General features: G+C 49.6%; 54 protein-coding genes and 3 pseudogenes (1 of these 57 only partly in view). 28 read left to right on the forward strand and 29 right to left on the reverse strand.

The annotated features are described in order from the left end of the window. On the reverse strand, positions 1-535 hold the 5' portion of the coding sequence (locus DB847_RS07935) for a substrate-binding periplasmic protein (RefSeq protein ID WP_159084465.1). The gene continues 212 nt to the left of window position 1, outside the view; the window shows 535 of its 747 coding nt (coding positions 1-535); it begins with the start codon at positions 533-535; its stop codon lies off the left edge, out of view. A 120-nt stretch (positions 536-655) separates the two neighbouring features. On the opposite strand from DB847_RS07935, the gene DB847_RS07940 reads away from it, so the two are divergent. From DB847_RS07940 to DB847_RS07955, 4 genes are all read left to right on the forward strand, one after another. Beyond that, positions 656-994: a DUF2511 domain-containing protein gene (locus tag DB847_RS07940; RefSeq protein WP_159084466.1), complete on the forward strand. Its 339-nt coding sequence runs from the start codon at positions 656-658 to the stop codon at positions 992-994. Positions 995-1,213: 219 nt separating this feature from the next. Then, positions 1,214-2,182, forward strand: a complete 969-nt coding sequence (locus DB847_RS07945) for a DUF3369 domain-containing protein (RefSeq protein WP_108650198.1) — start codon at positions 1,214-1,216, stop codon at positions 2,180-2,182. 780 nt (positions 2,183-2,962) lie between these two features. After that, a complete protein-coding gene (locus DB847_RS07950) occupies positions 2,963-4,342 on the forward strand; it encodes an MATE family efflux transporter (protein ID WP_108650199.1) in 1,380 nt (459 codons plus the stop codon). 79 nt (positions 4,343-4,421) lie between these two features. Next, entirely contained in the window at positions 4,422-5,321 is a 900-nt protein-coding gene (locus tag DB847_RS07955) for a Dyp-type peroxidase (RefSeq protein ID WP_108650200.1), read from the forward strand. A 212-nt stretch (positions 5,322-5,533) separates the two neighbouring features. Here the strand turns inward: DB847_RS07955 and DB847_RS07960 are convergent, their stop codons facing one another. The 4 genes from DB847_RS07960 to DB847_RS26595 form a co-directional block, all read right to left on the reverse strand. Then, positions 5,534-7,180 (reverse strand): HAMP domain-containing sensor histidine kinase, encoded by a 1,647-nt coding sequence (locus tag DB847_RS07960; protein WP_108650201.1) that lies wholly within the window; start codon positions 7,178-7,180, stop codon positions 5,534-5,536. Further along, positions 7,177-8,043, reverse strand: a complete 867-nt coding sequence (locus tag DB847_RS07965; RefSeq protein WP_108650202.1) for a PhnD/SsuA/transferrin family substrate-binding protein — start codon at positions 8,041-8,043, stop codon at positions 7,177-7,179. The genes DB847_RS07960 and DB847_RS07965 overlap by 4 nt, the downstream gene beginning before the upstream one ends. Positions 8,044-8,316: 273 nt before the next feature. Then, a complete protein-coding gene (locus DB847_RS26590) occupies positions 8,317-9,048 on the reverse strand; it encodes a fructose PTS transporter subunit IIB (RefSeq protein WP_234418535.1) in 732 nt (243 codons plus the stop codon). Beyond that, on the reverse strand, positions 9,030-10,238 hold the full coding sequence (locus tag DB847_RS26595) for a fructose-specific PTS transporter subunit EIIC (RefSeq protein ID WP_234418536.1): 1,209 nt from the start codon (positions 10,236-10,238) through the stop codon (positions 9,030-9,032). The genes DB847_RS26590 and DB847_RS26595 overlap by 19 nt, the downstream gene beginning before the upstream one ends. A gap of 434 nt (positions 10,239-10,672) precedes the next feature. Here DB847_RS26595 and celB point away from each other — a divergent pair, with 434 nt between their 5' ends. The 5 genes from celB to DB847_RS07995 all read left to right on the forward strand — a co-directional run bounded on the left by celB (position 10,673) and on the right by DB847_RS07995 (position 15,328). Then, entirely contained in the window at positions 10,673-11,983 is a 1,311-nt protein-coding gene (gene celB / locus DB847_RS07975; protein ID WP_108650203.1) for a PTS cellobiose transporter subunit IIC, read from the forward strand. A gap of 9 nt (positions 11,984-11,992) precedes the next feature. Next, the gene (locus tag DB847_RS07980; protein WP_108650204.1) at positions 11,993-12,958 is read left to right on the forward strand and encodes a N(4)-(beta-N-acetylglucosaminyl)-L-asparaginase; all 966 of its coding nucleotides are present in this window, start codon (positions 11,993-11,995) and stop codon (positions 12,956-12,958) included. A 268-nt stretch (positions 12,959-13,226) separates the two neighbouring features. After that, on the forward strand, positions 13,227-14,729 hold the full coding sequence (locus tag DB847_RS07985; protein WP_108650205.1) for a M17 family metallopeptidase: 1,503 nt from the start codon (positions 13,227-13,229) through the stop codon (positions 14,727-14,729). After that, entirely contained in the window at positions 14,704-15,009 is a 306-nt protein-coding gene (locus DB847_RS07990) for a PTS sugar transporter subunit IIB (protein ID WP_108650206.1), read from the forward strand. Before DB847_RS07985 ends, DB847_RS07990 begins: the two co-directional genes overlap by 26 nt. A gap of 10 nt (positions 15,010-15,019) precedes the next feature. Next, the gene (locus DB847_RS07995; protein ID WP_108650207.1) at positions 15,020-15,328 is read left to right on the forward strand and encodes a PTS lactose/cellobiose transporter subunit IIA; all 309 of its coding nucleotides are present in this window, start codon (positions 15,020-15,022) and stop codon (positions 15,326-15,328) included. 35 nt (positions 15,329-15,363) lie between these two features. Here DB847_RS07995 and DB847_RS08000 read toward each other — a convergent pair whose 3' ends face one another. The 4 genes and pseudogenes from DB847_RS08000 to tnpA form a co-directional block, all read right to left on the reverse strand. Next, a complete protein-coding gene (locus DB847_RS08000; RefSeq protein WP_108650208.1) occupies positions 15,364-16,188 on the reverse strand; it encodes a helix-turn-helix domain-containing protein in 825 nt (274 codons plus the stop codon). A gap of 145 nt (positions 16,189-16,333) precedes the next feature. Beyond that, a complete protein-coding gene (locus DB847_RS08005) occupies positions 16,334-17,344 on the reverse strand; it encodes a type 2 periplasmic-binding domain-containing protein (RefSeq protein ID WP_108650209.1) in 1,011 nt (336 codons plus the stop codon). A 126-nt stretch (positions 17,345-17,470) separates the two neighbouring features. Further along, complete coding sequence (locus tag DB847_RS25980; RefSeq protein WP_267897748.1) at positions 17,471-17,593, reverse strand: hypothetical protein; 123 nt, start codon at positions 17,591-17,593, stop codon at positions 17,471-17,473. A 155-nt stretch (positions 17,594-17,748) separates the two neighbouring features. Beyond that, positions 17,749-18,190: pseudogene (gene tnpA, locus DB847_RS08015) on the reverse strand (IS200/IS605 family transposase). 370 nt (positions 18,191-18,560) lie between these two features. Here tnpA and DB847_RS08020 point away from each other — a divergent pair. Beyond that, the gene (locus DB847_RS08020) at positions 18,561-19,247 is read left to right on the forward strand and encodes a hypothetical protein (protein ID WP_108650211.1); all 687 of its coding nucleotides are present in this window, start codon (positions 18,561-18,563) and stop codon (positions 19,245-19,247) included. Between the two features lie 355 nt (positions 19,248-19,602). On the opposite strand, the gene DB847_RS24300 is transcribed toward DB847_RS08020, so the two are convergent. The 4 genes and pseudogenes from DB847_RS24300 to DB847_RS08035 all read right to left on the reverse strand — a co-directional run bounded on the left by DB847_RS24300 (position 19,603) and on the right by DB847_RS08035 (position 21,968). After that, positions 19,603-19,755, reverse strand: coding sequence for a hypothetical protein (locus DB847_RS24300; protein WP_159084467.1), 153 nt, complete (start codon positions 19,753-19,755; stop codon positions 19,603-19,605). Between the two features lie 4 nt (positions 19,756-19,759). Beyond that, entirely contained in the window at positions 19,760-20,431 is a 672-nt protein-coding gene (locus tag DB847_RS08025; RefSeq protein WP_108650212.1) for a M15 family metallopeptidase, read from the reverse strand. After that, positions 20,428-21,554: pseudogene (dapE, locus tag DB847_RS08030) on the reverse strand (succinyl-diaminopimelate desuccinylase). Before dapE ends, DB847_RS08025 begins: the two are co-directional and overlap by 4 nt. A 3-nt stretch (positions 21,555-21,557) precedes the next feature. After that, positions 21,558-21,968, reverse strand: coding sequence for an ArsC family reductase (locus tag DB847_RS08035; RefSeq protein WP_108650213.1), 411 nt, complete (start codon positions 21,966-21,968; stop codon positions 21,558-21,560). A gap of 230 nt (positions 21,969-22,198) precedes the next feature. On the opposite strand from DB847_RS08035, the gene DB847_RS08040 reads away from it, so the two are divergent. Further along, positions 22,199-22,801 carry a substrate-binding periplasmic protein gene (locus DB847_RS08040; RefSeq protein WP_159084468.1) on the forward strand — a complete coding sequence of 201 codons (603 nt, stop codon included), beginning with the start codon at positions 22,199-22,201 and terminating at the stop codon, positions 22,799-22,801. 108 nt (positions 22,802-22,909) lie between these two features. Here the strand turns inward: DB847_RS08040 and DB847_RS08045 are convergent, their stop codons facing one another. Then, on the reverse strand, positions 22,910-23,230 hold the full coding sequence (locus tag DB847_RS08045) for a hypothetical protein (RefSeq protein WP_108650215.1): 321 nt from the start codon (positions 23,228-23,230) through the stop codon (positions 22,910-22,912). Positions 23,231-23,783: 553 nt separating this feature from the next. Between DB847_RS08045 and DB847_RS08050 the strand changes: the two are divergent. Beyond that, a pseudogene (locus DB847_RS08050) lies at positions 23,784-25,483 on the forward strand (NAD-dependent malic enzyme). A 125-nt stretch (positions 25,484-25,608) separates the two neighbouring features. Here DB847_RS08050 and DB847_RS08055 read toward each other — a convergent pair. Next, on the reverse strand, positions 25,609-25,845 hold the full coding sequence (locus tag DB847_RS08055; protein ID WP_108650216.1) for a hypothetical protein: 237 nt from the start codon (positions 25,843-25,845) through the stop codon (positions 25,609-25,611). Between the two features lie 967 nt (positions 25,846-26,812). On the opposite strand from DB847_RS08055, the gene DB847_RS08060 reads away from it, so the two are divergent. Further along, a complete protein-coding gene (locus DB847_RS08060) occupies positions 26,813-27,505 on the forward strand; it encodes a DUF4145 domain-containing protein (protein ID WP_108650217.1) in 693 nt (230 codons plus the stop codon). A gap of 667 nt (positions 27,506-28,172) precedes the next feature. Here the strand turns inward: DB847_RS08060 and DB847_RS08065 are convergent. Then, positions 28,173-28,574, reverse strand: coding sequence for a DUF2750 domain-containing protein (locus DB847_RS08065; RefSeq protein WP_108650218.1), 402 nt, complete (start codon positions 28,572-28,574; stop codon positions 28,173-28,175). A gap of 196 nt (positions 28,575-28,770) precedes the next feature. Continuing rightward, positions 28,771-30,045, reverse strand: coding sequence for a malic enzyme-like NAD(P)-binding protein (locus DB847_RS08070; protein ID WP_108650219.1), 1,275 nt, complete (start codon positions 30,043-30,045; stop codon positions 28,771-28,773). A 296-nt stretch (positions 30,046-30,341) separates the two neighbouring features. Here DB847_RS08070 and DB847_RS08075 point away from each other — a divergent pair, with 296 nt between their 5' ends. From DB847_RS08075 to DB847_RS08085, 3 genes are read left to right on the forward strand one after another with little or no spacing between them, the layout of a single operon-like run. Then, complete coding sequence (locus tag DB847_RS08075; protein WP_108650220.1) at positions 30,342-30,572, forward strand: FeoA family protein; 231 nt, start codon at positions 30,342-30,344, stop codon at positions 30,570-30,572. Continuing rightward, on the forward strand, positions 30,569-32,839 hold the full coding sequence (gene feoB / locus DB847_RS08080; RefSeq protein ID WP_108650221.1) for a Fe(2+) transporter permease subunit FeoB: 2,271 nt from the start codon (positions 30,569-30,571) through the stop codon (positions 32,837-32,839). Before DB847_RS08075 ends, feoB begins: the two co-directional genes overlap by 4 nt. Next, positions 32,836-33,075 (forward strand): FeoC-like transcriptional regulator, encoded by a 240-nt coding sequence (locus DB847_RS08085; protein WP_108650222.1) that lies wholly within the window; start codon positions 32,836-32,838, stop codon positions 33,073-33,075. Before feoB ends, DB847_RS08085 begins: the two co-directional genes overlap by 4 nt. Positions 33,076-33,308: 233 nt before the next feature. Here DB847_RS08085 and DB847_RS08090 read toward each other — a convergent pair whose 3' ends face one another. The 5 genes from DB847_RS08090 to DB847_RS08110 all read right to left on the reverse strand — a co-directional run bounded on the left by DB847_RS08090 (position 33,309) and on the right by DB847_RS08110 (position 38,007). Beyond that, positions 33,309-34,235, reverse strand: coding sequence for a S1 family peptidase (locus DB847_RS08090; protein WP_108650223.1), 927 nt, complete (start codon positions 34,233-34,235; stop codon positions 33,309-33,311). Between the two features lie 79 nt (positions 34,236-34,314). Next, on the reverse strand, positions 34,315-35,337 hold the full coding sequence (locus tag DB847_RS08095) for a trypsin-like serine protease (protein ID WP_108650224.1): 1,023 nt from the start codon (positions 35,335-35,337) through the stop codon (positions 34,315-34,317). Positions 35,338-36,207: 870 nt separating this feature from the next. Beyond that, entirely contained in the window at positions 36,208-36,657 is a 450-nt protein-coding gene (locus DB847_RS08100) for an AEC family transporter (protein WP_159084469.1), read from the reverse strand. 56 nt (positions 36,658-36,713) lie between these two features. Then, the gene (locus tag DB847_RS08105) at positions 36,714-37,139 is read right to left on the reverse strand and encodes an AEC family transporter (RefSeq protein WP_108650226.1); all 426 of its coding nucleotides are present in this window, start codon (positions 37,137-37,139) and stop codon (positions 36,714-36,716) included. Between the two features lie 370 nt (positions 37,140-37,509). Beyond that, positions 37,510-38,007, reverse strand: coding sequence for a gamma-glutamylcyclotransferase (locus DB847_RS08110; RefSeq protein ID WP_108650227.1), 498 nt, complete (start codon positions 38,005-38,007; stop codon positions 37,510-37,512). Positions 38,008-38,301: 294 nt separating this feature from the next. Between DB847_RS08110 and DB847_RS08115 the strand changes: the two genes are divergently transcribed. Beyond that, complete coding sequence (locus DB847_RS08115) at positions 38,302-39,147, forward strand: 5'-nucleotidase, lipoprotein e(P4) family (RefSeq protein ID WP_108650228.1); 846 nt, start codon at positions 38,302-38,304, stop codon at positions 39,145-39,147. A gap of 61 nt (positions 39,148-39,208) precedes the next feature. On the opposite strand, the gene DB847_RS26600 is transcribed toward DB847_RS08115, so the two are convergent. Next, the gene (locus tag DB847_RS26600; protein WP_199911773.1) at positions 39,209-39,322 is read right to left on the reverse strand and encodes a hypothetical protein; all 114 of its coding nucleotides are present in this window, start codon (positions 39,320-39,322) and stop codon (positions 39,209-39,211) included. 537 nt (positions 39,323-39,859) lie between these two features. On the opposite strand from DB847_RS26600, the gene uraA reads away from it, so the two are divergent. Continuing rightward, complete coding sequence (gene uraA, locus DB847_RS08125) at positions 39,860-41,122, forward strand: uracil permease (RefSeq protein ID WP_108650229.1); 1,263 nt, start codon at positions 39,860-39,862, stop codon at positions 41,120-41,122. Positions 41,123-41,174: 52 nt separating this feature from the next. Here uraA and DB847_RS08130 read toward each other — a convergent pair whose 3' ends face one another. Continuing rightward, positions 41,175-42,296, reverse strand: coding sequence for an oxidoreductase (locus tag DB847_RS08130; RefSeq protein ID WP_108650230.1), 1,122 nt, complete (start codon positions 42,294-42,296; stop codon positions 41,175-41,177). Between the two features lie 134 nt (positions 42,297-42,430). Here DB847_RS08130 and DB847_RS08135 point away from each other — a divergent pair, with 134 nt between their 5' ends. Beyond that, positions 42,431-43,357, forward strand: coding sequence for a LysR family transcriptional regulator (locus DB847_RS08135; RefSeq protein WP_108650231.1), 927 nt, complete (start codon positions 42,431-42,433; stop codon positions 43,355-43,357). Positions 43,358-43,410: 53 nt separating this feature from the next. Beyond that, a complete protein-coding gene (locus DB847_RS08140) occupies positions 43,411-44,592 on the forward strand; it encodes a cation:proton antiporter (RefSeq protein WP_108650232.1) in 1,182 nt (393 codons plus the stop codon). An 18-nt stretch (positions 44,593-44,610) separates the two neighbouring features. Here the strand turns inward: DB847_RS08140 and DB847_RS08145 are convergent, their stop codons facing one another. The 4 genes from DB847_RS08145 to DB847_RS08160 all read right to left on the reverse strand — a co-directional run bounded on the left by DB847_RS08145 (position 44,611) and on the right by DB847_RS08160 (position 47,890). Next, a complete protein-coding gene (locus DB847_RS08145; RefSeq protein WP_108650233.1) occupies positions 44,611-46,092 on the reverse strand; it encodes a GGDEF domain-containing protein in 1,482 nt (493 codons plus the stop codon). 37 nt (positions 46,093-46,129) lie between these two features. After that, a complete protein-coding gene (gene msrA / locus DB847_RS08150) occupies positions 46,130-46,771 on the reverse strand; it encodes a peptide-methionine (S)-S-oxide reductase MsrA (RefSeq protein ID WP_108650234.1) in 642 nt (213 codons plus the stop codon). 67 nt (positions 46,772-46,838) lie between these two features. Then, positions 46,839-47,309, reverse strand: coding sequence for a thioredoxin-dependent thiol peroxidase (bcp, locus tag DB847_RS08155; protein ID WP_108652935.1), 471 nt, complete (start codon positions 47,307-47,309; stop codon positions 46,839-46,841). Positions 47,310-47,347: 38 nt separating this feature from the next. Next, entirely contained in the window at positions 47,348-47,890 is a 543-nt protein-coding gene (locus DB847_RS08160) for a glycine cleavage system protein R (RefSeq protein WP_108650235.1), read from the reverse strand. Between the two features lie 127 nt (positions 47,891-48,017). Here DB847_RS08160 and dapA point away from each other — a divergent pair, with 127 nt between their 5' ends. From dapA to DB847_RS08185, 5 genes are all read left to right on the forward strand, one after another. Then, a complete protein-coding gene (gene dapA, locus DB847_RS08165) occupies positions 48,018-48,905 on the forward strand; it encodes a 4-hydroxy-tetrahydrodipicolinate synthase (protein ID WP_108650236.1) in 888 nt (295 codons plus the stop codon). Next, complete coding sequence (gene bamC / locus DB847_RS08170; RefSeq protein WP_108650237.1) at positions 48,898-49,971, forward strand: outer membrane protein assembly factor BamC; 1,074 nt, start codon at positions 48,898-48,900, stop codon at positions 49,969-49,971. Before dapA ends, bamC begins: the two co-directional genes overlap by 8 nt. A 114-nt stretch (positions 49,972-50,085) precedes the next feature. Next, entirely contained in the window at positions 50,086-51,189 is a 1,104-nt protein-coding gene (locus tag DB847_RS08175; protein WP_108650238.1) for a phosphoribosylaminoimidazolesuccinocarboxamide synthase, read from the forward strand. Positions 51,190-51,546: 357 nt separating this feature from the next. After that, positions 51,547-52,002: a hypothetical protein gene (locus DB847_RS08180; protein WP_108650239.1), complete on the forward strand. Its 456-nt coding sequence runs from the start codon at positions 51,547-51,549 to the stop codon at positions 52,000-52,002. Positions 52,003-52,510: 508 nt separating this feature from the next. Beyond that, on the forward strand, positions 52,511-53,332 hold the full coding sequence (locus tag DB847_RS08185; protein ID WP_108650240.1) for an alpha/beta hydrolase: 822 nt from the start codon (positions 52,511-52,513) through the stop codon (positions 53,330-53,332). 58 nt (positions 53,333-53,390) lie between these two features. Here DB847_RS08185 and DB847_RS08190 read toward each other — a convergent pair whose 3' ends face one another. After that, positions 53,391-53,798 (reverse strand): Rap1a/Tai family immunity protein, encoded by a 408-nt coding sequence (locus tag DB847_RS08190; RefSeq protein ID WP_159084470.1) that lies wholly within the window; start codon positions 53,796-53,798, stop codon positions 53,391-53,393. A 295-nt stretch (positions 53,799-54,093) separates the two neighbouring features. Here DB847_RS08190 and DB847_RS08195 point away from each other — a divergent pair, with 295 nt between their 5' ends. From DB847_RS08195 to arsB, 3 genes are all read left to right on the forward strand, one after another. Beyond that, a complete protein-coding gene (locus tag DB847_RS08195; RefSeq protein ID WP_108650242.1) occupies positions 54,094-54,456 on the forward strand; it encodes an arsenic metallochaperone ArsD family protein in 363 nt (120 codons plus the stop codon). Positions 54,457-54,481: 25 nt separating this feature from the next. Beyond that, a complete protein-coding gene (gene arsA, locus DB847_RS08200) occupies positions 54,482-56,245 on the forward strand; it encodes an arsenical pump-driving ATPase (protein ID WP_108650243.1) in 1,764 nt (587 codons plus the stop codon). A 68-nt stretch (positions 56,246-56,313) separates the two neighbouring features. Beyond that, a complete protein-coding gene (arsB, locus tag DB847_RS08205) occupies positions 56,314-57,408 on the forward strand; it encodes an ACR3 family arsenite efflux transporter (protein WP_108650244.1) in 1,095 nt (364 codons plus the stop codon). Positions 57,409-57,671 lie beyond the last annotated feature (263 nt).

Raw genomic sequence — 57,671 nt, forward strand, 5'->3', positions numbered from 1 at the left:
TGATGTCAAACTCACTCAGGGCTTCATAGTCTGCGGCATACCCTATGACGGCATCTACTTCATTCGCTCGCAGCTGTTTTAGTTGTTTGACTAGGTCATTTGACTCTGAATACTTGAGAGGGATTTTTAGGGCGAGATCCATGCTATAGCCAACCGGCCCGATCAATCTTTTCCCCTTGAGGCTGGCAAGGCTCTTCCATTGTTTTGCGAAAGTTGCCGATAAAATCAGGTCAAAACGCTCCTCTTCCAGTGGGTAGTGGCTCAAGATCAACCCTGGCAGTTTGTCTGTCCTGGCGATTCCCATAACAAGGTCCGCCTTCTTCTCGGATACTGATTCTATTGAGTCCTCAAAGGGTTCCGGATCGATTGAGAGCTGATATTCAGGAGCATGGAAGACCTCATGCAGGATATCGGCATAGTATCCACTTCCATCACTATTGAAATATCCCTGCCACAGATCCGAGACTGCGCGAACGGACTGGGCCGCTGTTGGCCAGCAAATCAATGACATAGCAAGAATTATGATAAGACGCATCCCTTTGCCCTCTCTGGTTGCTACCCTAATTATATAAGGAGTAAGCTTATTCATGGAATCACACCAATGAACTTGAGGTTTCCCCCGGCTTTTAAAGTCATTGATTCTGGGAAAGCTAGAATGAAAAATGCTTTATTGATCATAATGTTACTTGGCATAACCCCATTACTATCCGGATGTTTGGAAGGTAAATCTCAGAGGATAAGCCGGGATAGTTTTGGAGATACCTGGCCCTTCACGGTCGACACCGTCGAGCTGCGCTGCATCGGATTTGATAACAAATTACTCGCGGTAAGCCGGGCCAAGATAATCTATGCGCTGAACCAGGCAGCAAGGAAGGCCGGTTACCGTCCGGTGGAGTCTATCTGGCGGCGGCAGGATGGGATCATATCCAGTGAGTTTAGCCTTAAGCCCGTGATCAAAATAGCCGAAAAGCAATGTGTCTGGGGTAACTTCTGATAGCCTGACTTTGGGTCTACTAGCTTTGCTGCAGATGCCGAGACTCACGCATTCTGCCCCGATATCATAATTAAAATTAACTTGATAGCTGTGTGCCAACGGCTGATATCCATTTTCCGTTGGGCATTCTCAATCCATGATGATTTATAGGTCAAACGCTAGGGACATTTATACCCTACATTTAATGTATTGGTAGCCATATTTCAGGATGTAAGCGGTATGGATGGTGAAATGCTTACGCTGACGGATGAGCACCCGTCTGATCGGCTTCCTCGGGAGCAGTCCTTAAAAACATGGAAAGTGGCTGTGGTTGATGATGAAGATGATATTCACTCCCTGACCCGAATGGTGATTAAGGATCTGCTCTTCTTTGGACGAAAACTGGAGCTTTATAGCGTTCATTCCGGCAGTGAAGCGCAGCAGTTATTGAGACAACACCAGGATATAGTACTTGTCTTACTTGATGTGGTCATGGAAACTGACCACGCTGGGCTAGATTTAGCTCAATTCATCCGTAAAGATCTCAATAACCATCTAACCCGGATCACTCTCAGAACAGGCCAACCAGGACAAGCTCCAGAACTCTCTACGGTTGTGAACTATGACATCAATGATTATAAAGAAAAAACAGATTTAACCTCGAAAAAACTCATTGTTGCCATTTACTCTGCGATCCGCAGCTACAGGGATCTGCTTGCGATAGAAAAGACAAAAGATCACCTCAAAAAATTACTTCGATCCACCCATGAACTCTATCATTCTCACGCAATTCGAGAGTTTGCTGTTCATGTATTGGAGCAGTTGGTCTCTCTTCTTCACTTGGGGGAGGATGCCCTTTACGTTAAAACAGAGACACCCGGGGTGGATGGTTACCTGGGTAAAGAGGTCGTTGTCGGCATTGGCTGCTATTCAAAATATTCATGTAGTACCCAGTCTCAGCTTCCTGATGTGATGCATACCGAGCTCGATCGTGTACGTGAAGAAAAGAAGATCATTGTTTTTGATGATCACTTCCTTGCTTACTTTCGAGCACCTCAGGGGTCTGAGCACCTTCTTTATGTCACTGGGATTACGAAAAAAGAGTTCACGGTCGAAAATCAGGAGTTGGTTTGTATCTTTTGCGAGCATGTGGGGAAAGCCTTTGACTCGTTCGCACCAAAAGAGCGCGAGGAATACCTCCATTTTTAGCCATGCAACACTGGAGTTGCTCAAGGTAAGCCGATACGACTTTTATGCTGTTCGAGCTTCGCAGCGATTTGCCTCATGGTCTGCCTCAAGAGGCGCAAATAGCTTTTGGTTACTTTTCTCGGAAGAAAAGTGACTCGCCGGTCAGGCGAGACCGAAAATTGGCAGGCAGTGGTAAATAGCCATCCGCAAGATATATAAAGGTTCGCTTTTGATACAAAGCGAATCTGGTTAGGTTGACCTGCGGTCAGCGGTTTTGTGCCTATGGCACAATTGTCTGGCCGCGGACTTCGGGTCAAGGGAACTGCTCACCCAGTTCCCCTAACAACCCCGAGGGTGCCCCCCGATTCGCGTTGATCCTCAGAGCCACTGGCTTTATGAGATACGCAAAAACGAGCCATCCATGGCTCGGCCCTGCTTTCAGGATATCCATATCCTTCAATCTCAAAATCCAACGTGACTCTTCGGTGTGAATCAAAGGGGAGTTTAAACCCCGTCAGCGAGCGCCGAGGCGAACTATTAACCCACTATTTTGTTTTCGAGGCAGGATGCCGAGCTGCGTAGCTCTGCGGAGGGACTCGCAGCGCGGAGCGAACTTTTGGTTACTTTTCTTGACAGAAAAGTGACTCGCCGGTCGGGTGAGACTGACACTTGCCACGAAGTGGCAAACAGCCACCCGCTGGGACAATTTCTCTGAATCTATCTGATATATAGATAGTTCCTGACTTTATTCAATCGGTATTACTGGAATAACCTGAGGCATTCACTTCAACGAGAGTCGTTATGCAGTCCCAGTCCCTATCAATTCAATCCAGCGCCGGGATCAGCCGAACTTTCTGGCGCTATGCGATCCCCTCGATCGCCGCCATGTTGGTCAGTGGTCTTTACCAGATCATCGATGGAGTCTTTGTTGGCCACTACATGGGAGCCGAGGGACTTGCTGCGATCAATATGGCCTGGCCTGTGGTATTTATCATAGGTGGGGTAGGGCTGATGATCGGCATGGGGTGTGGCAGCTTGATCTCGATGAGTCGTGGCGAAGGCTTACAGCACAAGGCGCAACAGGCACTCAGCACAGGGTTTGGATTACTGCTGGTGGTTGGGGTAGCCCTGATGGCTCTGATGCTATTTGTGGGACAATATTTATTGATCGCTCAGGGAGCTCGCGATCTGGCGCTCAAGCTGGCAACTGAGTATGTGGATGTTTTTGGCTGGTGTGCCTTGCTAACTATTACCGCGGCAGCCATCCCGATCCTGGTGCGTAATGATGAGAGTCCTAACCTGGCAACCGTCCTGATGGTCTTGGGGGCCCTGCTCAATATAGTGCTGGATTATCTGCTAATCGGCCATCTGGGCTGGGGACTCAGGGGGGCGGCTATCGCGACTGTGCTGGCTCAGGCGGCGGTTTGCCTGGGGGGCATAGGTTATTTTCTACTGGGTCGCTCACAGCTTGGGTTGCGGTTCAGATTGGCTTTTGGCGGAAAGCTTGCTGGCCGGATCCTGCTGCTCGGGGCATCCTGCCTGGTGATGTACCTCTATACCAGCTTCGTGGTGGGGTTGCATAACTGGTTGTTTGTTAAATATGGCACCGAGTTAACCGTGGGGGCTTTTGCCATCGTTGGCTACCTGATGACACTGTATTACCTGATTGCAGAAGGGGTTGGGGAAGGGGTTCAGCCCCAGGTTAGCTATTACTTTGGGGCGAGAGAGGACTTTAATATCCAAAAAGTGATGAAACTTGCGACCAAGGTCACCCTGGTTGCCGGGGTGTTGTGGATTGGGTTGCTGAACTTTTTTCCCGACCCCCTGATAAGCCTGTTTAACGGTGATAATCAGGCCCTGATGAGTGAGGCGGCAAACGGGATCCGCTTGCACCTGTTCGCAATTTTCCTGGATGGCTTTATCGTGTTAGCTTCTGTCTATTTCATGTCGGTGAATCAGGGGGGGAAAGCCCTTGGGATTTCGGTCGGAAATATGGCGATCCAGCTGCCGTTTTTGTTCTTTTTACCCCAGTGGCTTGGGGTTAACGGGGTTTGGTTGGCCCTGCCTTTGTCCAATATTGCTCTATTTGCGATTGTGGCCCCCATGGTGTGGCGGGACCTTCAGCAGCGAAGTGCAGTTGCCCCGGTCGGGATCTCTGCTCAAGAGCCGGAGGCGGGCTAACTGCTTGAGGCTGGCTTGACTGAGTCGAAGGGGCCGGTGAAAATGCCAGACTCTATCATCATAAAAATAGGAAGTCGCTATGAGCAGCCCGCAGCAGGGAATTTTTCAAGAGGGGAGTAATCAGTTCTACCACCTGGAGTATCGTATCGATCGCTCGGTCCCCGGTGAGACGATTCGCTCGGTACTGAAACAAGCACTGAGCAGTAGCTCCTCGGATGTTCAGCTGGTTTGTGCCTTTGGAAGATGGCTGTGGGATCAATTGCAACCCGGATGGGCCCCGGCGGATCTCCAGGACTTTCAGACTCTCAAGGGAGTGGATGATTTCTGTATTCCCTCGACCCAACGCGATCTCCTGATCTGGCTTCACGGCACCAGCCATGATGAGAATCTTGAGACAGTTCTCAAAATTCAGGAGCTGATGGGTGAAGTGGCTGAGCTTGAATTGGATCTGCCCGGCTTTACCTATCGGGATTCCCGTGATTTGACCGGGTTTATTGATGGGACGGCTAATCCGAAAGAAGATCAGCGTCAGCTGGCAGCCCTGATCCCTGCCGGGCTACCGGGTGCCGGAGGCAGTTATGTGCTGACTCAAAAGTGGGTGCATAACCTCAAGGCGTTTCATCAGCTTTCTGAGCAGCAGCAGGAGCGGGTGATCGGGCGTACCAAGAAAGATAGCATCGAGCTTGAGGGAGATGCCATGCCGGCTAATTCTCATGTTAGTCGCACCGATGTCAAGGTCGATGGCAAGGCGATGAAGATCTATCGCAGAAGTGCTCCCTATGGAACAGCCACTGAGAATGGCCTGTACTTCCTGTCGTTTGCCTGCGAAATAGAGCGGTTCTCGGTGCAGTTAGAGCGGATGTTTGGAACCTCGGGAGATGGCCTGCATGATGCGCTGATCCATTACTCCAGGCCTGTAACCAGTGCCTACTGGTTTGCTCCCTCAGCTGGGGATCTCCAGGCGTTACTTGAAGACTGATCCCGTGGGTTGTTATTGATAGCAAGCTGTAACCGCCTCAGGTGCTGTGTCTGTGAATCTTTTGCCAGAGGCCCTATGATTGCCAGTGATGACTATCACTGGCGGTCCCGTCCGTATGCAGGGTTCAGATATGCGTGAGGCAGTTAATCATCCTAGCCTTTTCTGTGAGAGTACGGCCTGTGCTGTCGGAGCGGCTGGATGCTACCAGGGGGTTATTGGGCATTCCCTGAAAAAGGCAAGGAGATCACAAATTTCGTCCCCTCTCCCAGGATGCTCTCTACGTCAATGTACCCTCCATGCTCCTCAATGATCCCAAGGCTTATCGATAATCCGAGTCCCGTGCCCTTTCCAACATCTTTGGTGGTGAAAAATGGTGTGAATAGCTGATTCTTCGTTTCATTAGTCATTCCTGAGCCTGTGTCTTCTATCTCAATAAATATATACTGATTATCATGGTAGGTTCGAATGTATATATTTCCTTTATCTTTAATTGACTGTGCTGCATTTATAAGTAAATTAAGAAATACCTGTTTTATTTTACCCGGATTACCAATAAAGTTCGGGATGGATTTATATTCCTTATGTATTTGGCAGTGATATTTAAGTTCATTCCATACGATTTTTATCGTAGAGTCAAGTTGCTCATTTATGTCAATACACTCTAAAGAGTTTTTATCCATTCTAGAAAAGCTTCTTAGGGCTGAAACTATCCCCTCAATTCTATCCATTCCTTCGAGCGATTCTGTGATTAACAATGGAGCATCCTGGGCTAAAAAAGAGATATCACTTTCCATCTCTTCTAACTGAATCTTAATCTGCGACTCAATGTTTTTCTCTCTCTTATTTGCGTAGAAAAAAGAAATTGGCTTAATAATGGTGCTGAAATACTCATTTAACCGGTTGATATTACTTTTTACAAAGCTAAGAGGGTTGTTTATTTCGTGTGCAATTCCTGCGGATAACACACCCAAGCTGGCCATCTTTTCAGTTTGTATCAGTTTGTTTTGGTCGTTCTTATATTCACTTATTATCTGGGTAATAATATTGGATCGTTCCTGTTGGGGTATTTTATTATCACTAATAGTAGACTCAATTTTATTGACACTCCTGAGCAGTGTATTTTCAAGCTCGATCCGTGAATTAATTAATTCTTGCTCCTGGAGCTGTTTTTTCTTGATGAATGAGGAGAGCTCGTTCGTTATCTCGGCAAGGACTGACAACTCGGGTGGTGCCATGAAGTCGATATCGTATGCTTTTTTTCCTTTAGCTATTCTACTGAGTCGGTTGTTTATTTTTTTAAGGGGGTGAAAAATGATTGTCTGTAGTATAAACCATATGATGAGAGAGAATGTTATCAATGCTAATGATATAAACAGGTGTGCCATATTCAGTATGTATTTAATTTCATTATCCAAGTGATTTAGGCTAAATGACGCAATAATATAGCCAAAAGTTTCACCTGCATATGAGACTGGCACCTTCAATTGATAAACCTGATCTTGCTCTCTAATTTCATTTCTACTCCAACTGGCTAAATAATCTCTCTGTTCGTTTGTTATTATTATGCTTTCTATATGGGAATGATTTGCTACAAGTTGATTTATTATTGTTTTAAGCAACGCATGGTCTTCACTTATGATTGCCTCTATTGCGGTGGATGTGACCGTAGTGACTATTTCTTTATCATGACTCTTTTCATGCTGCATAAGTAAGTTATAAATGACGGAGTTAATATATGCACTGATAATAATATTAAATAAGATTAGGCTAAAAGTAAGGGTGGATAATATTTTAGCCCACAAAGGTAATCCTCTGAATTTATTTAATATTCTTGATGCTGGATCATGGGCTGCAATCATGAGTCATTCCTAATGTTATTATTAAACTGAGTGTTTATCATGATTGACTTCCGGATTTCGTCATAATCTGAGTCTTTAGCATCAAGGAACCCTTGTTTACCAAGATTCTTTTCTACAATGCTCTTCGGTATTTCAAATAGAGAGCTCTTTAATACAATTAAAAGATCTTTTTGCAGGTTAGAACTTGCAACCCAGGGCTTGGTTACATTTTTAAATTTAGCGATCTCCTTTATCTTGACCCCTTTTGAGACCAGTTTGTTGAATGTTCCTTCTTTCAGGGACCCAGCATCAAATTTCATTGCTGCAACAGACATACCAACCTGATCATGCCTTTTAAGATAGCTGAACCTCGATAGATCATCGGAGTAAATACCATGCTGCATCAGGTATAGTTGGGATAAGTAACGTCCAATGGTTGAAAGAGGATTACCAAAGGCAAATGATTTGCCTTTGAGTTGAGAAACGTTTGAGATATCACTGGATTGCGGCACACATATCACACCATAGAAAAACTTTCGACCATGATTGCTTTCCATTGCCAGTAATTTTATGTTTGGGTTTGCTTGCTTTGATCTGATATAGGATGCGGGGCCCAGCCTGGAGAAATCTACCTCTGCGTTTGAGATGCTGTCGATCCCTTTCTGGTAATTATTGGCCACCTGGATCCGGATCTGAACCTTTTGTTTGAGCTTATCAGACATGATCTGCTCCAGTTCATTTAAAATCGGGCGGAACATTTTGATCATGACGGTTGGCTTATCTGAGGTGTAGACACCGAAGTTCATTCTGATCTCGGCATGACTCAAGCTGCTTATGCTGAGTGCAAGAAGAGTACAGACTGCTTTGACTAGAGTTGAACTCATATGATGCCCGTCTCAAATGATTCTGATCACATGCAAAAATTATAGATGAGAATTGAAAGCTGGCATGAAATGCTTGCAGTGGCGGGAGGGAGACAGAGCCAATCCATAGCAGGGAGGGTATCGACTCTATGGCTTCATTCATCTTGATTGCGCGACAACAGTGACGGGCATCTGCAGATACTTGAGTTTTGAATTAAACCTCATGCAGCGACAGAGCCCGGAAAGTCGCTGGGGATAGTGTGATTATCCCCAGCGGGGGCGGTTATAAGCCAATTAACCCCCTGTTACTGGTTGTAGCTCAGCGTCCTGTTGTTGCTCAAGGTAGGTGCTTAGCAACTTCTGTGGGTTATTCATCGCCTCCTTGGTCTTGGTGTCGATGATCTGTTTTCCCTGGAAGCGCTGGGTTTCCTTGATGGCAACATCATGGGCCAGGATCACCAGCTTGGCCCGGGCCACATCGGCGGCGGTCAATCGATTGACAATGCCATTGGCGCCCTGAGTTTCGACCTTGATCCTGATTCCGAGCTTATTGGCTGCTTTCTCCAGACTCTTGGCGGCCAGGAAGGTGTGAGCAACCCCGGATGGGCAGGCGGTAACCGCAATGACATCGGCGACACCTTCTTCAGAGATGGAGTCGACCGGGGTCTCGGCTTCGCTGCCTTCTTCGTCGTCTTCAGTGACCGGCTTTTTCAGCAGGTTGACGATAATCGCCGTGGTGAGTGCTCCGGCAATGGTACCCACGATATAGCCCATCTTGCCCTGAACCACGGGGAGTACGATCCAGCCACCCCAGGGAGCGTGATTGATCACATGCAGCAGGAAGCCTGTGACGTTACCGACAATGCCGCCGGCGACAATGGCTGGGATCACCCGTACCGGATCGGCGGCCGCAAATGGGATCGCACCTTCGGTGATGCCGATCATCCCCATGATCGCCGCAGCTTTACCCGCTTCACGCTCCTCTTTCTTGTAGCGTTTGGGTGAGATCAGGGTTGCCAGAGCCATTCCCAGGGGGGCACACAGATTGCGATCCCGACGCCACCCATCAGCCAGGGTTGGGTATCGACCTGAGTTTGGGCAAACAGGGTGGCTACCTTGTTGACCGGGCCGCCCATATCAAAGGCGGTCATTCCACCGAGAATGGTTCCAAGCAGAACCTTACCGCTTCCTGCCATGCCAGCCAGCCAGTGATTCATCGCTGTCATCATGTGGGCGATGGGCTCACCAATGCCCCACATCACCAGGCCACAGACGATGAAGGTCCCGACCAGGGGATAGATGAAGATAGAGCCCAGTGATGCCATGCTGTCCGGGAACTTGATCCGTTTTAGTTGCTGCACCACGAAGCCTGCCACAAAACCGACTACGATCGCTCCGAGAAAGCCCGTATGGTAATGCTGGACCGCGATCCAGGAACCTAGCATCCCCGGGGCCAGGCCCGGCTTATCGGCGATCGAGTAAGCGATATAGCCACCGAGGACCGCCGTAAACAGGGTAAGTCCGGCGATTCCCATGGTCGCGATATCCTTGAGGATCCCGGACTGTGGCACCGCCCCTTTTCCTGAGATCATCACCGAAAGAGACAATAAAACCCCTCCGGCAACAATGAAAGGGATCATGTGGGAAGTTCCAAACAGCAGGTGCTGCTTCATTTTGCCCATTCTCTGTTTAAAGGAGGAGCCTGAGGCTTTTGGCTTCGCTGGGGCAGCCTTGGGAGCGGGAGACTCCTTAGGGGTTTCAGGCTCATTGACAGGCTCCAGTAGTTTGAGGATCTCCTGGGTAGAGCGAGCGGCTCGCAGCTTATCGATAAAGCCCTCCTCAATCAGTCGACTGGATATTTGTGCCAGGACCTCGATGTGATGGTTGTCTCCGCCATCAGGGGAGGCCAGCATAAAGAACACATCGGAGGGCTGGCCATCATCAGCATCAAAATCGATACCGCTACGACTGATACCTATGGCTACGGCAGGCTTTAATACCGCAGCACTCTTGGCATGGGGAATGGCTACGCCCTCTTCAAATCCGGTACTTCCGAGGGACTCTCGTTCCCAGACATCGGCAAGATAGGCCTCTTTATCACTGACACAGCCGGCTTTGTCCAGGAGTCCGGCCATTTCGGACAGTAATTCTTCTTTGGTGGTAGATTTAAGATCAAGGCAGATCAAATCAGGGGTGATCAAGGATAGTATGTTCATGATGACTCTCTATATTCATGAATCGAATAAAGGTATAAAAATCAATCAATTAAAGAAAGAAAAATCATAATTCCACGCCGTATTCTGAACTTATTTATGCCTGTTACAGTTTGGTTGTAGCTGTTTCAGGAGGGGGGATGGCGTGAAGATATGGTGAGCGAAATAGGTTGAGAGCGATAGTGGAGATTTCATCCATTCACTGGATTAATGTACCCATCAGGAGGAACTGTGATCAACGTCAATTGGCTACCCTTGGCCTCGAGATGAGTTCGGGAATAAAAGAGCATGATCATTTAGCAATCATGTGATACTAAATTAATGTTTGTGATATCAATCACTGCAAAAATAGTTATTAAATTAATATTATAATTTTACAATTTTAAAAGTATCACAAGATTACTTCGTACTTTTACCATTTTGATGATGGACCCTGTATGGAACATTTCAGTCGTTTGTTAGAGCAAAAGTTGATGCCACTGGCTGGTAAGTTGGCTCAACAAAGGCATCTTGGAGCTATTCGTGATGCCTATATTTCATTTATGCCATTTATTATCGTTGGGTCGATTCTGCTGGTGATCTCGTCGTTTCCCAGTAAGGCCTATCAGCATGCGATGGCATCGGTGTTTGGGGCGAACTGGACCAATGTGGTGGAAGTCCCTTTTAATGCCGTGTTTTCTACCATGTCTCTTTTCATTGCTTTTTTGGTGGCATATCGGCTTGCAGAGCGTTACAACATCGACAAAATGTCTGCCGGGATCCTCTCGTTGACCACGTTTTTGATCCTGACTCCCTTCGCGAATACGACTAGCCTGGGACAGGTTATCTCAACACAGTGGTTGGGCTCAAAAGGTTTATTTGTCGCTATGCTAGGGGCAATAGTATGGACCGAAATCTTTGCCTGGTTTATTCGCCGAAATATAGTGATCAAGATGCCCGCAGGGGTACCTCCTGCGGTCCAAAAGTCGTTTGCAGCCTTGATCCCTTCATTAGTTGTGCTGTGTCTGGCTCTGGTGGTGCGGATGTCATTCCATGCTTCCGGATATCATACCATCCATGAGTTTATCTATACCGTGCTGGCTATGCCGATTAGCCACTTTGGGACATCTTACGTCGGGGCTTTGTTTACTGTACTTAGTATTACCTTGCTTTGGTCGGTTGGAATTAACTCAGGGTCCATGGTCAATGGGATCCTGCGTCCATTCTGGATGGGGAATCAGGCCGATAATATTGCAGCCATGCATGCGGGCTTACTGCCCCCTCATGTAATAACCGAGCAGTTTTTTGACATGATTTGGATGGGGGGGGCAGGTTCAACCTTATCCCTGGTGATTGCCATGCTGTTTTTTGCTCGGAGCCAACATATCAAAAATGTTTCACGGTTGGCGATCGGTTCTTCGGTTTTTAATATCAATGAACCTGTGTTGTTTGGGATCCCGGTGATCATGAACCCCATCATGTTGATCCCTTTTAATCTGGTGCCTCTGGTTCTGGTCACGGTTCAATACAGCTCGATGGCACTGGGAGCCGTAGCAACTACAACGGGAGCTTATATTCCGTGGACTATACCTCCGGTGATTAGTGGGTTTCTGGTTACAGGACATATATCGGGAGCAGTGATCCAGGTCGTGAATTTGTGTATAGGTGCCATGATTTATTTGCCATTTTTGAAGGTGGTCGATAAGCAGTATCGTGCCAAAGAGCGGCAAGCGGAGATTCAGAACAAAGAGTCAGCCGTGACTGTATAAGGAGTATTCATGCAAAGTAGTAGTAACTGGGGGATCATCGCAACATGGCGGATGGCGTATGAAGGGATCAGCGAAAGTGCTCAGATGTTGGCTGAGGATCAAGATTCAACCAGAGCGGCCCTTCACGCTGTGACGCGGGTGGAGGACTACCCCTACTACAAGTCAGTTGGTTATGGTGGCCTTCCTAATGAATGCGGTGAGGTTGAGCTGGATGCCGCGTTTATGAATGGAGATACTTTGGCGGTCGGAGCCCTGGCTGGAGTTAAGGATCTTGCTAATCCTGTCCTGGTGGCAGAGGCTTTGAGCCGGGAGCGATTTAACAGCTTCATGGTGGGTGAAGGGGCTAGGGAGTGGGCTCTGCGCCAGGGGTTTGAGGAAAAGCCGATGCTTACCGAACGTGCGCAGCAGCATTACGTGAAGCGCCGCCGAGAGACCATAGACCGAGGGCTCAGTCCTTACGCAGGTCATGATACGGTTGGGGTGATCGCTTTGGATCAACAGCGAAAGATGAGTGTTGCGACCTCTACCAGTGGCCTGTTTATGAAGCGTCCGGGTCGGGTGGGAGATTCTCCGGTGTCCGGCAGTGGCTTTTATGCTGATAGTCACATTGGAGCGGCAACTGCAACCGGGTTAGGTGAGGATCTGATGAAGGGGTGCATCAGCTATGAGATCGTGCGGCGGATGGGGGATGGGCTTTCTGCACAGCAGGCTGCAGACTCTGCTGTTTGGGATCTGGAGCAGCGGCTTCTCGAGCGATATGGGCGTGCCGGGGATCTATCTCTAGTCTGTATGAATAACCGGGGGGAGTTTGGTGTGGCAACCAATATCGATAATTTTTCATTCTCTGTGGCAACCGCAACTCATCCATCCACCATCTATCTTGCCTGGCGAGAAGGAAAGAGGACCCACTATCGCGAGGCTGATCAGGAGTGGCTTGACGCCTATCAGGATAGGATCACGGCAGTAGTTAGCTAGGCTCTGTTGATGTTTCCTATTTTGAACCTGTTGCCCCTGAAATGTTTTGTTCAAGATACGAATTACACAGTTTAGTGCCTCTAAATAGGTGATTCGCCTCAATGAACTGGGATTGCAGAGCAACCCTTAGGCAAGGGCTATTTGTCCTCCCTGCGCCGTTATCTGATGTTCATGTAGAGCAAGTACATCACACATACTCTGCCTTGCTGGATGAAAAATAGCGCACGGCAGAACCAAGTCTGAGCGTCAACAAAGCCCGGGAGGAATCATGGAGTTTGGCTTGCTACGCTGGGTGGATAGTCCATCCCTTAAAGAGCAGCACTTAATTGGGTTTGGAAGTTCACTGCAAGAGTGGCTTACTGCCAGCTCTTTTCATGGGATAGCACCTCTTTTGAGAGAGTTGCATGAGCATGGCGGAGGGACTTGCAAATTTGGATTAGGATCTGTTTGCCGACGCCTTACTCTGCTTGAAGGGGATTCTCCCGACCACACAGAGTGCTGTGCCAAGGCATTGAAAGAGGTGGAACAGTTGGAGTTGGGACACCTGTGTTCGCTGACCTTCTCTTTGTTGGGATTAGAGTTGGAAAGCCCTGATACATACCGGGGAGTGCTGCGGCTGTTGGTGGCTCTTGGAAATCGTGATTATCGATTGAGTGATCTGGGCTACCACCAGAACAAGGAGTCTAAATCAAAATTAGTCATCTCTTTACTTGCAACGGATGCTCAGTTGGATAGAGCCTATCAACTGTGCCACACAGCCGATGCGATCACTCAGGGAATGATAGTCGCCCGTGAATTAGCCGATAGGCCTAGCCAGGACTGCACTCCCCAATCGATTGCCAACTGGGTTGAAGAATATTGCTCTGAGAAGCTAAGCCTGAGCTACCAGATCTTGGATGAGGCTGCGATGTTACGCAAGAAGATGGGGGCACTGTATGCAGTGGGTAAGGGGAGCTGCAATCCTCCGCGATTAGTCACTTTAAGCTACCGGGGTAAGGGGTCAGAGGCATTACACCATGTTTTTGTTGGGAAGGGGGTGACCTTTGATACGGGAGGGCTTTGGCTCAAGCCCGGAGAGGGGATGCGAACCATGAAATATGACATGTGTGGTGCTGCATCCTTGCTGGGCTTGATGGATACAGTATATCGCTTACAGCTTCCGGTGAATCTTTCTGTGGTGCTGGCACTTGCTGAGAACATGCCAACGGCTACGGCGATGCGGCCGGGAGATGTGGTTCAAACCCATGCCGGCTATCGGGTGGAGATCATCAATACAGATGCAGAGGGGCGCCTGGTTCTGGCCGATGCTTTGAGCTATGCGGCCCGGGAGCTTAAGGCCGATCTTCTGATCGATGTAGCTACCTTGACCGGTGCGGCAGTGAAGGCTCTTGGCTACGATATCAGCGCCTTGATGGGGAATGATGAAGAGTTATTGAGATGGCTGGAGTCGGCGGGAGAGCACTCAGGTGATCGTGTGTGGAGACTTCCACTGGATGAGAGCTTCGAATCTCAGGTGGGTAGTGAGATTGCCGATCTGTGTAATACCCCGCCCAATAACGCAGCCATTTCTGTATCGGCGGCCTATTTCCTGGGGAAGTTTTGTGACGGGAGGCGGTGGGCTCATCTTGATGTGAGTGGGACGGCATTGACTCGGGGGGACGCAATACGGGCAAGTGGAAGACCGATCCCCTTATTAATTCAATACCTGTGCGACCGCGTACAGGGGACAAATAATGGAGTATCTGATGAAGAAGATCCTGTTAGTGTGTGATATGGGAATGTCTACCAGCTTGGTGGTCAAAAAAATGCAGGAGGCTGCGTTGCTACGCGGCCTGGATATAGATATTCAGGCTAAAGGAATGCAGGAGTTCAAAGAGCAGATCCAACACTTTGATTGCGCCTTGTTGGGGCCACAGATCAGCTATAAGCTGGCCGAGTGTCAGGGGATCGCCGCAGGTTTTGATAAGCGAGTCGAATGCATCAATATGATGCACTATGGACTGACCGATGGAGAGAAAATCCTTGATCATGCCCTGACTTTGGTGGCTTAAGGAGTTGCTGATGGACTTAGAAGAGAAGGTCATGACCTTGATCTGTAGTGCAGGAGCCTGCCGTAGTCTCCTGATGGAGGCCTTGCAAAAAGCACGTGAAGGAGCGATCCCTGAAGCAGAGCTGAGAGTAGAGCAGGCCCGCGAATCCCTCAATGCGGTTCATGCTGTGCAGACACGCCTGATTGAAGAGGATGCCGGTGAGGGAAAATTGCAGGTTCCCATTGTGATGGTGCATGCTCAGGATCAGGTGATGAATGCTGTTTTGCTGATGGATCTTACCAAGGAGTTAATTGAGGTACATCGGCGGCTTGCAGCTTAATTATAAGGGCGTGTTTGCAAATAAAGAGGGCCTTTTCAGGCCCTTTTTTGTTGCACAAAGCCAAAGGGGGTTTGATGTTGGAGGCCTTTACGAAGGAGTCGCTGATTGAGAATGTCCTCGTAGTGGAGCAGTATTGCTGCGAGTCCAAGGCGATGGTCATAGCATTCACCCTGAAGCAGCTGCTGCAAGGTCAGAGCAAAGTGGCAGGCTGTGGCATTAAGGCAGCTTTGAGTTGATTCTTGCGTCAGCGGGACTTCAAGCCTACGGGCGATATCCAGAGCGACCGGATGTTGGCAACATGAGATGGAGGTCACTTGAAATGGTAAGCTATGGTGGATAAATTCGATTAATTTTTGCCGAGCATCTTGTCGCTCCTGCTCTAGCAAGGCGAAGGCGATATAGCTACTTTTCTTTTCTACGATGACCAGCAATTGGCCCTGGCTTTTATGGAGCTTCTCAGGGAGATCAAAGCAATCAAGTTGAATGCTTCCCAACCCATCGTCACTGATCGGTTTTCTGAGTCGGCCGACCTGATGACGTTGTAGGCAGCGACTTATCCCTGCCCGGGATGCGTTTCGATTAATAAGAAGCCGAGTAACCTCAAGAAGCTCATCTAAAGGGAGTTTCAGTCGTTGCCGCAGATAAATAACCAGAATCTCCTGCTCTGAGGAGAGCGTCTTATGGATGGTGTTCGGTCGATGCGAGCGATCCTGGCAGTCATTGCGCTGACGCCAGCGGCGTATGGTGTCGATTGAGAGATTCAGTTCTTTGGCCAGCTGTGTGTCAGACAGCTCCGAGCGTTGAATATACCTTCGGATCCTGGGGGTAGTGGTGGCATTCGAGTGAAGTTTTATTTCCATAGAGGTGCGGCGTTATTTTAGTCTTGTGCGCGATTCATTCTGCGATGGAGTGAATCGTATGACTCATCTCTATCAACCGGATATTGGCTATTATCCTCGTAGTTTGGGCGTGAAACAACCATATCGGCCCGCCTTATGGGGATGTTCAATTCGATTGAGGTGTTTTGCTATTCGTCTCCTCGGCGGCCAGCTCTTTGAGCAAAGAGAAATCAAACATCGAATCAGGGGTTACACCGGATTGAACGCCAAACATGGCGATGGTGGCGCGGCGGCGCAGGGATTTTGGTGGGATTGAATTAAAGAAATTCAATACCTCTTTGGCGACGCTTTTTATCCGGGGGATCTGGGTGGTGGCCTCAGTGACGCTGCGGAAGATATAAGCATCCTCAAGCCAGTGGGCGTAGGTCTTTTCGGGGATCTTATCGTATTTTGCAATATTGCGTGGCACTCGTGGATCCTGCATCCCTTTGTACCAGGCTCTGAGGAGCGCCTTAAAGGCCGGGCGGTTCTCGGCGAGTGCAGACTTTTGCACCACGATCACATCATAAATATTTTCGGGAAAGTCCTTGCTGGTCGCAACCAACTGACCCACTTCAGGGGTGACCATATCTAAGTTTGGGTTCCAGCCTACGGCGGCGGCCAGTGATGGAAGATGGACAAACAGCTCGCCAACATTTTCACCGACGGCATATTTGAGATAGATATCATCAAGGCTTTTGCCATGCTGTTTCAGATAGAGATGGGCCAGCCACAGAGAAATGGAGTTGGATTGTAAGACCCAGCTTTTGCCGAACAGATCATCCGGCATCTTGAGTCCCTGGCGTGCCATGATCTTATCGCCGCCATTGCTGTAGTCGGTGATCCCTATGATGACACCATTATGTTGATTGCTCTGGGTGTAGATAAAATCATACAGGGTGAGGAAGGCGACATCGGCGACTCCATCCTTAAAGCGTTCGACATTGGTGTTGTAGGTTTTGAAATAATAGTTGAACTCGGGAGGGAGCATACTCATCCGGTGCATGGCACGGCTCGCCATCCATACCGGCCAGTCTGAGGCAAACATTCTGAATTCGGTGGCCGCAGGACCCCGGGTCAGATCCGGTGCCAGGCTGAGCAGGCAGGTAAGGAGTAGCTGGCAGAGTCTCTTTTGCATCAGATAACCATCCTTTTTTATAAAGGGTGGTTAAAGAAAAGGGAGTCTGCAAATGAAATTGCTCATGCCACAGGAGTGACAGCAGCGCTGCGACTCCCTGCTGCCAGAGGTGTGATCCTGAGTGCTCTACCAGTCATCGTCCTCATCATCGGTTGGGTGCATCTTACTTTTATATTCGGGAATGTTTTTATCCATCCCTTTCATCCGCAGATAGGCGCTTCGGGCGATCCCGATAACAAAAAGGATCACCACAGTATCATAAGCTATATTTGAATAGATTAAATATATTATTTTTTATATAACTTGATAGGGGGAGTTAATTATATATCTGGATTGAAATCTTAAGTTATTGAATAGATTCAATCTCTTCGGGCTTGATTCCCCGCCGCTTGCGGCGTGAAGCTCTAAAATAGAGCAAGTTGGTGGTCAGAGTGGAGCTTGATGTATTGGTTGTCCTGATTTTTGACATAGTTGTCAATCATCGCTTCGTCACCGTGTTTACTGACAGTGTTTGCGAAATACCCATCAGTCCAGAACTCGCTACCCCATAGTTTTTTTTACTTGTGGGCAGCGCCTGAAAAATTCCTTGGCAGTCAGGCTTTTAAGCATTTGCACGATTTTAGTGATGCTGTAGGTAGGAACGGACTGGATGAGAAAATGGACATGATCTTTATCAGATCCTATTTCTAGAAACTTGATCTGATAGCGCTCAGCGATTTCTAGGCATACATTCTTGAGAACCGAGTCAACATTGTCATCGATTATTTCTCGACGGTATTTTGCAGGAAAAACCATGTGGTAAAGTAGCACTGTAACGTTGTGAATTTTGTGGATGAACTCACTCATAAGTAGAGAGTACATGGTTTGTTATGTTGAATTCTACTGCAAGTGCTAGCTCAAGTCCCTCGATTCGCGAAGCGAAGTCGAGCCTAGGCGAGAGGCTTGACCCGGGGATTTTTATTTATATGCATTTGCCCAAGACTTCAACATAATCTGTAATGTTCCTATATTATTCTCAAAGTCTTCCTGTGAATTTAAGGTGTTTAAGGGATATTAAGGTGCGCTTGTAGATATTTTGTTTAAAATCATTGTTCTCTTTTTTTGCTTGATCCTTTTTAGATGGATGTATCGGGTGATGCGTATCGCGTGATGTAATCAAGATGATGTGATCAAGAATTACTAAATGGCTTTTTAAATTGATAATGGTTTAAATAAGATGCTTAAATTTATAAAAATAAAAATTGATGGAAAACCCAGAGTGTGCATTGTTAAAAGCGATATATACCTTCCGAGATACATTGAGATTAAGGAGAGTGAATTAATTAAGACTGGTAGTAGTAAGTTTTACATATATGATGGAAAGTTTCTTTTTAAAGTGCGAGAAAATAAATATAAAATAAAAAGAAATCCTATTGGTTGGTTTTTTAGAACTTTGATTAGAGACCGAATTTTAATCCAGACTGACTCTAGAAAAGAGTATAAAGGAAATAAGAGAATAGAAAGAGTAGGGATAAAAACGGTTCGTAACTATGGATGGGGTGTTTTTATAAACCCATTTGATAGATATCTATCACTTTGTTTTATGAGCTATCATCCGGAGATGGTTGAGCTTCAAGAGTTTTTGAATGATAAAAACAAATCAAAGGAGAATAAAAATCATGTTATCGAAAATTTGCTTGATGAAATTAATTATTTGGCAGGTAGAGGATACTATTTGAAAGATTTTCATTTCGGTAACTTTTTATATGGAGATAATGACTTGCTATGGATAGATACTCATATAAAACCGCTATCAAAATTTAAAAATAAGAAAGGGGATCAATTTACTTCAAGTATTGATAAGAGGAAAGTCGGAGATCAATACTGGGATATGGTTAAATCCGTAATTCAGCCGATATCGTAATAAAAATTATTAATGTCAGATATTCACTTTAAATTGTAGGCTCTTCTTCAGGGTGGTTATAGGTCTATAAGTAACTGTTGAACTCAGGAGGGGGCACCTTTATCCGGTTCATGGTGCGGTTCGTCATCCAGACCGGCCAGTCTGAAGCAAAAATCATGAATTCGCTCGCAACTGGATTGCGCGGGATATCCAGCATCAGTCCATGCAGACCAGCAACCACATTCGGAGTTGTTTTTGCATCGCAATACCTCCCTCTTTTGTATAGAGGGTTGGCTAAACTCGCGCGGTTAACAAATGAAGGGGTGGCAGCAGCAGAGGTCTGCTGCCCACAGAGCAGTTGTGACTGTCTGCCGGGCTACCAGTCATCGTCCTCATCATCGGTTGGGCGCATCTTACTTTTATATTCGGGAATGTTTTTATCCATCCCTTTCATCCGCAGATAGGCGCTTCGGGCGATCCCGATAACAAAAAGGATCACCACAATGATCAGTATCCACCACCATCCCATAGAACTATCCCTGATTGATGTTGAGTATGTAGCGCTCGAAGATATAGTCGAGCCGCGGTTGTATCTCAGCATATCCCCGGACAGGGTGCAGGGAAAGGGTTTGCTGTAAAAGTTGTGGGGTTAACTGCTCCAGGCAGAGCTCTGCCAGAGGTTGATAACTCAGGTGCCATGGCTCGCGGGAGACACCTCCGAGATCCCGGGCGTAGGGCTTAAAAAAGCCAAACTCAGACATCCTGTCATCCAACCAGCGGCACAGGGGGGCCTGACACCCTCCCTGATCATACTCATCCGGTATGAGCTTCAGAGACTCTCCGGGGAGCAGTAGGCTCGGATCATAGAGATCAAGCTCGGTTCCCCAGTGATGGCGGCTGGCTCCCGGCAAGGCGCTCCAGCGCAGGATATGTTCGATCTTTTGCCACTCGCTTAAGCTTTTCAGATCAACGGGGCGGCTGTGTGAATCCAGCAGTGGACGCTTGCCATCGAATTTACCATCCCAGATCTGTTTTTGCCGCTCAAAGCTGCGGTAACTTGAGGCCGCCTGGAGATCAAAGCCATCGTTGGCTGCGGCTTGCTGCAGAGCGCACCAGGCTCGGTATACCTCAGGTTGCAACGCCTGGTCGGCTGCAAATTCGTGAAGATGGTGGCTGTCTCGTCCCGTGAGTTGCTCAGGCGTCATAGCAAGAGTTTCTCCATGATCTTCTGATAGAGGGTGACCAGGGTATGCAGCTCATCGACGCCGACGGACTCATTGATCTGATGAATGCTGCGATTGACCGGGCCAAGCTCCAGCACCTCTCCACCCATGGTGGCGATAAAGCGCCCGTCAGAGGTCCCCCCGAGGTACTAAGCTCGGGCTTATGGCCGGTGGTCTCCTCAATGACAGCCATGGTGGCATCCAACAGTGGGCCATGATCGGTGAGGAAAGGCTCGCCGCACAAAGACCAGTCGAGTTGGTACTCCAGCTGGTGGCGGTCCAGCAACTGATGGACCGTTTGTTTGATCTGCTGGTGGCTCAGCTCGGTGGAGTAGCGCAGATTAAACTGAACCTCCAAAGCGCCGGGGATGACGTTAGAGGCGCCTGTGCCTGCATTGATATTGGTGATCTGAAAAGAGGTGGCCGGGAAGTAATCATTGCCCTGATCCCAACTGTGACTTGCCAGCTCGTCAAGAGCCTTGAGGGCCTGGTGGATCGGGTTACGGGCGCGGTGAGGGTAAGCCACATGTCCCTGAACCCCCAGGACGCTCAGATGTCCGATCAGGGAGCCGCGACGGCCGTTTTTCACCGTATCACCAACGCGCTCGCTGCTGGATGGTTCGCCGACGATACACATGTCGATGAGCTCATGGCGCTCCTTGAGGGCTTCGACCACCTTGACTGTGCCGTTGATGAAGGGGCCTTCCTCATCACTGGTGATCAAAAAAGCGATGGAGCCTTTGTGCTCAGGATGGGCTGCGACGAAGCGCTCTGTGGCGATCAGCATGGCCGCCAGTGAACCTTTCATGTCGGCCGCGCCCCTTCCATAAAGCTGTGAACCCTCGATCGTCGCCGAGAAAGGGGGGTGACGCCACAGCTCATGAGGACCGGTTGGAACCACATCCGTGTGCCCGGCAAAACAGAGTAGTGGGCCTGTGTTGCCGCGCCGCGCCCAGAGGTTCAGGGTATCGGCAAATGGCATGGGCTCAATCTCAAAGCCATGTTTGGCAAGGCGTTCGGCCAACAGTGGCTGGCAGCCACAGTCTTCCGGGGTGATTGAGGGGCGGCGGATCAGCTCCTGGGCCAACTCTATGACTGAGCTCATCGGCTAGCTCCCGGCATGCTCTAAAAGCTCAGCGGCATAATCGCTGGCCTTAAACCCAACCAGTATCTGCTCTCCCCTGGTGAGAACCGGACGCTTGATGAGAGTCGGGTGCTGCTGCATCAGCGCAACGGCCTGCTGCTGGGTCTCGAGCTGCTTTTCACTCTCGGTCAGATTGCGCCAGGTGGTACTGCGGGTATTGAGGAGCTTTTTCCAGCCCAGGGTTTCACACCAGAGTGTGAGCTGCTGCTCGTCGATACCATCGGTTCTGAAATCGTGAAATTGAGCTTGGATTTCCTGTTCGGCCAGCCATTTGCGAGCCTTGCGCACAGTGTCACAGCTTTTGATCCCGTAGAGGGTCACGGATTGGGTCATGGTGAGGTTGCCCTGAATGAGAAAAGTTCCCAATTGTGGCATGGGGTTTCGGGCCTGTAAACCGTCAGTGAGGTATCTGTGTGCCTGGATCTCACTCTATACTTTGGATGTGATGCATGACGCAAGGATGACGTGATGAAAACGCTCATGATGCTGTTGTCGTTTAGTTTGGCACTGTTAAGCTCTTTGGCTCTCGCAGCTCCCAAGGTGTATCTGACCTCTTTGGACTGGCCTCCCTATACGGGCAAGAAGCTGCCGGAGCAGGGGCTGCTGTGGCGGTGGCTAAATCGGTGTTTGCCAAGGCTGGTTATGAGCTGGTGGTTGAGTTTTACCCCTGGAATCGGGCGGTGAACCTGGCAAAGACCAATAAGAAGTACGCCGGGTATTTTCCTGAGTACTATGCCAAGGATCTGGAGAAGGACTTTATCTTTTCCAAGCCCTTTGGCAAGGGGCCATTAGGCTTTGCCGAGCTTAAATCCAAGCCGGTGCCCTGGAGTAGCCTCGATGATCTCAAGGGGATGAAGCTTGGAACCGTGGCGGGTTATGTCAATACCCAAGCCTTTGATGACATGGTGGCCTCCGGCGGCCTGAAGGCCGATGCGGCTCGCTCTGATATGGCAAATCTGCAGAAGGTTGGCGCCGGGAGAATTCAGCTGGCGGTAATTGATGAAAACGTGATGCACTATCTTCTTAAAACCGAGCCTGCTCTCAAGCGCTATGCAGATAAGATAGGGTTTAACGCCAAGGTGCTGGAAGATAAGAAGCTGTATGTCTGTTTCAGGCGCGATGGGGCAGATATGCAGATGATCGATGCCTTTAACAAGGCGGTGGATGCGGTGAATGCTGCCGCCATGCTGGATAAAAAACTGAAGTGATTTAGGCTCTGTTGACGTTTCAGATTTGGTTCAAAATTGGAAATGTTAACAGAGCCTAGTGATTCCCTTGAAAATCGCAGCCGGGTTCACAGGCTGCGATTTTCTGGTTTATGCCAGGGCGCTTTCCTGCTCCCAGCTAAAGTCAAATACCCGGGCTCTGACCCAGGGTGCATCAGGCAGAGAAGATGAGAGCTGATGCACTCCTTCATCATCGACAACGATTGCAGATAGGGTCGGAAGCTCCTGTTCGCTGCAGTAGGTACGGATCTGGTGCAGGGCCTCGATGAGGGCCTCGGATTGCTCTGGATAGCCTGCAAGTTTTGCAAGTTTCGAGAGTCGAATCGTACGCCGAGTTGCAGCTCGCTCCGTCAGTATGTTCCAAATAGAGCAATGGGGGAGGTCGGTTTCGGTTTGTATCTGATTATCCATGGTGTGTGAACTCCACAACAGGCCATTGTTTATACGCAATCGCTCCCCGGGCAGTTTTTTCAGTTCGTCCGGTGAGCACAGGGTGATAAAAAATAGTCTCGGTTTGTGAACGTTTAAGGATGGCGCTAAAACTACCACACAAAACAGGGTTGCCCCATAATCGAAATCGCTTTTTTGAGAGCTGCTTCAAAAGAATGAAACTTGATTGGATAATTTGTCCTGAACTGAGAGTGCTGGCCTGCCAGGGGGTTTGACTTGGCCACTTTAACTGTGATTTATTCTGCGGGTCATTTCTCCGGGGGATTGTCAGTGGCTGGCAATGGGTGATGATTGTGGCCTGGGAGCGACGGCTTGCCCCTTTATTAGGCGCAACCTTGACTCCTCAGTTCATTGGCTCATTGTGGACTCGACAGATTTTTCAGAACCAGGAACTATAGATAGGTTCCGGTGGCCTGAATCTATCGAGCCTATCGACTCTTCCTGAAATCACCAAACCTGTCATTCTCAGTGATCCCGGGGAGAAAAGAGCAATCCTCATAAGTGAGAACAAACAATGAATCATAATGCTCAAGATCAACAGCAGCCCCTGTATATTCCTTACGCAGGTCCAAATCTTCTCGAAATGCCGTTACTGAATAAGGGCAGTGCTTTTAGCCAGGAGGAGCGGATTTTTTTCAATCTTGAGGGGTTGTTGCCACATAACATTGAAACCCTGGATGAGCAGGTTGAAAGAGCTTATCAGCAGTACCTCAATGCAGCCGATGACATGGGGCGGCATATCTTCCTGCGTAACCTTCAGGATACCAGTGAAATACTATTTTATAAGCTGGTCCAGACTCACCTTAAAGAGATGATGCCGATCATCTATACCCCGACCGTTGGTAAGGCGTGCCAGGAGTTTTCTAATATTTACCGTCGCCACCGGGGACTCTTCATCTCATACCCCGAGCGTGAGCGAATCGATGACATTCTGCACAATGCAACCCACGGCGATGTGAAGGTGATCGTGGTGACCGATGGTGAACGGATCCTCGGCCTGGGCGATCAGGGGATTGGCGGCATGGGGATCCCTATCGGTAAGCTCTCTTTGTATACCGCCTGTGGCGGAGTGAACCCGGATCAGACCCTGCCGATCGTCCTTGATTGCGGCACCAACAATGAGGCGCGTCTGAAAGATCCCATGTATATGGGGTGGCGGCATAACCGGATCACAGGTCAGGAATATGATGAGTTTGTGGATCTGTTTATTGAGGCGGTGAAACGGCGCTGGCCCGATGTGCTATTGCAGTTTGAGGATTTTGCGCAGCAGCATGCCCAGCCTCTGTTGGACAGATACCAGGACGAGCTTTGCTGCTTTAATGATGATATTCAGGGACAGCCTCGGTCACCCTGGGGTGTCTGATTGCCGCTTGTCGCGCCAGTAAGCGTCCGATGAAAGATATGAAGGTGGTGTTCCTCGGGGGAGGCTCGGCAGGATGCGGCATCGCAGAGCAGATCATTGCGCAGATGCGCTCTGAGGGGCTTAGCGATGAAGAGGCCCGGGCCCAGGTGTTCATGGTGGATCGCTATGGACTGCTGATCGACAGCATGCCGAATCTGACTCCGACTCAAAGTAAGCTGATGCAGAGTAAAGATCTGATTGAGCAGTGGAACTGCCCTCAGGACAATATCTCGCTGCAGGCGGTGATCGAAAATGTGAAGCCGGATATCCTGCTGGGAGTCTCCGGGCAACCGGGGCTTTTCAGTGAGGAGGTGATCAAGACCATGTATGCTCACTGCAAGACCCCGATCATCTTCCCGCTGTCGAACCCAACCTCCAGGGTCGAGGCACTGCCGGAAGATATTTTGCGCTGGACCGAAGGCAATGCCCTGGTTGCAACCGGGAGCCCCTTCGATCCGGTGCAGTATGAGGGGAAGAGCTATGCGATCGCCCAGTGTAATAATTCCTATATTTTCCCGGGAGTCGGCCTTGGGGTGTTGGCGACCGGTGCCAAGCGGGTGACCCGGGAGATGTTCATGGCGGCCAGCCGTGCCCTGGCGGACTGCTCGCCCTTGGCTAAAGATGGCGAAGGGGCACTATTGCCACCTCTTGAAGAGATCCAGGAGGTGGGCCGCTGTATCGCCAAGCTGGTGGCGAAGACGGCCCAGCTGCAGGGCCATGCGGTCCAGTGGCCGGATAAGGTTCTGGATGAGGCGATCGACAATAGCTTCTGGCAGCCTGAGTACCGGCCGTATCGCAGAACCTATTTCTAAGACTTTTGTTTTATTGGTCGATAACCGGCCCTGAGATCAAAACCGCTCTCGGTTGGGAGCGTTTTTTTTATGATCACAGAGGACTCTGGTAATGCCGCGATTATCTATACTGCTTAGACAAGTGGTCACAAAGTAGGTAGTCCATTATCGGGCTCACACTCTTTCTTGCCCTTAAACCAAGCCAAGAGTACTTCCAGCAACTGGATAAGAATCGGCTTGCTCTCCTTTGTTGGAGTTGTGCTTGAAGGCATAGTTAAGAAGACATCTCCACCATTAGTGTTGATGTACGTGTTGTGGTAGGTTGTTTCATGAGCATCCTTAACTAAAGAAATATTACTTTTGCCCTTTTGATCTGTCGCCATTATGCGTTACTATCCTTTTGCAGATGCAATACTGATCTCAGTTTAATACACCGTATATGGCCAGAGAGCAGCGCGCGTTTCACAAAATAGACGCGCGTAGAGTCCGCTAACTTTTTAGTTAGAGGGCACAGCCGCATCTATACCCGGCTCATAAAAACACGTATCTAACTTTGGCGAGCGAGATGTGTTTTATGGGCCTTATTTTTAACCATGCCAATTTTACGTGCAAAAACGCCTTGATTTCGCATGCACTTTTATTTGTGATAGCCTAATCGATCTCCTCACTAAAATTGGCTGAGGCCAAAAATACAAATCTTTAATTCCCCCCAAAAAAATAGGCCGAGCTTTGGTCATGTGGCTCCTGTCAGATGCCAAAATATCTGATTCAATGTCGAGGTGCTTACCACATACAAACTCACCAACAGTGAACCTTTCGGAATTTTCAAATATTACCCAATAATACTTTAATCATTACTAGGTGATAGGGGGAAAATACCCCCTATCAAAATTAGGCAAATTATGGTATGCGTGTATCATTTCGCTATACGGACACTTAGCGTTTTGACGCAATCAATAAAACGCGAGCAATAAAGCATGAAAAAGGCCGCCATCTACATAAGAGTCTCAATCAAAGAATAGGGAAGGTCAGGTCTAGAGTTGGGAGCGCAGATTACAGCTTGTGCATCATTCGTAGATAAAGAAAACATCATTGTGCTGGAGGCTTACAAGGATGTTAAAGCTGAGCGGTCAGAGAGCGTGAAGGTTTAAATAAGGCGCTGGAGTTATGCCGCTTAACTGATGCAGATCTTGTTTGTAGCTAAACCATGTCGCCTATCCTGTCTATGGCCGACGCCATGACTATCATTGAACAATCCTGGGTCAGGGTTAACTAAGTTGTTCAGGTTAAACTTCAAAGTAAACAGCCATAGGAGTATGATTAAACAATTTCAAAAGTTGGATTTATTACATGATTCCCGTAGACCTTGGTAGTGCCCACGTTGGTATCGACAAAGATCCTGACACCTGCCCTATATGCAAACATAAAATCGTTCCAAATGCCGTTTACAACCACGCAAACGCAAGGCATCCAAAAGGCTTTTTCCAAAGACTGTATCGCGTATACGAATGCCCAAATGAAGAGTGCTCTGAGCTATACATAGCCTACTATGACTTACAAACTGGAAGGAGGGCATCTACATCGGGAATTAATAGCTATGAGCTCAAGTTCGTGGAGCCAACTTGCGTAGATAGTTCAGTTATTCCACAGGAGATAATAGATATTTCATCACAATACGTTCGTATAAAAATTCAAGCAGAAGAGGCAGAGCAAAGAAGCCTATCAGAGGTCTCAGGGATTGCTTACAGGAAGGCTTTAGAATTTTTAGTCAAAGACTACGCGATCCATTGCGCTCCTGAGAAAGAAAAAGAGATAAAAGTAAAGGCACTATCAAAAGTCATTAAAACACAGTTTAAGGATTCACCAAGGATAGTCGCAGCAGCAGAAAGGGCTGCATGGCTTGGTAATGACGAGACCCATTACATACGTAAGTGGACAAACCACGACATCCAAGATCTGAAAAGATTACTATCCATAGTGGAGCACCTAATCACCACAGAGGAACAGCTAAAGCAGTATGAAAAAGAGCTTCAACCATCCTAACGCCCCCCGCTTGTTAGGCGACAGATCCCCTAAGGATTAAGGTGCTACTTCGACGCAATGTCTCTGTCGTGGCTAAGCTCTCGTCACGCTTATCATCCCTGATAAGCTTTCCCTGTTCGACTTCCTTGCCTCTCGTTTTTCTTCTCTGAGAGAAGCTTCACCCATGTGTCTCGAATGGAATTATCTACGGTTCACCTCGGCGCTCGCTCACGGGGGTGAGTTAACTCCCCCTTTGATTCGTACCGAAGAATCATAAAGTTATTTGAAGTTGAGCAGCATGGATGCTGCGAGTGCGCAGCCAGTATAGGGACATACTGTCTGCGTTGTGCTTCAAAATATGATGATTTTGAGGAGAAGAGCGAATCGAGGGGCACCCTCGGGGTTGTTAGGGGGACAGGGTGAGCAGTCCCCCTGACCCGCCGCCGCTCGGCAGCGGCAATGTGCCTTTGGCACCAATATGCTGACCGCAGGTCATCAATTCGAATTCGATGTTGTCCCGGGGAGTCCAGAGGGGGTTGGACAAGCAATCTCCTCTGGTCGCAGGTAGCTTGCGCCATCAATGGCTTCAGCTGCATTTGCACATCCTTGTGTAGCATCCGCGGCTGGACAAATATGCCGCAGGCACAAATAAGCCGACCGCAGGTCAAGTTGTCAGAGACTGCAGGTATCAGCGGCGCTGTTTGACCTTTTTCGCCCGGGCCTTGAGCTCGTGATCCAGCTCGTCGGGGAACAGCACCAGGCCATCTTCATCCTGGTTGGGGAAGATCACCAGTGACAGCTCATCATCCAGCATCCCAGGTGTCCAGTGGCTGTGCCAGCGTGCCAGCGGGATCGCCTCGGCCTTACAGTGCTGCCATTCGCCACTGATCCAGGCCTCGGCAAACTCGGAATTTGGCCAGACCGGGATGCAGTCCTCATCCTCTGTTGTTAGCATCATGCAGCCATGCTGATCGGTCAGGATCCAGACCTCCTGGTTGGTCACGACCTCTTTCACTAAATACTGATAGCGTTGCTGCGCATCAAGGCGCAGGATCTCATCCACCCGGGATGGCTCTAACGGGCTAGACATCTTCAGATACCTGTTGCAAAAAAGGGGTAGCATACCTGAACAATCGCTGCGGGGAGCAGATTTTTTAGTGTTTAGGTGTTTTTGTGAGCATCGGGAGTCCTGGGTCAGGCTCAATTGGGTTTTCGGGGAGGATAGGGAGAAAGGCTGGCAATAGAGATAAAGAGTGGGGAGGGCGCCTCCCCACTCTTAAGGGAGCTTATGCGACGGAAAGAACGTCCGCTTTTTCCAGCATATAGTCTTGTGGTACCGGACGCTGGTTCACACCCGTTGCCTCTGCGGCCAGGGCTACGGCGCGGGATACCCGGGACTTAAGGCGTGGATCCATCGGTTTAGGGATCACATAGCCACGACCGAACTCCAGGTGAGAGGCACCCGCTGCCAGCAGAACCTCGGTCGGAACTGTCTCTTTCGCCAGATCGCGGATCGCTTCAACGGCGGCACACTTCATCTGCATGTTGATGCGGGTTGCATGAACATCCAAGGCACCACGGAAGATGAAGGGGAAGCCCAGTACATTGTTGATCTGGTTTGGATAATCGGAGCGACCGGTCCCCATGATGATGTCATCGCGGGTCTCATGGGCAAGCTCTGGCTTGATCTCAGGATCCGGGTTGGCGCAGGCAAAGACCACAGGATTTGCAGCCATCCGTTTGAGCTGCTCAGGACTCAGCAGGTTCGCGCCGGAGACACCAATAAACACATCTGCATCTGTGATCACATCATCCAGGGTGCGCAGCTCGGTGTCGATAGCGAAACGCTGCTTGTACTGGTTGAGATCGGTACGACCGTTATGGATGACACCGCCGCGGTCCAGTACGAAGATGTTGTCCTTCTTGGCGCCAAATTCCTGCATCAGTTCGACCAGCGACAGGCCGGCAGAGCCAGCGCCCAGAACCACGATGCGCGCATCTTCAATGCTCTTACCCTGGATCTCCAGAGCATTGAGCAGACCCGCAACGGTTACGATCGCGGTACCGTGCTGATCATCATGGAATACGGGGACATTACAGCGCTCGATCAGGGCTTCCTCGATGGCGAAACACTCGGGAGCCTTGATATCTTCCAGGTTGATGCCACCGAAGCTGTCGGCGATGTTAGCGACCGTGTCGATAAACTCCTGCTGGGTATCGTGAGTCACCTCGATATCGATGGCATCGACACCGGCAAAACGCTTGAACAGCAGAGCCTTACCTTCCATGACCGGCTTGGAGGCCAGAGGGCCCAGGTTTCCAAGGCCCAGGATGGCGGTGCCGTTTGAGATAACTGCAACCAGGTTACCTTTTGCGGTATAGCGATAGGCGTTATTCGGATCTTCAGCGATCTCTAAAACCGGAGCGGCAACACCCGGGCTGTAGGCTAAAGAGAGATCGTCTGCGGTTTCGGCCGACTTGGTCAGTTCGACAGAGATCTTACCGGGTTGAGGGTACTGATGGTAATCGAGAGCAGCCTGATGTAATTGATCTTTTGGCATGGAATGGCTCCTTATTATAGTGAATGCGCCAAAAAAAAGGGCGTTAGTTTAGCGAAGATGCCCTAATGTGGATACAGGGATGTGAGTGCTTGCTTAATAAGCAGGCTGCAACTAATATTGTGCGACAAATTTTGCCGCACCAAGTCTTAGTTGGCTCCGAGATAAGCCCTGAGCGCATAGTCTGCCTGAGTCTAGGCGACGCATATTTGATATGACGCAAGTATTCTCGCAGTTTGTTCGTTATAATCGATGATTCAAAAAAGAATCAATCTCACTATTATTCCCGGAGCTTAATTATGCTGTTGAGTGAGCTGTCTTCCGGCCAACGTGCACAAATTCTGGATATGGCTGCCCTGACGCGACCGATTCGTCGCAAGCTGATGTGTATGGGGCTGCTACCTCATAGCGAAATTGAGTTTCTTCGCCAGGCCCCGATGGGCGATCCGCTGCAGATCCGTGCCAGTGGGATCACCCTGGCCGTTCAACGCTCACTGGCCTCGCAGATCCAGGTTGAGGTCGTTGAATGAGCTATCAGCTGGTTACCATAGGTAACCCCAACAGTGGTAAAACCTCTCTGTTTAACGCTCTGACCGGCTCCCGCCAGCATGTGGGAAACTGGAGCGGAGTCACGGTCGATAAGAAAGTCGGTCGTTTTCGCGCCGGTGGTCATGATTATGAGCTGGTGGACCTTCCTGGGATCTACGCCCTGGAGAGCCGGGACTGCTCCGTTGATGAACTGGTTTCCTATCACTACCTGATGAACAACCGCCCGGATCTGGTGGTGAATGTGGTCGATGCCTCCTGCCTGGAGCGCAGCCTCTATCTGACCTTGCAGCTTCGGGAGCTGGGGCTGCCGGTGGTGGTGGTGCTCAATAAGCTGGATGTGATCCGTCACCGGGGGCTCAAGCTGGATGAAGCCTCCCTGGCCAGGGCGCTGGGTTGCCCCGTGGTCTCACTTTCGGCGCGTAATGCCAAACAGACAGCGCAGCTCAAACGGGATATGCATCGCTACCTTGAGTCCGAACAGCAGCCGCTGGTGCTTGATTATGGGTCTGAGGTCGAAACCAGCGCCCGTAAGATAGCTATGCTGCTTGAGGGAGAGCCTTGCCTGGATAAGCGGGGGATCGCCCTGCAGCAACTTGAGTCCGGTTGTCAGCCCTGCCAATGGCTGAATGAAACGGGACGGGATCAGGCGATCAATCTCTACAATAAGCTGCATGTTACATTAGATCTGGATCTGCATTTTGCAGATGTTCGTTACCAGTTTATCCACCAGTACTGTGCTCCCTGCATTAAGCATCCGGCCCGCCTGTCGACCTCGGTGAGTGAAAAGCTTGATCGATTGTTTTTGAATCGCTATCTGGGGATCCCGCTGTTCCTGGCGGTGATGTACCTGATGTTTCTGTTTGCCATCAATGTGGGCAGTGCCTTTATCGACTTCTTTGACCAGATAGGGCAGCTGTTCCTGGTGGATGGGGTGAAGCAGGGACTGGGGGCCATTGGAGCGCCAACCTGGTTGTCGACCATCGCCGGGGACGGGATCGGAACCGGTATTCAGACGGTTCTGACCTTCATCCCTGTGATTGGCTGCCTGTATCTGTTTCTGGCTTTTCTGGAGAGTTCGGGGTATTTGGCGCGGGCTGCCTTCGTGGTGGATCGACTGATGCGACGTATCGGCCTTCCCGGAAAGGCGTTTGTTCCCATGCTGGTGGGGTTTGGTTGTAACGTCCCGGCTTTGATGTCGGTTCGCACCCTGAGCGCGGAGCGTGAGCGTCTCACCACCTCGGCGATGATCCCCTTCATGTCGTGTGGGGCTCGATTGCCTGTCTATGCGTTGTTCGCGGTGGCCTTTTTCCCGCAAAGCGGCCAGAACCTGGTCTTCATTCTCTATCTTCTGGGGATCGCGGTCGCGGTACTCACCGGCTTGCTGCTGCGCAAGACCATCCTGCCCGGAGTCAGTGGCTCCCTGGTGATGGAGATGCCGGACTATGAGCTGCCACGCCTTAAAGATGTGGCTCTTAAGACTCACCATAAGCTCAAGAGCTTCATCTTTGGCGCCGGTAAAACCATAGTGCTGGTGGTAGCGGTGCTGAGTGTCCTGAACTCCCTTGGCACAGATGGCAGCTTTGGCCACCAAAATAGCGAGCGTTCATTGCTCAGTTATGTAAGCCAGCGGGTGACTCCGGTGTTTGCACCGCTGGGGATTGAGCAGGATAACTGGCAGGCAACGGTCGGCATTGTGACCGGGGTCTTTGCCAAGGAGTCGGTGGTTGGGACCCTCAACAGCCTGTATGCCAATCAGCAGGAGGAGCAAAGTCAGGCTCTGGACATCTGGCCCCGGGTTAAGGCTGCATTTGCAACGATTCCGCAGAACCTGGCGGCGATTAATCTGAGCGATCCCCTGGGCCTTAAGGTTGGGGACACCGAAAATCAGCAGGAAGCAGCCAGTGAGCAGGATGTTAGTCAACGCACCTTTGGCTCGATGCAACAGCACTTTGATGGTAAGCATGGCGCCTTTGCCTATCTGTTGTTTATCTTGTTGTATATGCCCTGTGCGGCGGCGATGGGCGCCCTGGTGCGTGAAACGGGTCGCCGTTGGGCACTGTTTGTCGCCCTGTGGTGTAACTTTACCGCCTACTTCTCCAGCGTGCTCTATTATCAGCTGACGACCCTGAGTCAGCATCCTCTGCAAAGCCTGGGTTGGCTGGTGCTGTTTATCCTGTTGATCACCCTGATGTGGTGGCAGCTCAAAAGGCGGGGCGACATATTGACCCGGGAGGCTTTGTCCCTGTGATAGTACGGGAGCTTGGAGCCTATTTGGCGAAACATCAGCGGGTCAGTCGCCAGGAGTTAGCCCGGCATTTTCACTGCAGTGAGGATGCCATAGACGCCATGATGCAGGTGTGGGTCCGCAAGGGGCGGGTACGTTTTATCTCCTCTCAATCCTGTGCTGGCGGCTGCTGTGATCAGCGCAGCCCCGCCTGCTACGAATGGCTGCCCGAGGGAGAGATTGCGGTGAGCCCGCGCTAACAGCCTGGGAAGGCGTTGTTTGTTTTCTTACTCTCTCATGGGCCTTGCCAATCATTTCAATAGGTTTGTGGCTTTCCTGGATATCATCTCGGTCGTGCGGTGGAGCCAAATCTCCTTTATGAGATTTGGTTTAAGCCCTGCGATGGCCACCACCTCTTGTTTCATTGAGAGGGGGCAATCCACCACTATCTTAAAGTGATGGAGATAGCCCCCGGTAAAGGTGAGCGGGATGATCAGGACAGTTGGTTCAGGCTATCCTGAAGAAGCGGATAATTGCTACTGCCTGACGTGAGATCGCTAAATATGGAGATCTTTTCGGGAGATTGATCTTGCATCTGGCTATCTATGCAGTGGTTATACGAGATATATCCCTCGGCTGTCTTGATGGTGAGGCCACGGCTGGTGACCCCAACGATAGAGTAGCTGCCATCGGCATTTTCATTGAAGACGGCACTGCCACTGTCCCCAAAGTCCGTGGCCTGGGATCCACAGGCAGCAAAGAGTCCGGTGGCGTTGTAGTTTTGGGCGTTCGCCAGTGAGCCATCAGGGATCTCTTGTTCAGCAAGCCAGTGGCTGCCCTCTTTAAGGGTTTTTCTGGCTGCTGTGTCCGAAGTGATCTTCACCTTGCCTTCTAGCAGCTTATATCCGGGGTTTGTATCCTGGTTTGCAAATCCTATATCGCGACCATAGCCGGCGATGAGTAGTGTTTGATGAGCCAAGAGCATTTGTGTTTCTGTCAGGTTCATTTCAAGGGGAACATAGGGATGATTGGCGACAGGCTCTGCAAGTTTTATCAGGGCAAAATCATGCAGTTTGCCATCAAAAGGGGTTTGGATGCTGGCAACCTTGGGTAATGGGATCCAGTTGGCCTTCTCATATAGCTGAATCGTACTTGGGCTTGCGATGATCATTTGCTTGGAAGAGGGGTCTTTTGATGTGACACAGTGCCCCGCCGTGAGGATGAGATCATCCTGGATGAAGGTGCCGGTACAGGTGCTCCCTCCATGAATACTGTTATACAGCATCACTATGCTATTGAAGGGGGCTTTATCTGGATTGGCCTGTGTACCATTGTCAATTAATGCCAGGGCATGGCTTGTGAATAAAGGGAAAATAAGCAGTAAATAAAGGGGGCTCCATAGGGCTACTTTTTCTTTCATGGTGAACTCACAATCTATGAATAAAATAAAGGCTGCTAAAAAGTGAGCAGCCTTTAATGATTTATGAAGGCTATCGACTTTAGGATGGAATTTCCTTTAGATAGTTATCCAGCAAGATCCGGTTGTCACTTGCGGTGGTCAAGTCTGTATATTCAGAGATCCGCGTGCCGCTTTGGAGGGTGCCCGTATAATCCATGCACTTAGTATATGAGTAATATCTTCCCTGATAGGGTATCGTGAGCCCTCGGCTTGTGACTCCGATCAGAGTGTATTGACCGTTATCATCATAAAAGACCGGGCCGCCGCTATCCCCATGATCTGTTGACTGGGTAGAGCAGGTTGAGAAGAACTGGCTTTCAGGATAGCCGGACGCATCACTCAGGCCCGAGGCGACGAGTGTCTTAATTGTATTACTATCTGAGGTCGGGGTTTGCTCTCCCTTAAGAAGAACACCCTTGTTAAAGACATCATTGGTATTTTCACTGCGATCGTATGCCATCCAGCCATCCCGGTCTATGAGTCCTCTTCCTATATCTTTATCCCGTGCAGTCGGTTGGTGTTCATAGGCATTTTGATAGGGTAGGTTGATACCATAGCCGGTGGAGAGCAGGGGCTGCTGATTTTTTATGACATCCTTTTTGTATATTGGATGAGTCCCTGAGCTCTGTAGGGCTGCCACCGGGGCGGTTGCCACACTTTGATCTGTGTTATCGAGCGCCAGTACAGCAAAGTCGTGATAGGTACCATTGTAATCAGAATAGACATGGGTCGCATGATACTGATGTGTGCCATCGGCACTGGTGATCGTAAAGGAGTCAGGGGTGATCTTTTGTTGCCCTTTGGCATCTTTAAAAACGCAATGGCCTGCTGTTATAACCGCATTATAGCGAATTAAAGAGCCGGTGCAGGCGGAGGTGCCATCACCCAGATTAATCAGAATCTTTACCACTGCATTGTATGGTGCCGAGCTCAGAGCAAAGGTAGGGACAAGATCACCATTGTCTATTTGGGATGTACCTTGTGAAGCAAAGACTTGACTGCTCATCACAAGAGCGATGCAGGAGGATAATATAGATATCTTGGTCTTAAGTTTCATCTTCATTTATTGTCCTTAATGTTTGATGAATGAAAAGTTTAATTAGCCTATAGAGCATATCTCGCTGGATAAAAGACTCTGTTTGACAGAGCTTTTTATCTGACAAGCGTATAGCGCATGAAAAATATAATGGCTTATAAATGAAATGCCATAGAAATATGTTACAAGATACCTTGTTTATAACGAAGTACCTCAGATCAGGTAAGCAAAATGTAGGTGAAATCTTTAATCCGTTACAGCGGGAGCATCATGCTTTCCTTGCATAACAAAGATATAAAGCCTCCTTGTGTAAGTATTGGTATGAATTGCTAGTGTCGCTGGTGTTTCAAGCGAGAAATCATGCTAGCGCTATTTTATTAGGCAATCAAGTGTCAAAAAGTGCTTTATTCCTTGAAGCAATTAATTATCTTTGCAAATAAACTTAGAAAAAACAGTTTTTAAACTATCATTTCTATTTAATAGATATATATAAGAAAAAAATTCTCTGAATTAACCAAAAATAGTGAATATAGAATTGATAAAAATATAATTCGGAATTCAGTGTGGTTCATCTTTAATCGCAACGTACCCTTATGGGGTTTTTAGTCAGCCTTTTCGTTTTGAAGTGCCTTGAGTGGTGTTCGTATGAGTATTATTTTTGTGCGGCAGTAGCGGCGTAACTCAGGGCATGACTAAGTTGAGCTTTTATACAAAGAGGGGTGGATAGCCCGAACCAGAACAGGTTTGCGGATTATTGACGTCCTCGCTTGGGGAAGGGGAGATCATTAATTTGCATCAATTAATGAGGAGAATTTAGATTCGACTGAAGTATGGCGTAGTTTATTTTTAGACCAAATGAAGCAGGCCGGGCATCAAGGGCCCGGCTTGCCAGAAACATTAAATATGCACCAGTGACATAAATACAGGTAGGGTCACAATTGCAACCAGTGTTCCCAGAATCGTGGCACTGGTACTCTCCTCGGTCAATGTGTTGTAACGTAAGGCAAACATGGTGGTCATGGTGGCCGTTGGCATGGCGCAAAGCAGGACCACCTCTTTGGCGAGTACCCCGCTCAGCCCGAAGACAAGCACCAGCCCCATCATTAACAGTGGATGAATCACGTTTTTGATGACGATGTTTTGCAGAACGGTTTTACTAAAGGTGATGGCGAAGCTGGACATGATAAGGCCAAGAGCAAACAGAGAGACTCCTGATGTGGAGCCGCCAATTAACTTGAGGCTGTGTTCCATGAGCTCGGGTAAGCTCAGGCCGGATAAGGAGAATAAAATACCTAGGACGGGGGAAAAGACCAGGGGCTTTCGGGCAACATTGAGCAGATTTTTCACAATGATCTCACTATAGTTAACCTTTTTGCCGGCCTGGAACTCCAGCAGAATAATCGTCAGGGGATCATCAGAAGGCTGGTAATAATATTACCGATAGCGATCGAGATGAGGGATTTCGATCCCAGGAGCTCGAGAAAAATAGGGATCCCCATGAAGGCCATATCCGGAAAGGAACAAACAAAGGCTGCCTGTCCGGCCTGCTGTATATTACGTCCCAACAGGTACCTGTGGATCAGCAGGGCGATCAGGTACATCCCCATTAATGCCAGGGTAAAGGCGATAATAAATTCACTGTCAAAGAGATCTGCCGGCTTAGAGGTTGCGGTGATCACAAACAGTAAGCAGGGAAAGCTGAAGTTCATGACATAAGTCGCAAAGCTCTTGCTGTGGGATTTATCAATAAAACCCTTGTAGCCTGCAAGCCAGCCTAAAAAAATAACAAAGGCGACAGGGATCAGGGAGTTGAGTATGGTGAGAAACATTGAGAAATTATCCTTTTATAATGATGATCGCCAACACAGGGCGATCAGTGAATGATTTAAAAAATCATAAGAATCAGTATCTTCAAATTTTTGTTAATGAACTGTTGTGGCCAGTTATTCAACCCAAACTGAAGAGATTTGACAATTCACCTTCACCGGATTGCGAACACTCTTGTCGTTATGTATGAAAAATCGCAATAGAGATCTCATTTCTGGCCTGTCGGGCCAGGCTTATAAGGATGGGAGTTAAGCCTCAATGGGCTGTGATACGAGTGAACGGGAGCTCAGGCGAAAAAGAGCTCATCAGACTCTGAGCGGGATTGAAGCACGGCGAGGATGGGCTAATCCAAAATCGAACCTTTGACAGGACTTACGACACAGGATAGACGGCAAGTTGTACCGCGGCCCTGTCGTTGTCTGGATCCTCGGTTGCCGGGACCAGCTCAATCATCTGGATGTAAGAGGCGGGGAGCCCCGCCTGCTCGGCACCAAAGAGCACATGCTGCTTGTACCAGGAGAAGGGTTTGAGACCAGGCTTGGTCTGGATGGCATAATAGCTCCAGGCGGTGCAGTGCTGGCCGGTCATGCTCGAAAGCTCAACTTCTTTTTCAGCATAACCTTTGCCTAATCCTTCGATCTGATCCAGCTCTTTTTTATCGTCGGGGTTCAGTTCATAGAGAACCCCAAGCACGTAGTCTTCGGCTTGTCCGGTATACTGGATATCGCACTTTCCTGACCCATCCTGACCGACCTTGTGAAAGCAAAGCCTGTGCTTTGAGAGCTGGTAAGTCTCTATCGGGGTTGCATCCGGAAGTCTCGCCCTGAGTCTTGGGATCGACATGTTGGAGCCATAGGCAAAATAGTGCATCAGCTCATCCTATTTTTGTTGTTTCGACTTGTGGTATTTATAGCGAATTGATGAGTGAAGCGATAGGCGTAGATTTTTGTTCTGACAACTGCGGTTGCCGGGCTTCGCTTCTGTGATCCGGGCTTAACCTATTATCCCTGAGATCCCGATCGCACATTCAGGGGCGGTCGTGAATAAGCCCTTGAGTTTGCGCTGCCTCTTCATGGACAATGCCTGCCTACGGGGTTTACAAAATAACTTTTTATACGTGGATCTCAGATCCATGTCTTTGCTCGATGTTTACAGGAGTTGTTGATGAAAAAGACCATGTTGGCAGTGATCACTACAGCGGCACTGACGGTTGCTTCCTGGCAGGCTACAGCCAAGGAGATGCCGGTTACCACGGCTCAGCTAGAAAACCAGGCTGTGTTGGCGGTGGACTGGGTCCAGCAATCCGGCGAGTATCGTGCCCTTGCTTACCAGGCCTTTAACAGTGCACGGATGGCGTTTGATGATATCCATAAGCTGGACCTCAATCATGTATCCAAGGTGCATCGCTCAGATAAGCTGAAAAAAGCTGTGGTGGTTGATCTGGATGAGACCATGGTCGATAACAGTGCCTATGCCGCATGGCGGATCAAGCATGGCCAGAGCTACTCCTCCAAGACCTGGCACGAGTGGGAAAAGGCTGGAAAGGCGACGGCAATTCCCGGAGCGGTCGCTTTTGCCAACTATGTGAACTCACATGGTGGCACTATGTTTTATGTGAGTAACCGCTCTCATGCAAGCTATGCAGAAACGGTGAAGAATCTTAAAGAGCTGGGCTTTACCGGGGTCAATGATAAGACGGTATTGCTGAAGACCACCACTTCAGACAAGGCGGCTCGTCGCGATAAGATCACCAGTGAAGGTTATAAGATCGTGATGCTGATCGGCGATAACCTGGATGATTTTGATTCCGATGTGATTCATCAATCCAATAAGGTGCGTCGCGACCATGTAGATGCCAATAAGGCACTGTACGGGATCAAATACATAGTGCTGCCGAATCCAACCTATGGTGGTTGGGAGCCAGGCATGGCCAAGGACTATTTTAAGCTGTCTAACGAAGGCAAAAACAAGGTGCGGCATGACGCCCTGAATGCCTGGGATGGTAAGTAATCCTTTGAATCAGAACGGGTGCCGCAGGGCACCCTTCTCATTGATGTTTTCCCCTCACTTCTCAGAACCAGATTTCCACCTGCACGCCGAAGCTCCACCGACCACCACTGGTAACCCCTGAGCTGGCAAACGCATCATCACTGGCGTAATTATCCAGATCCTTGCTCCAGTCCATATAGGTGGCAAAAAGCCAGACTCAGGACGGCTAAAGAACTTACCGACTCACGAGGTTTTAAAGGTTGGAGCCAGGGTGAGCCTATACAGGCCGCCATTGACAGGGTTACGTCTGTTGTGGCCCCGGGGTCTGAGAGCCATATATTGATTAGTCCTCTCAAAGGCCAATTCAAAGTTCTGATTAATTGCGAACTAATACGATTAAGCCAAGTGTGATGTGACTATCTTTTGTGGGTCGTGTTTCACATCTATTGTTGATGTCTGATTTCACGTCTCACCAACAGGGTGTGTATCCATCCATGGAACCTCTGCTGCCGCATCCTTGCGACAGAAGGTTGGTGACCTTGAAATTAGTACACCTTTGTATGAACAACGGATCTGAGACATAACCCTTTTGTGGTGATTTCTCTAGAAAAGAGGATAGCTGGCATAAAGAGGTTTCTGACACAAGCGCGGCGCAGCATTCTGAGATCTGTACGGCCCGGGTTTGCTATACTCTGGCGCGCAATTTTTACACTTGGCTGAAGAAGGGAGCACTATGAATCGAGTTGTGGCAGTCGATGAGCGTTTACCACTTTTACAAACCATACCACTGAGCCTGCAACATCTGTTTGCGATGTTTGGGGCGACCGTGCTGGTTCCCATCCTGTTTCATATCAATCCGGCAACCGTGTTGTTGTTTAACGGAGTTGGGACTTTGCTATACCTCTATATCTGTAGAGGAAAGATCCCCGCTTATTTGGGCTCCAGCTTTGCCTTCATCTCGCCGGTACTCCTGCTGCTTCCTATGGGTTATGAGCTAGCTTTGGGCGGTTTTATTGTGTGTGGGTTGCTGTTTTGTATCGTGGCCCTGATCGTTAAAAAGGCCGGGCTGAACTGGCTGCATGTGATCTTTCCGCCTGCGGCGATGGGAGCCATAGTGGCTGTCATTGGTCTGGAGCTTGCCGGGGTTGCGGCCAAGATGGCTGGTCTGGTGACGGCGCCCGGAGTGGCGGTTGATTCCAAAACCATTACGGTTTCGATCATCACCCTGGCGGTCACCGCTTTGGGAGCCGTGGTGTTTCGTGGCTTTCTGGCCATCATCCCGATCCTGATCGGCGTGCTGGTGGGCTATGGAGTCTCTTTTGCGCTGGGGATGGTGGATATCAGTAAGATTGCCGAGGCCCACTGGCTGGCGATGCCCACTCTGTATACCCCTAAGTTTGATTGGGTAGCGATTTTGACCATATTGCCGGCTGCGCTGGTGGTGATTGCCGAGCATGTCGGGCATCTGGTGGTGACCGCCAACATAGTGCAAAAGGATCTGCTCAAGGACCCGGGCCTGCATCGCTCGATGTTTGCCAATGGCGTTTCGACCATGCTGTCGGGCTTTTTCGGTTCGACTCCCAACACTACCTATGGTGAGAACATCGGGGTACTGGCGATTACCAAGGTGTTTAGCTGCTGGGTCATCGGCGGTGCGGCGGTGATCGCTATTTTGCTCTCTTTTGTCGGTAAGCTGGCGGCCGCCATCCAGGTGATCCCGGTGCCTGTAATTGGCGGGATCTCTTTGGTGTTGTATGGGGTGATCGCTACCTCCGGCATCCGGATCCTAATTGACTCCAGGGTTGACTATAACCTGCCGAAAAACCTGATCCTGACCTCGGTGATTCTGATTATCGGCGTCGGTGGTGCCAAGATCAATATCGGCAGTGTTGAACTCAAGGGGATGGTGCTGGCTACCCTGGTGGGTATCCTGATGAGCCTTATCTTTAAGGGGATTGAGATCTTAAGAAAAGAGACCCCGGCTAAGGCGGATTGATCGACCCGATATCAGGGAGTAAAAGCTGCCCCATGGGCAGCTTGCAAAGATACTAAGCCGGGCTCTTTTCAGCCGGCTCAGGCTCCATGATCCCAAAGGCAGCAATATAGGTGTTGCAGTAATCGATCACCCCCCGGGGGATGCCCCGGCTGATCAGATCTTGTTGTCGGTAGGGGTACTCCAACACTGGAAGCTGCTCCCTGATCCGTTGTGGCCAGTCCGGATTACCCAGGGCGATCCGCCCCAGCGCCACAAAGCTTGCTCCTGCCTGTAGTACCCTTTGTGCTTTTGCTTTCGAGGTGATCCCCCCGGCCACAAAAATTGGATAATCCTCTCCCAGCGCATTTCTGAAATAGTGTACGACCATCTGCTCTGCATCCGGATATTTTGTCGGAGGCATGCTGGCATCGAGCTGTGAAAGATGTACAAAGTCTAAACCATCGGCTTTTAGCCAGAGCGCGGTCTGAACCGACTCATCCAGATCAAGGCCCGGGCCCTCGGGGGAGAGGCGGGCTCCTATGATAAAGTCGTGAGGAACTTTTGCACGACAGGCCTGAACTACCTCCCGGGCAAAGCGTGCCCGGTTTTCCAGTGTTCCCCCATAGCAATCCTGGCGAAGGTTGGTTTGGGTGCTCAAAAACTGGGTGATGAGATAACCGTTGGCAAAGTGAAGCTCTGCACCATCAAACCCTGCCTGGTAAGCCCGCTCGACGGCTCTGGCGTAGGCTTGGGTCAGGCTCGCTATCTCTTCAAGCCCAAGGGCTCTGGGTTGCTCAAATCCGGGGATATCCAGAGTAAAAGCTGAAGATGACACCGGCTGCTGCCCGATGAGTTCAGCCGGGCTGCGGGATCCGTTGTGGCCGATCTGGATAATGCTCAGGTTATTGTCTGTGTTGATAGTCCTGGCGAGTGTGGTTAGTCCCGGCAGGTTCTCATCCTGATCGATCGCCATCTGATTGGGCCAGCCCTGGCCTGAAGTACTGATGTAACTGACAGGGGTGGTGATCACGCCAAATCCCCCCTCGCGGAAACTTTGTAGCCACTTAAGATCCAGAGCAGAGATGGAGCCATCGGGCTGGCTCAGGGTGGTTGTCATGGGAGCCAGTGCAATACGGTTCCCGGCTTTTTTGCCATTGGCAAAACTAAAGGGGCTAAACAGAGTTGGACTTGGCATGGAGCGACTCCTGCTTGAATGAGTTAGGCCCGTAACCGGACTTCATTGAGTGATGTTTCGACTCTAACAGCTTGATTGTGAATTTATAATCAATAATTATTCAATTAATAATTGTGCTAATCGGGATAATATCGATGCCTTCTGTTGACGCCTTACATGATTTTCTGGCGGTGGCACGTCATCTTAATTTTGCCAGGGCGGCCCATGAGCGGGGCTGCTCTCACTCGGCGATCTCCCGCAGAATCGCTCAATTTGAGGGTGAGCTTGGAGTGGCTCTTTTTGTTCGCAGCACCCGCAGTGTCGTGCTTACCGAGGCGGGTCACTGTTTGATGGAGCGCTCGGTCGCGGTTTTGAACCAGTTCGACGAGCTGTTTGACGGGATCCGCGAATTTAGCCAGCGGATCGAGGGGGAGGTTCGGATCTCCTGCCCCCGACTCTATGCCAATCAGTATCTGAGTGGTTTACTCCCGGAGTTTCGTCAGCTTTTTCCGGATCTGAAGTTACTGATCCAGACCGATGAAGCTTTAACTGATCTGTTTTCATCCGAGATTGATCTGTGTATTCGCCTGAGTGTACCCGGTGACAGTAACCTTGTGTCACGCAAGATCTGTGATGTGGACTACTGGCTGGTGGCATCAAAGGAGTATCTGGCTGAGGGGGAGCAGATCACTGGGGTTGATGATCTCAGAAGCAAGACCCTGTTGCCGCTCAATCGAGAGAGCTATCATCAGCAGTGGCACTTTGAACGAGATGGCCAGCGGCAATCCCTTTCTGTGGTGGACACTCCCCTTAAAACTAATGATGTAGAGCTGCTACTGAGCATGTTGCATCAGGGCCTGGGGATCGGGCTTTTTGCAGAACATCTGGTCCGTGACGATCTTGAGCGAGGGAGACTGGTTCGGCTGCTGCCTGACTACCAGATCGTACCCCATCAGGCGGGTAGTATGCTGCACCTGCTCTATACCCGGGAGCGCTCCCGTTTACTGAGAGTGAGAGTGGTGATCGACTTTTTAATCGAGCGGTTACGCCAGCTTCACCGGGTGGCTTCGATAGCCCCCTGAGATATTCGGCCATCATTTATACTCAAAGTAGTTGTGCTGATGGGTAACAGCAGATGGAAGTACTTGCTCAGGTCCTGGTTGTCCTTGGTGCCCTGTTAATTTCCGGACTCCTGTTTGAACTGATCGGGCGGCAGATCCTGCTACCCAGGGTCACCCTGTTGCTGGTGTTTGGCTCAGTGATCGGTCCCCAGGGTTTCAACCTGATACCGGATGTATTGACGGTTCACTTTGAGCTGGTGGCCAATGTTGCGCTGGTGATGATCGGTTTTTTGCTGGGTGAAAAGCTGACCTTCCGGGCGATGCATAAAATGGGCAAGCGAGTTATCTGGATCTCATTTTGCGCGGCACTGGCTCCAACCATCATAGTGACCTGTGGCCTGCTGTTTGTGGGGCTTCCAGTGGATATCGCAATTTTGCTGGGGTGCATCGCTTCGGCAACGGCCCCGGTGGCGACCGTCGATACAGTGATGGAGTCGGGCTCCAAGGGGCCCTTTGCCGATCTGCTGCTGGCGATCGTCGCTTTTGATGATGCCTGGGCGCTGCTGTTTTTCAGTTTTGGGATCGCGATTATCGGCATCCTGGATGGTGGTAATGGCCTGATGTTCCCAATTCTGCATGCGCTGCGCGATATTGGGGGAGCCTTGCTGCTCGGGATTGCTATCGGGGCACCGGCGGCCTTTCTAACTGGTCGCCTGAGCTATGGTCGTCCCATGCTGACCGAGGCCCTTGGTGTGGTCTTTCTGTGTGGCGGACTGGCGATCTGGCTGGATGTCTCCTTTTTGATCTCAGCCATGGTGATGGGGGCTGTGATCGCCAATTTTGCCCGCCATCACCAGTACCCGTTTCATGCCATCGAGGGGATCGAAGGGCCCTTCATGGTGATCTTCTTTATCCTGGCCGGCGCCTTGTTTGAGTTTGAATCGATACTGATCGCAGGAGGAGTCTGTATCGTGTATATCTCCTGCCGGATCCTCGGAAAAATTGTCGGGGCGGCGATCGGCAGCAGCATCAGTGAGGCAGACCGGGTGACCCGGCGCTGGATGGGGGTGGCCATGCTGCCCCAGGCCGGTGCGGCGATGGGGATGATGCTGGTGGCGATTGAGCTATTTCCCGACTATCGCCAGACTCTGCTCTCAGTGGTTATCGGCTCTACCGTCTTCTTTGAGATCATAGGGCCTGTGTTCACCCGTCTGGCACTCAAGCTTGCTGATCACAGCGAAGGGGACGGCCCCTGACGATTCTCTTAGTTGCAGTTACTCGAAGATAGAGCTGACGATGGTGTTGCGACCGGCAGCCTTGGCCTTATAGAGGTTCTCGTCGGCCTGCTCTATGAACTCCTGGACATGTTCACTGCGCAACCAGGCGCCACTGTGCTCAATCACGCTGGCGCCGATGCTTATGGTCAAATAGTCAGAGCATTGTGAATATTCATGAAGAATCGCCAGCTCCCGCAGTTTGGTTTGCAGAGACTCGAGATAGGCCTGCAGAGGCTGGAGGATCTGTGCCTCTGCGACAATCACAAACTCCTCACCGCCGTAACGGGCAACGAAGTCGGTGGCCCGGATAAAATGCTGGCTGAGGAGCTCTGCAAGCTGGATCAGCACTTTGTCGCCGGCCGGATGGCCGTAATTATCGTTATAAGGCTTGAAATAATCGACATCACAGATGATGAGAGCCAGGCCCGACTGGATGCGGCTGGCCCGTTGCCAACTCTCACGCATATGTCGATCGAAGGCCCTGCGGTTGTAAATCCCGGTCAGGCCATCGGTATGGGCCATCGCCTCCAGCTGCTGTTTTTTAGCCTTGACCCGATCCACCAATCGATTGTAACTCTTGACGAAATGATTGAGCTCTTTGAGGGGAGTGTAGCCATTTTGGATCGGCAGCGGATCGCCCTGGGTGCTGGTGCGACCCACCTGTTTTTGGGTATGCAGCAGGGGTTTGAGAATAAAGTGGTGAAAAGACCAGATCAGGCAGCCTGATAGCATCATCAACCAGAAAAGTAACATGATCTCGCCGCTAAAATACCAGAGTAGTGGGCGCTGATCCTTGCTGATCAGTGTCAGTTGCTGGGAGGGCTCAAGCCTGAGATTACTGAGGTACAGGCGCAGCTGTGGCTGGTTTTGCTTCAGAGCCATGGGGGCGGTCAAGGGCTGTGAGGATAGGTTGCTATCGTAAGGCTCCAGCCGGTAGTCAAGATGACTCTTAAGCGCCAGTTGCCTGAGTGCAATACCGCTGAGCTCGCGGACCAGTAGCAGGTGTTGGCCGTTCGCCAGGGGTTGGGTATCGATAAGCAGCAGGCCATCCTTGAAAGGATACCATCCGCAACGATGATGGGTCGGAAGCCTTGGGGTTTCGCCGAGAAAGGTGCTGAGAGTCTGGCTTAAAGGTGTGGTGCCCCGATTATTTAGATCCCAAAAAATCTGTCCATCATAGATAAAGGCATGGATATCATCGTGAGCCTGGATTCGCTCAAACAGGGGATGATACGTTTGGCTGAGATTTTTCCTGTCGATGCTGGCAATATCCTGTAGCAGGTTAGCCAGTCGCTGCAGTTGCTGTTGCTGTTGCTCCAGGCCACCCCGAAATTCCTGATACTGGAGCTTTAGATGCTGATGGTTGAGGCGTTGCTGATTGGGAAGCTGCCAGATCAATAAAATAGCTAAAAATGCCAGCAGAGCCAGCATTATGTAGACAGCAAACAGCTTATAGGTGAATTGCCTTAACGTGGGCATTCCTGGCCTCTCAATCGACCCCTTGGGTTAAGCATAGCTAATTAGCTGTGTTATCGGGTGGCAGGCAGAAACCTAATCCACCCAGACCACAATATCCCCCGGGATTCTTCGCCAGGTACTGTTGATGATAGGGCTCGGCAAAATAGAAAGAGGGGGCGGTTTCAATGCTGGTGGTAATGGTTGCAGGATGGCCCTTGTCTGCCAGCAGCCTGGAAAATTGGTCTCGGCTGGATTGTGCCTGCTGTCTTTGCTCCGGGGTGAGGGTAAAGATCACCGAGCGGTACTGGGTGCCGATATCTGCACCCTGGCGCATTCCCTGGGTTGGATCGTGCTGTTCCCAGAAAAGCTGGAGCAGTTGTGGGTAACTTACGATCTTGGGATCAAACACCACCTGCACCGATTCTGTGTGTCCGGTGCGGCCGCTGCATACCTCTTCATAACTTGGGTTCGGGGTATAGCCCCCCTGGTAACCGACAGCCGTGCTCCAGACACCCGGCTGTTTCCAGAACAGGCGTTCAGCGCCCCAGAAGCAGCCCATGGCAAAATAGGCGATAGCCATCCCGGGTGGGATCTCTTCCTGCAGAGGGTTGCCGGTGACATAGTGTTGCTCTTCAATTCGAATAGGCTCTGTTCGACCGGGAAGCGCTTGCTCCGGGGTGATCATCTGTTGCTTATCCATGCACTGGCTCCTTAGCTGGAGGAAGCGGTCACCTCGAAAGTTAGCTGTTCGGTAACCGCGGGTCGACTCAGGGGTGTTGCTTGAGGTAGTCCAGGACCACGTCGGCATGTTCTTTGGTCTTGAACTTATTAAAGACGTGGGCTATCTGTCCTTTTTCATCGATGAGAAAGCTGATGCGGTGGATCCCATCAAACTCCCTGCCCATAAATTTCTTGAGTCCCCAGACACCGAATTTTTCGGCGAGCTGATGATCCTCATCGGCCAACAGGGTGAAATTGAGTTGCTGCTTATCTTCAAAGCGCTTGAGACGAGCAGGAGCATCCGGACTGACCCCGACCACCCGGGTGTTCAACGCCTCAAGCTCGCTGTTGATATCCCGCAAGCCACAGGCCTGGGTGGTACAACCTGGAGTCATCGCCTTGGGATAAAAATAGAGCAGCAGCTTTTTACCATGAAAGTCGCTGAGGGAGACTGTTTTGCCTTCCTGGTCTTGCAGGGAGAAGTCAGGGGCCGGAGCACCTGCCTGGAGAGTTTCAATCATCAGGGATCCTTATTTATCTGTCTTTATATCTATCTTTATTGATCGGCCAGGGTGTGAACCTGGAACTGATGGTTTAGAGTACCCAGAGTGTTACACAAATCCAAATACTGTTGATGAGCCGCCTCTATATCACTGCCTTTGGGCAGGCTAAGCTGAAAACGCGCATGCAGGATCTCTGTTTTGGAGGGCTCTTCCACATAGATTTCGGATTGCAGGCTATGAAGTTCTGCCTGGATATCGGTAAAAAACTGGGTGAAGTGCTTGAGTATTCCCGGTGTATCCTGAATCTCAATATTGGCATCCACGCTGTAGCTGTAGCTGCGAAGCTCCTGCTCAGAGGTGCGCTTCATCACGCTGACCAGATCCAGCTCCTGGCTTTTCAGCGGAAGAGTGGCTTCAACCTGAGCCATTGAATTCCAGTTTCCGGAGAGCAGCATCATCAGGGTAAACTCCTGGCCAAAGATGGCAAGACGACTGTCGATGATATTGCATCCACATTCGGCAACATGGGAGGCGATCTGATGGACAATACTGGAACGGTTTTTGCCGATGGCACTCACGACAAGATAGTGACTCATAGCTTAACTATTCTGTTATTTTGTGTGGCACGATAGTAACACAAAAGCCCGTTCGTTCCCGAACGCCTCTTGTATTTATTGAGAGTCAACCGTACCATGGACGGCCAATAATTGGGAGAGCTCATACATGTTGCAAGGTAGCATCGTTGCCCTTATTACCCCCATGACTGGTGACGGTCAGATTGACTACACCAGCTTGCAAAATTTAGTCGATTATCATGTTCGCAGTGGAACCCAGGCGATTGTCGCCGTGGGGACGACCGGAGAGTCGTCAACGCTGGATACCGAAGAACATATCTCAGTGGTTCGCCATGTGGTGAAATACGCTGCAGGCCGGATACCGGTGATCGCTGGCACCGGATCGAATGATACCGCTTATGCCATTGAATTAACCCAGGCCCTCGCCAACAGCGGTGTGGTTGCCGGTTTATCGGTCACCCCCTACTACAATAAACCCTCTCAGGAGGGGCTGTATCAGCATTTTAAAACCGTTGCCGAAAGTAGCGAGCTCCCTCTCATCCTTTATAATGTGCCGGGCCGGACCGGCTGTGACCTTCTCCCACAAACCGTGGCACGGCTGGCCGAGATCCCCAATATTATCGGGATCAAAGAGGCGACCGGTAGCCTGGAACGTCTTCAGGAGATTAAGGCCTGTTGCCCGAGTGATTTTCTGCTGTATAGCGGAGATGATGGGAGTAGCTGTGAATTTATGCTCCAGGGTGGGCACGGTACTATCTCGGTGACGGCTAATGTTGCGGCATCACAGCTCAATACCATGTGTCAGTGTGCACTGGCGGGAGACAGAGAGCAGGCGTTGGCTGCGGATCAGCCTCTGCGCGCTCTGCACCAGGCTCTGTTTATCGACTCGAACCCGGTTCCTATCAAGTGGGCGTGTCATGCGGTAGGCCTGGTTGCGAATGGTCAATTAAGGTTGCCTCTGGTTTCTCTGGCACAGGACAAGGTCCCTGAGCTGGAGCGGGCGTTAGAGTCGGCAGGAGTGAAAGTAGGTGAATAATAAAAAACAGTGTTTGCAACTGGCGGCTGCCGGAGTGCTTGCGATCATCGGGGTGAGCGGCTGTAGCTCCAGCCATGATCTGTCGCAGGCGACAGGCTCGACGGAGTATCTCAATGCCAAGCTGGATACCCAACCCTTTGTGGTACCAACTGGCCTGCAGGCTCCGCAGTTTAATACCCGCTACTATATTCCCGCGGCTGCTGCAGGCACATCAAAAGAGCCAGTCGGTAAGAGTGTCAATATTGAACCGCCGGTCCAGCTGCTACCTGTCGTTAGTGGAAGCCGGGTGGGTCAATCACAAAGTGGAGCCCTGGTCTGGTACAGCAGCACTCAAAGCATCTCTGAGCTAAGTGATACCCTGTGGTCGCTGATGCAGCAAACTCTGAAGGTAACCGACAGCAGCTCTGGGAAACAGGACTATTCACTGGCAACCCCCTGGATTAAATCCTATACCGTACAGCACAACCAGGTTCGCTCAAAGTTTAAGGTGGCTCTCAAGAGTCAGCCGGATCTGCACCGGGTTGGCGTTGAGCTCACCACAGTGGCGGCCGAAGTTTTCCAAAAAGGGTCCTGGCAGGGGATCTCTGTCAATGATTATGCTGCCCTGCAGCAGCGTAACACTTTGATGAATCAGCTTGCGTTTAACTATCAGAATCGATTGAACCAGCAGCTTCTTAAGGCGGCCAGTGGCAGCATTAAGGTGCAGGCGGGCAAAGATAGCAGTGAGCTCAACGCCTGGATCGCCGATGCTCCTTATGAGGTGGTGTGGAACCGTCTTGAGCACCTGCTGCCGGCCCTTGGTTTTACCGTAACCCAGGCTCAGCAATCTCTGGGCGAGTTCAAGCTCGAATACAAGGGCAGTTCCTTGTTTAGTAGTGACAAGGGTAAGCCGCTATCGGCTCTTGATTCAGGTAAGTACCGCTTGCTGCTCGGCGATCTCGGGCAGAAGACCTCGATGACCCTGTTTAGTAAGGAGTCGACGCCGCTCAAGGCTGAGACCTTCGATAAGCTGACCCCGACCGTGGTTAGCGCATTTGCAAAGCAAAATAGCATTAAGCATCAGTAATTTCATTAATGGGGCGTTTCGCCCCATTTTTTTACCCCCCAAAAAGCTGGTTATTCGCGGGTGACAGGTTTTGCCTGTGATGATTAGCATGAAATTGTATATAGGACGCTTCTTATGAGTCTTGCAGATAAAGTTTTGGCCGTGAATGACGATTTGCCGATCCGAACCGAGCTACCGGTTCACAGCGGCAAGGTCCGTAGTGTCTACTGGCTGACCGAGGCGGATAGCCGTCGCCTGATCCAGGAGAAAAACTACGATGTTCCCGCTGATACCCCATTGGCGATCATGGTGATCAGTGACCGGATCTCTGCGTTTGATTGCATCTGGCATGGCGAAGGTGGAATGAATGGAGTTCCGGGCAAGGGCGCAGCCCTTAATGCGATCTCCAATCACTGGTTCGAGCTGTTCCGCGATAAGGGACTGGCCGATAGCCACATCCTGGATATTCCCCATCCGTTGGTGTGGATCGTGCAAAAGGCTAAGCCTGTGATGATTGAGGCGATCTGCCGCCGTTATATCACCGGCTCTATGTGGCGCTCCTATGAGAAGGGAGAGCGTGAGTTCTGTGGCATCGAGCTCCCAGAGGGACTGGGAAGAGATCAGGAGCTTCCCGAGCTTTTAATCACTCCCTCAACTAAGGGCATTCTCAAGGGGATCCCAGGGGTTCCCGAGGCGGATGATGTGAACATCACCCGTGACAATATTGAGCAGAACTACCAGGCCTTTAACTTCCAGAGCAAGCAGGATATCGATACCTACGAGAAGCTACTCAAAGAGGGCTTTGATGTGATCTCTGAGGCTCTGGCGCAGATCGATCAGATCTTTGTCGATACCAAGTTTGAGTTTGGTTATGTGAAGGACAAGAGCGGCCAGCAGAAGTTGATCTACATGGATGAGGTTGGAACTCCTGACTCCTCACGGATCTGGGATGGCCCGTTGTACCGAGAAGGGAAGGTGGTTGAGAACTCAAAGGAGCAGTTCCGCCAGCTGTTGCTCAATCACTTCCCGGATCCGGATATCCTGCTCAACAAAGAGCGGATGGCTGAGCGCAGTGCCCTCGCCAGGGATAATGCGCTGCCGACCGAGGTGCTGATGAAGGTGTCTGAGATCTACTGCGGCATTGCCGAGAAGATCACCGGAAGGACCCTGGAGCTCTCAGACAATCCAAAGGCAGAGATCATCGAGATCCTCAGCAGTCAGTATCAGTTGATTGATTAAATCGACTCAACACTCTTAAAATGGCGCCGCGAGGCGCCTTTTTTATATGTGTCGTGGGGGGCTGGTTTGTGCCTTCGGCACAGGAGCCGGCGGCGCCTTACTTTTGTATCGTCAAAAGTAAGCAAAATCTCACTCCGAAACGATGCGCCCTATATCCCTATAGGCTTCCCCAGTTCAGCATCCTGCTTCTCGCTTTATAGCTGCGCAATTCCGCCCCGACATCGGCCTGCGTGGCTCGGCGTCTATGCCTCGAAGAAGCAATGGCTGCCAATTTGGCATAACCAATTAATACTTGATGGATATTTCAAATCTATACTAAGCTACAGTTTTGTAGGCCTATAATCTTAGAAGTTTCTTATGGAATATAACTACGAATTATATATAAAAGAATCGAATACACTGCTTCCAGTGTTGGAGGGAGCATGTGTGAAAACCATACTCATAAATGTAGTTGATCCTGAGTTTAATGTAGTTTACTTGGAGACAGATAAAGGAGTGTTCTCCTTACAAGGAGAAATGGGTGGTGAGTACTTAGGTGTTCATCGTAGATCCGAGCTTCCTGAAATAACAAATCAAGATGGCTGCATTATATGCAAGCATCAGCCTTTCAACATGTTTGAAGGAAAAACTATTTCTCAGGCTAGGCAGATAGGAGCCGCGTGGCATGGACATGGATATGAATTTAATTTCGAGGGAGTATTTAATAGAACGATGATTGTTCAGTCAATATATTGTGGAGCTCAGCCTAAGGGATTGGGAGACTGTCTTCGCCTTGGAGTTGGATACTATGAAAACGAATGGAGAAAAATTTAGCAAGTAAATCAGGAAGTAGGATGTTCTTGATTCTTTTAGCTTATAGTGACTTCAATTCTGCTATGAGTCTTGATGAGGTGAAATATGGGTAACGAAAAGTACAACCTCTATCTTAAAGATTTAGGGAAATAATGAATATGTCCGAGAGGCTATAAGTGAATATATAGAATCCGGCGGTATTTGACATCCGTTGCTGATGGCTGGTTTCACCATCAGCGGCACGCTGTAAATCCATCCCGAGGATCTCTACTGCCCTGGCTATCATCCCTGATAGCCGGGGCAGTAACCATATTTCACACGCTCAATGGCTCAGTGATCCATCTCACCCCAGTGTCCAGGAGGTTGGAGGTGCTGAAGGCCACATCTTAACTTCGAATAACCGATCTGAGACATGACTCAAAATATGTGCCGTGAGTCGCTTCAACCTGGCTCGGACCTCATTTATTGCAACGGCGCGCAACAAAGCCCACAATCAAACGTGACAGTGAACTTTTGAGCAGGTAAGCGGATGAATAATAAATCATTGATATTCATCACCCTGATTTGCAGTTTAATGAGCTCTGGTTGCAAATATGTGATCAACGCAATGGCATTTCATCCTGACACCAGAAATACGCTACCTTCGGGCTTACTTCCAAAAAATGTCGAGGAAGTTTCTATCGACACAAGTGATCATCTAAAGATAGAGGGTTATTTTATTCCGGATCTGAAATCAGACAAAATCCTCCTCTATTTTCATGGCAATGCCGGTAACATAAGTCATCGACTAGATGATCTGCTGCAGCTCCATCGGATGGGGATCAATGTATTAGGGATCGGTTATCGCGGCTATGGAAAAAGCCAGGGAGAACCAAGCGAAGAGGGGATCTATATCGATGGAAGCTCTGCTTTCCACTATGCTGTTCAGCAACTCGGGTTTAAGGCGGAAAATATCTACATCTTAGGGCGCTCTATCGGCACCACGGTGGCGGTGAATACGGCTCAAAACAAAGAGATAAGAGGACTAATCCTGATTACCCCTCTGACCAGCGCGAAGGATTATGCTCAATCTGGTGGACTGAGTGCTGTCTCATTTCTGGCAGGAGATTCATTTGACAATATCGGTAAAATCGAAAATATCTTATCCCCGGTACTGATCGTCCATGGAGATAGAGACTCAGTGATCCCAATTCATCTGGGTAAGAAACTATTCAATAAGATAAAAGCAAACAAAGAGTTTATCGAGATAGATGGTGCTGGCCACAATAACTTATCAACCACCTACGCAAAAAGTTACTGGTCAGTGATCCAGGGTTTTATCGATAAGAACAACCAAAATAATCTCGACTAACTGCTCGAATGTTTTGGCCTTACTGAATGAAATTTTTCTTGAAGGACAGAAGGTCCCATCAACCTTTGCAGGGAAAGGCTTCCTCCATAGAGCTCATCACGGCATAAAAAGCGGGGTAGTTTTGAGTCTGAGGATGGGCCTTGAGGTAGTTGAGGCTGATATGTGCAGCCTGGCCGGTGGTCATCTCTTTGGGGAAGCAGTAGCTCGTGTTGTAGCCATGAGATACGGCCATCAGTTGGGTCATCGCCTTGATAAACCCGGCACAAAACCCGTACTCGATATCGCTTCCGGTTTTATTACCATCAATATAGTTCTGTACTAATCCCTTGCAGGAGACAAGTAGCCCTTTTCCGGTACCATCCATGCTTTGTACCAGCTCCGAGCCGTGGCCGGCGGTCGGTAACAGCAGGGTCGAGAGCAACACAATCATCTTGAGGTAATCCATCGGTAGTTCCACTTGAGCCATCTCAATTTTTATAAGTGTAGATAGGGTTGGGAGGAGGGGCCATCTGGCTGTAACAAAATGACCTCATAGCTCGCGGACTTGTACCTTCGCCACCAGTGCCGGTCGACGGTCTCGGGTAAAGGCCTTTTCTCAGCATCTGGTCTTTTACGGCATCGATAGCGCCTGCATGCCAGAAGTACCCTGGTCGCCCTTGATGGGATGAAATTTCTTAGGTTGAAAAAAATTTGCATCCTTTTGGGACCTCGTTCGTTTACCTCTATGCAAGGTGAATAACCAATACATTGAGGTGAGAGAAATGCCGAAAATTGAAATTTTTGAACCCGCCGGTTGCTGTGCAACGACAAGTGCAGTGATTGCCGAGGAGTCTATTAAATTCAATGTTGATATTGAGTGGGCCAAAAGAAATAACATTGATATTAAGCGTTATAGCCTGTCTAAAAACCCGCAGATATTTGTTAATAACCCGGTAGTCAGTAAATATCTGCGAAACTTTGGCGCAGAATCACTACCTGTCTCATTACTTGATGGAAATATTGTTCAGTCAGGACAGCTTCCAGCCCGTTCAGACATAGCTCGTTGGGCGGGTATTTCCGTTAATGATGAGGAGTTCGTTTATGGTGATATTCCACCTTGTTGCTGCACTCCCAGACTACCCTAATTTACGTTTATTGATGGTGAAATAAATGAATATTAAATTCCTTGATAATGTACCGCCCTTTATTTTTTTTACCGGAAAAGGTGGAGTAGGAAAAACATCTTTAGCTTGTTCAACGGCGGTAAATCTCGCGGATAAGAATAAGAGAGTTCTACTTGTAAGCACCGATCCGGCTTCAAACGTTGGCCAGGTCTTTGATCAAAAGATTGGGCACAAGATCACTTCAATCGACTCAGTGAACAACCTATCTGCAATTGAGGTTGATCCCATGGTTGCGGCGCAGGATTATCGTAACCGGGTGCTTAATCCAGTGAAGGACCTACTGCCAGCCGATGTTGTAGATAGTATCGAAGAGCAACTATCGGGGTCTTGCACCACTGAAATTGCCGCTTTTGATGAGTTCACCGGGCTCCTGACAAATGAGGATATTCGCCAGAAGTATGACCATATTGTATTTGATACGGCCCCCACGGGTCACACGATCCGGATGCTTGAGCTACCTGGAGCATGGACGGGTTATCTTGAAGCAAACCCCGAGGCGGCCGCAAATCTAGGGCCTCTGGTTGGTCTTGAAAAGCAACAAGACCAATATTCAGATGCCGTTAAAGCATTGTCCGATGCCAATCAGACTCGGTTGGTTCTGGTCGCGCGAGCTCAATCATCCACGCTTAAGGAGGTGTCTCACACACATGATGAGCTTTCACAGATTGGCCTGAAGTCACAGCATCTGGCGATCAATGGTGTGCTTCCACCACAAGCTGCCGAGAACGATCTCCTGGCCAGGAGTATCATGGCTCGTGAAGAAAGAGCCATCAGTCAAATGCCAGAAAACCTGGCTGCGCTTCCGCGGACTCTGCTGCCATTGAAACCTTTTAATATGGTTGGTCTGGAAGCTCTAAGGCGACTGCTCAGTGGTGAAGCAGATATCGTATCCGCCGTTGAAGCGCCCGCTCTCTCTGATATTGAGCTTCCGAAGCTGGACTCTCTTGTGGATGAGCTGAGCCTTGATGGTAAGGGGCTTATCATGACAATGGGTAAAGGCGGGGTTGGTAAGACAACCGTTGCAGCATCGCTCGCTGTTTCATTGGCTCAACGTGGTCATAAAGTTCATCTGACAACATCCGATCCCGCAGCACATCTGTCATACACGATTGAAGATACGCTCGATAACCTGAAGGTAAGCCGTATCGATCCTAAGGTCGAGACCGAAAAGTATCGTCAGTTTGTTCTTGATAATCAGGGCAAGGATTTAGATGAAGAGGGGTTGGCGGTACTGGAAGAGGATCTTCGATCACCATGTACCGAGGAGATTGCTGTATTCCAGGCATTTTCGCGGATTATTGAAGAGTCGAATGATCATTTTGTTGTCATGGATACTGCACCCACAGGGCATACACTGCTATTGCTTGATTCGACAGGGGCGTATCACCGGGAGATGACCCGCCAGATGGGGGAGATAGAAAATAATACGATCACCCCGATGATGCAGCTTCAAGACCCGGATAAAACCAAGGTGATTATTGTGACCCTGGCCGAGACGACTCCGGTGTTGGAGGCGGCCAATCTTCAGCGTGACTTGCGTCGAGCTAAGATAGAGCCCTGGGCCTGGGTGGTGAACAATAGCATCGCGGCGGCTCAGGTGTCATCGCAGTTTCTGATCACCCGTGCCAACAGGGAGCTCCCCCTGATTGAGGAAGTGAAACAAGAGTACGCTACTCGTACAGCTCTTATTCCTCAGCAAAGTGAAGAGCCGGTGGGTGTATTTTCACTAGAAGCCCTTTCCAAAATCTAAGTAGTCAGAGGGCTGGTTTTTATGCCAGCCCGGTTCAGAACAGTTTATATAAAATATAGGTGATTGTTATGAGTGGTTTTTCAAACAAGATAGGAGGGGGGATATTAGGTTATTTGACCCGTTACCTATCCGTATTAGTTGCTGCAGGAATTGTAGTTGGTGTCATCTTAGCTTATGCATTTCCAAACATTAAGTCGTTCTGGGAATATTTCACCTATGACGGTGTTAATATACCATTGGCAGCGATGCTCATCATAATGTTGTTTCCATCATTTGCCAAAGTTGATTATTCGCAAATGGGGCGGGTATTCAGGGATAGAAAAGCATTAGCTCTTTCTATTATTTTTAACTGGGTCTTTGGACCTATCCTGATGTTTGCTTTGGCTATGTTGACTTTGCAGTCGCTGCCACACTATTTAACTGGGTTGATTCTGATAGGTTTGGCACGCTGTATTGCCCTGGTTATTACCTGGACTGAGTTGGGACATGGGGATGCAGAGTTCACCACAGGAGTGGTGGCGGTCAACTCTGTGTTGACCATTATTCTGTATCCTATCTATACATATATTTTCCTGGGGATACTGGCTCCGATGTTTGGATTCCATGCCCTGAGCGTTCAAGCAGACATGATGAGTGTTGCTACAAACGTATTCGTATATACTGGAATACCATTTATCTTGGCAATCATTGTGCGCTATACACTGATCGGTGCAAAGGGGATCGAATGGTATGACAGTAAATTTGTGCCAAAAGCACTGTTGGGAATTTTTATTGGCCTGTTCGTGATGATCGTAATTATGTTCTCCATGCAGGGGAAAGCGATTGCTGCCGATCCATTAACTCTGGTTCATGTTGCGATACCCTTGTTCCTGTATTTCATAATTATCTTTACAGTTGCATTTATTGTTTCAAAAAATGCAGGTTACAACTATGAAATGACATCGGCTTTTGCAATGACTAGCGCGTCTAACAATTTCGAGCTGGCCCTGGCGGCTGCAGTCGCAACTTTTGGTATCTACTCTCCGGAAGCTGTTACCGCGACTATTGGTCCCCTGATTGAAATACCTACCATCCTGTTGTTGTTGAAAATATCATCCGTCATCAGGCACAGATATATTGACACACCCTGGGTCACTCGTAAGTCTGAGTTATTGACGAGTTAACCTCCATACCCACCAGGTTGTTGCCCGGTGGGTTTTTTCACTCTCTTCGGAGTGGAGGGTGTACCAGCTGGCTGCTATCGATCATGGTAGATTCGCAATCTTCTCATTAGCCTGGCACTTTTGGATGTGGCGTCAAATAGCACTTTCCCCCAGCAGCAGAGCCGCTGTGAGTATTCTGCGCCGCCATTGCCAGCTGGTCGACCTCACAATAGGGACTCTTCTCACAACCTTCTCTTTTCCTAAAACTGATTATTTATCATAAC

Source organism: Dongshaea marina (genome assembly GCF_003072645.1).
In the GTDB taxonomy this organism is placed as follows: Bacteria; Pseudomonadota; Gammaproteobacteria; order Enterobacterales; family Aeromonadaceae; genus Dongshaea; species Dongshaea marina.

Coding starts and splice junctions, on each gene's coding strand:
- DB847_RS07940 (WP_159084466.1), top strand. CDS start 656: ATGAAAAATGCTTTATTGATCATAATGTTACTTGGCATAACCCCATTA.
- DB847_RS07945 (WP_108650198.1), top strand. CDS start 1,214: ATGGATGGTGAAATGCTTACGCTGACGGATGAGCACCCGTCTGATCGG.
- DB847_RS07950 (WP_108650199.1), top strand. CDS start 2,963: ATGCAGTCCCAGTCCCTATCAATTCAATCCAGCGCCGGGATCAGCCGA.
- DB847_RS07955 (WP_108650200.1), top strand. CDS start 4,422: ATGAGCAGCCCGCAGCAGGGAATTTTTCAAGAGGGGAGTAATCAGTTC.
- DB847_RS07960 (WP_108650201.1), bottom strand. CDS start 7,180: ATGATTGCAGCCCATGATCCAGCATCAAGAATATTAAATAAATTCAGA.
- DB847_RS07965 (WP_108650202.1), bottom strand. CDS start 8,043: ATGAGTTCAACTCTAGTCAAAGCAGTCTGTACTCTTCTTGCACTCAGC.
- DB847_RS26590 (WP_234418535.1), bottom strand. CDS start 9,048: ATGGCTCTGGCAACCCTGATCTCACCCAAACGCTACAAGAAAGAGGAG.
- DB847_RS26595 (WP_234418536.1), bottom strand. CDS start 10,238: ATGAACATACTATCCTTGATCACCCCTGATTTGATCTGCCTTGATCTT.
- celB (WP_108650203.1), top strand. CDS start 10,673: ATGGAACATTTCAGTCGTTTGTTAGAGCAAAAGTTGATGCCACTGGCT.
- DB847_RS07980 (WP_108650204.1), top strand. CDS start 11,993: ATGCAAAGTAGTAGTAACTGGGGGATCATCGCAACATGGCGGATGGCG.
- DB847_RS07985 (WP_108650205.1), top strand. CDS start 13,227: ATGGAGTTTGGCTTGCTACGCTGGGTGGATAGTCCATCCCTTAAAGAG.
- DB847_RS07990 (WP_108650206.1), top strand. CDS start 14,704: ATGAAGAAGATCCTGTTAGTGTGTGATATGGGAATGTCTACCAGCTTG.
- DB847_RS07995 (WP_108650207.1), top strand. CDS start 15,020: ATGGACTTAGAAGAGAAGGTCATGACCTTGATCTGTAGTGCAGGAGCC.
- DB847_RS08000 (WP_108650208.1), bottom strand. CDS start 16,188: ATGGAAATAAAACTTCACTCGAATGCCACCACTACCCCCAGGATCCGA.
- DB847_RS08005 (WP_108650209.1), bottom strand. CDS start 17,344: ATGCAAAAGAGACTCTGCCAGCTACTCCTTACCTGCCTGCTCAGCCTG.
- DB847_RS08020 (WP_108650211.1), top strand. CDS start 18,561: ATGCTTAAATTTATAAAAATAAAAATTGATGGAAAACCCAGAGTGTGC.
- DB847_RS24300 (WP_159084467.1), bottom strand. CDS start 19,755: ATGGGATGGTGGTGGATACTGATCATTGTGGTGATCCTTTTTGTTATC.
- DB847_RS08025 (WP_108650212.1), bottom strand. CDS start 20,431: ATGACGCCTGAGCAACTCACGGGACGAGACAGCCACCATCTTCACGAA.
- DB847_RS08035 (WP_108650213.1), bottom strand. CDS start 21,968: ATGCCACAATTGGGAACTTTTCTCATTCAGGGCAACCTCACCATGACC.
- DB847_RS08045 (WP_108650215.1), bottom strand. CDS start 23,230: ATGGATAATCAGATACAAACCGAAACCGACCTCCCCCATTGCTCTATT.
- DB847_RS08055 (WP_108650216.1), bottom strand. CDS start 25,845: ATGGCGACAGATCAAAAGGGCAAAAGTAATATTTCTTTAGTTAAGGAT.
- DB847_RS08060 (WP_108650217.1), top strand. CDS start 26,813: ATGATTCCCGTAGACCTTGGTAGTGCCCACGTTGGTATCGACAAAGAT.
- DB847_RS08065 (WP_108650218.1), bottom strand. CDS start 28,574: ATGTCTAGCCCGTTAGAGCCATCCCGGGTGGATGAGATCCTGCGCCTT.
- DB847_RS08070 (WP_108650219.1), bottom strand. CDS start 30,045: ATGCCAAAAGATCAATTACATCAGGCTGCTCTCGATTACCATCAGTAC.
- DB847_RS08075 (WP_108650220.1), top strand. CDS start 30,342: ATGCTGTTGAGTGAGCTGTCTTCCGGCCAACGTGCACAAATTCTGGAT.
- feoB (WP_108650221.1), top strand. CDS start 30,569: ATGAGCTATCAGCTGGTTACCATAGGTAACCCCAACAGTGGTAAAACC.
- DB847_RS08090 (WP_108650223.1), bottom strand. CDS start 34,235: ATGAAAGAAAAAGTAGCCCTATGGAGCCCCCTTTATTTACTGCTTATT.
- DB847_RS08095 (WP_108650224.1), bottom strand. CDS start 35,337: ATGAAGATGAAACTTAAGACCAAGATATCTATATTATCCTCCTGCATC.
- DB847_RS08105 (WP_108650226.1), bottom strand. CDS start 37,139: ATGTTTCTCACCATACTCAACTCCCTGATCCCTGTCGCCTTTGTTATT.
- DB847_RS08110 (WP_108650227.1), bottom strand. CDS start 38,007: ATGCACTATTTTGCCTATGGCTCCAACATGTCGATCCCAAGACTCAGG.
- DB847_RS08115 (WP_108650228.1), top strand. CDS start 38,302: ATGAAAAAGACCATGTTGGCAGTGATCACTACAGCGGCACTGACGGTT.
- DB847_RS26600 (WP_199911773.1), bottom strand. CDS start 39,322: ATGGACTGGAGCAAGGATCTGGATAATTACGCCAGTGATGATGCGTTT.
- uraA (WP_108650229.1), top strand. CDS start 39,860: ATGAATCGAGTTGTGGCAGTCGATGAGCGTTTACCACTTTTACAAACC.
- DB847_RS08130 (WP_108650230.1), bottom strand. CDS start 42,296: ATGCCAAGTCCAACTCTGTTTAGCCCCTTTAGTTTTGCCAATGGCAAA.
- DB847_RS08135 (WP_108650231.1), top strand. CDS start 42,431: ATGCCTTCTGTTGACGCCTTACATGATTTTCTGGCGGTGGCACGTCAT.
- DB847_RS08140 (WP_108650232.1), top strand. CDS start 43,411: ATGGAAGTACTTGCTCAGGTCCTGGTTGTCCTTGGTGCCCTGTTAATT.
- DB847_RS08145 (WP_108650233.1), bottom strand. CDS start 46,092: ATGCCCACGTTAAGGCAATTCACCTATAAGCTGTTTGCTGTCTACATA.
- msrA (WP_108650234.1), bottom strand. CDS start 46,771: ATGGATAAGCAACAGATGATCACCCCGGAGCAAGCGCTTCCCGGTCGA.
- DB847_RS08160 (WP_108650235.1), bottom strand. CDS start 47,890: ATGAGTCACTATCTTGTCGTGAGTGCCATCGGCAAAAACCGTTCCAGT.
- dapA (WP_108650236.1), top strand. CDS start 48,018: ATGTTGCAAGGTAGCATCGTTGCCCTTATTACCCCCATGACTGGTGAC.
- DB847_RS08175 (WP_108650238.1), top strand. CDS start 50,086: ATGAGTCTTGCAGATAAAGTTTTGGCCGTGAATGACGATTTGCCGATC.
- DB847_RS08180 (WP_108650239.1), top strand. CDS start 51,547: ATGGAATATAACTACGAATTATATATAAAAGAATCGAATACACTGCTT.
- DB847_RS08185 (WP_108650240.1), top strand. CDS start 52,511: ATGAATAATAAATCATTGATATTCATCACCCTGATTTGCAGTTTAATG.
- DB847_RS08190 (WP_159084470.1), bottom strand. CDS start 53,798: ATGGCTCAAGTGGAACTACCGATGGATTACCTCAAGATGATTGTGTTG.
- DB847_RS08195 (WP_108650242.1), top strand. CDS start 54,094: ATGCCGAAAATTGAAATTTTTGAACCCGCCGGTTGCTGTGCAACGACA.
- arsA (WP_108650243.1), top strand. CDS start 54,482: ATGAATATTAAATTCCTTGATAATGTACCGCCCTTTATTTTTTTTACC.
- arsB (WP_108650244.1), top strand. CDS start 56,314: ATGAGTGGTTTTTCAAACAAGATAGGAGGGGGGATATTAGGTTATTTG.